The 54857-nt window shown below is 69.6% G+C and carries 58 protein-coding genes and 1 pseudogene (2 of these 59 running past the window's edge); 33 read left to right on the top strand and 26 right to left on the bottom strand.

What is annotated here, in order from left to right; translation table 11 throughout:
* The 5 genes in view from DMC64_RS21910 to DMC64_RS21890 are tightly spaced (at most 20 nt apart) and all read left to right on the top strand, a layout consistent with a single transcriptional unit that may run on beyond the window.
* On the top strand, positions 1–275 hold the 3' portion of the coding sequence (locus tag DMC64_RS21910; protein ID WP_125735042.1) for a fatty acyl-AMP ligase. Its footprint begins 1375 nt before the window's first position; the window shows 275 of its 1650 coding nt (coding positions 1376–1650); its start codon lies off the left edge, out of view; its stop codon occupies positions 273–275.
* Positions 268–531: an acyl carrier protein gene (locus DMC64_RS21905; RefSeq protein ID WP_037345229.1), complete on the top strand. Its 264-nt coding sequence runs from the start codon at positions 268–270 to the stop codon at positions 529–531. Before DMC64_RS21910 ends, DMC64_RS21905 begins: the two co-directional genes overlap by 8 nt.
* 5 nt (positions 532–536) lie before the next feature.
* On the top strand, positions 537–848 hold the full coding sequence (locus DMC64_RS21900) for a hypothetical protein (RefSeq protein ID WP_125735041.1): 312 nt from the start codon (positions 537–539) through the stop codon (positions 846–848).
* On the top strand, positions 848–3802 hold the full coding sequence (locus DMC64_RS21895) for a WXG100 family type VII secretion target (RefSeq protein ID WP_125735040.1): 2955 nt from the start codon (positions 848–850) through the stop codon (positions 3800–3802). The genes DMC64_RS21900 and DMC64_RS21895 overlap by 1 nt, the downstream gene beginning before the upstream one ends.
* Positions 3803–3822: 20 nt before the next feature.
* Positions 3823–4227, top strand: coding sequence for a hypothetical protein (locus tag DMC64_RS21890; protein ID WP_125735039.1), 405 nt, complete (start codon positions 3823–3825; stop codon positions 4225–4227).
* A 10-nt stretch (positions 4228–4237) separates the two neighbouring features.
* On the opposite strand, the gene DMC64_RS43530 is transcribed toward DMC64_RS21890, so the two are convergent.
* Positions 4238–4360, bottom strand: coding sequence for a hypothetical protein (locus DMC64_RS43530; protein ID WP_255432678.1), 123 nt, complete (start codon positions 4358–4360; stop codon positions 4238–4240).
* A 110-nt stretch (positions 4361–4470) separates the two neighbouring features.
* Here DMC64_RS43530 and DMC64_RS21885 point away from each other — a divergent pair, with 110 nt between their 5' ends.
* Positions 4471–4914: an SRPBCC family protein gene (locus tag DMC64_RS21885; protein ID WP_125735038.1), complete on the top strand. Its 444-nt coding sequence runs from the start codon at positions 4471–4473 to the stop codon at positions 4912–4914.
* Here the strand turns inward: DMC64_RS21885 and DMC64_RS21880 are convergent.
* The 4 genes from DMC64_RS21880 to DMC64_RS21865 all read right to left on the bottom strand — a co-directional run bounded on the left by DMC64_RS21880 (position 4911) and on the right by DMC64_RS21865 (position 9705).
* On the bottom strand, positions 4911–5963 hold the full coding sequence (locus DMC64_RS21880; protein ID WP_125735037.1) for an NAD-dependent epimerase/dehydratase family protein: 1053 nt from the start codon (positions 5961–5963) through the stop codon (positions 4911–4913). The genes DMC64_RS21885 and DMC64_RS21880 overlap by 4 nt on opposite strands.
* Before the next feature lie 11 nt (positions 5964–5974).
* Entirely contained in the window at positions 5975–7558 is a 1584-nt protein-coding gene (locus DMC64_RS21875; RefSeq protein ID WP_125735036.1) for an NAD(P)/FAD-dependent oxidoreductase, read from the bottom strand.
* A 45-nt stretch (positions 7559–7603) separates the two neighbouring features.
* Positions 7604–8665: a hypothetical protein gene (locus tag DMC64_RS21870; protein ID WP_125735035.1), complete on the bottom strand. Its 1062-nt coding sequence runs from the start codon at positions 8663–8665 to the stop codon at positions 7604–7606.
* Positions 8666–8748: 83 nt separating this feature from the next.
* Positions 8749–9705, bottom strand: coding sequence for a zinc-dependent alcohol dehydrogenase family protein (locus tag DMC64_RS21865; protein WP_125735034.1), 957 nt, complete (start codon positions 9703–9705; stop codon positions 8749–8751).
* A 79-nt stretch (positions 9706–9784) separates the two neighbouring features.
* On the opposite strand from DMC64_RS21865, the gene DMC64_RS21860 reads away from it, so the two are divergent.
* Both DMC64_RS21860 and DMC64_RS21855 read left to right on the top strand, forming a co-directional pair.
* The gene (locus tag DMC64_RS21860) at positions 9785–10420 is read left to right on the top strand and encodes a TetR/AcrR family transcriptional regulator (protein WP_125735033.1); all 636 of its coding nucleotides are present in this window, start codon (positions 9785–9787) and stop codon (positions 10418–10420) included.
* A gap of 119 nt (positions 10421–10539) precedes the next feature.
* Positions 10540–11709: a serine hydrolase gene (locus DMC64_RS21855; protein ID WP_233629758.1), complete on the top strand. Its 1170-nt coding sequence runs from the start codon at positions 10540–10542 to the stop codon at positions 11707–11709.
* Between the two features lie 65 nt (positions 11710–11774).
* Here the strand turns inward: DMC64_RS21855 and DMC64_RS21850 are convergent, their stop codons facing one another.
* Positions 11775–12689: a LysR family transcriptional regulator gene (locus DMC64_RS21850; protein WP_125735032.1), complete on the bottom strand. Its 915-nt coding sequence runs from the start codon at positions 12687–12689 to the stop codon at positions 11775–11777.
* A gap of 72 nt (positions 12690–12761) precedes the next feature.
* Between DMC64_RS21850 and DMC64_RS21845 the strand changes: the two genes are divergently transcribed.
* Positions 12762–13730, top strand: a complete 969-nt coding sequence (locus DMC64_RS21845; protein WP_125735031.1) for a DMT family transporter — start codon at positions 12762–12764, stop codon at positions 13728–13730.
* On the opposite strand, the gene DMC64_RS21840 is transcribed toward DMC64_RS21845, so the two are convergent.
* Complete coding sequence (locus DMC64_RS21840; protein ID WP_125735030.1) at positions 13644–14105, bottom strand: universal stress protein; 462 nt, start codon at positions 14103–14105, stop codon at positions 13644–13646. The two genes, DMC64_RS21845 and DMC64_RS21840, sit on opposite strands and share 87 nt — an antisense overlap.
* Positions 14102–15652, bottom strand: coding sequence for an MDR family MFS transporter (locus DMC64_RS21835; RefSeq protein ID WP_125735029.1), 1551 nt, complete (start codon positions 15650–15652; stop codon positions 14102–14104). The genes DMC64_RS21840 and DMC64_RS21835 overlap by 4 nt, the downstream gene beginning before the upstream one ends.
* Before the next feature lie 81 nt (positions 15653–15733).
* On the opposite strand from DMC64_RS21835, the gene DMC64_RS21830 reads away from it, so the two are divergent.
* The gene (locus DMC64_RS21830) at positions 15734–16315 is read left to right on the top strand and encodes a TetR/AcrR family transcriptional regulator (protein ID WP_125735028.1); all 582 of its coding nucleotides are present in this window, start codon (positions 15734–15736) and stop codon (positions 16313–16315) included.
* Here DMC64_RS21830 and DMC64_RS21825 read toward each other — a convergent pair.
* Entirely contained in the window at positions 16303–17193 is an 891-nt protein-coding gene (locus DMC64_RS21825; RefSeq protein WP_125735027.1) for a LysR family transcriptional regulator, read from the bottom strand. The two genes, DMC64_RS21830 and DMC64_RS21825, sit on opposite strands and share 13 nt — an antisense overlap.
* A gap of 101 nt (positions 17194–17294) precedes the next feature.
* On the opposite strand from DMC64_RS21825, the gene DMC64_RS21820 reads away from it, so the two are divergent.
* On the top strand, positions 17295–18164 hold the full coding sequence (locus DMC64_RS21820; RefSeq protein WP_125735026.1) for an NAD(P)H-binding protein: 870 nt from the start codon (positions 17295–17297) through the stop codon (positions 18162–18164).
* Between the two features lie 15 nt (positions 18165–18179).
* Here DMC64_RS21820 and DMC64_RS21815 read toward each other — a convergent pair whose 3' ends face one another.
* The 4 genes from DMC64_RS21815 to DMC64_RS21800 all read right to left on the bottom strand — a co-directional run bounded on the left by DMC64_RS21815 (position 18180) and on the right by DMC64_RS21800 (position 23266).
* Entirely contained in the window at positions 18180–19400 is a 1221-nt protein-coding gene (locus DMC64_RS21815) for a glycosyltransferase (RefSeq protein ID WP_125735025.1), read from the bottom strand.
* Positions 19401–19545: 145 nt separating this feature from the next.
* A complete protein-coding gene (locus DMC64_RS21810; RefSeq protein ID WP_125735024.1) occupies positions 19546–20211 on the bottom strand; it encodes a response regulator transcription factor in 666 nt (221 codons plus the stop codon).
* A gap of 155 nt (positions 20212–20366) precedes the next feature.
* Complete coding sequence (locus DMC64_RS21805) at positions 20367–21014, bottom strand: TetR/AcrR family transcriptional regulator (RefSeq protein ID WP_125735023.1); 648 nt, start codon at positions 21012–21014, stop codon at positions 20367–20369.
* Entirely contained in the window at positions 21011–23266 is a 2256-nt protein-coding gene (locus DMC64_RS21800; RefSeq protein ID WP_125735022.1) for an NB-ARC domain-containing protein, read from the bottom strand. Before DMC64_RS21800 ends, DMC64_RS21805 begins: the two co-directional genes overlap by 4 nt.
* Positions 23267–23359: 93 nt before the next feature.
* Between DMC64_RS21800 and DMC64_RS21795 the strand changes: the two genes are divergently transcribed.
* Positions 23360–24004, top strand: a complete 645-nt coding sequence (locus DMC64_RS21795; protein ID WP_125735021.1) for a LuxR C-terminal-related transcriptional regulator — start codon at positions 23360–23362, stop codon at positions 24002–24004.
* 6 nt (positions 24005–24010) lie between these two features.
* Here DMC64_RS21795 and DMC64_RS21790 read toward each other — a convergent pair whose 3' ends face one another.
* Positions 24011–24580, bottom strand: a complete 570-nt coding sequence (locus DMC64_RS21790; RefSeq protein WP_125735020.1) for a LuxR C-terminal-related transcriptional regulator — start codon at positions 24578–24580, stop codon at positions 24011–24013.
* 403 nt (positions 24581–24983) lie between these two features.
* On the opposite strand from DMC64_RS21790, the gene DMC64_RS21785 reads away from it, so the two are divergent.
* The 5 genes from DMC64_RS21785 to DMC64_RS21765 all read left to right on the top strand — a co-directional run bounded on the left by DMC64_RS21785 (position 24984) and on the right by DMC64_RS21765 (position 29636).
* A complete protein-coding gene (locus tag DMC64_RS21785) occupies positions 24984–25502 on the top strand; it encodes a toxin-antitoxin system HicB family antitoxin (protein WP_199755053.1) in 519 nt (172 codons plus the stop codon).
* Positions 25503–25553: 51 nt separating this feature from the next.
* Positions 25554–26399, top strand: coding sequence for a DUF4097 family beta strand repeat-containing protein (locus tag DMC64_RS21780; RefSeq protein ID WP_125735019.1), 846 nt, complete (start codon positions 25554–25556; stop codon positions 26397–26399).
* A gap of 11 nt (positions 26400–26410) precedes the next feature.
* Complete coding sequence (locus DMC64_RS21775) at positions 26411–27361, top strand: ATP-binding cassette domain-containing protein (protein WP_125735018.1); 951 nt, start codon at positions 26411–26413, stop codon at positions 27359–27361.
* Positions 27358–28146: an ABC transporter permease gene (locus tag DMC64_RS21770; protein ID WP_125735017.1), complete on the top strand. Its 789-nt coding sequence runs from the start codon at positions 27358–27360 to the stop codon at positions 28144–28146. Before DMC64_RS21775 ends, DMC64_RS21770 begins: the two co-directional genes overlap by 4 nt.
* A gap of 236 nt (positions 28147–28382) precedes the next feature.
* Positions 28383–29636 carry an HNH endonuclease signature motif containing protein gene (locus DMC64_RS21765; RefSeq protein WP_125735016.1) on the top strand — a complete coding sequence of 418 codons (1254 nt, stop codon included), beginning with the start codon at positions 28383–28385 and terminating at the stop codon, positions 29634–29636.
* A 215-nt stretch (positions 29637–29851) separates the two neighbouring features.
* Here the strand turns inward: DMC64_RS21765 and DMC64_RS21760 are convergent.
* From DMC64_RS21760 to DMC64_RS21750, 3 genes and pseudogenes are all read right to left on the bottom strand, one after another.
* Positions 29852–30275 (bottom strand): annotated as a pseudogene (locus DMC64_RS21760) (alpha/beta hydrolase); the annotation flags it as partial.
* A complete protein-coding gene (locus DMC64_RS21755; RefSeq protein ID WP_125735015.1) occupies positions 30272–30991 on the bottom strand; it encodes an ABC transporter permease in 720 nt (239 codons plus the stop codon). The pseudogene DMC64_RS21760 and the gene DMC64_RS21755, both read right to left, overlap by 4 nt.
* Before the next feature lie 14 nt (positions 30992–31005).
* On the bottom strand, positions 31006–31881 hold the full coding sequence (locus DMC64_RS21750) for an ABC transporter ATP-binding protein (protein ID WP_125735014.1): 876 nt from the start codon (positions 31879–31881) through the stop codon (positions 31006–31008).
* A gap of 119 nt (positions 31882–32000) precedes the next feature.
* Between DMC64_RS21750 and DMC64_RS21745 the strand changes: the two genes are divergently transcribed.
* Positions 32001–33104: a sensor histidine kinase gene (locus DMC64_RS21745; protein ID WP_125735123.1), complete on the top strand. Its 1104-nt coding sequence runs from the start codon at positions 32001–32003 to the stop codon at positions 33102–33104.
* Positions 33101–33703 (top strand): response regulator transcription factor, encoded by a 603-nt coding sequence (locus DMC64_RS21740; protein ID WP_037345277.1) that lies wholly within the window; start codon positions 33101–33103, stop codon positions 33701–33703. The genes DMC64_RS21745 and DMC64_RS21740 overlap by 4 nt, the downstream gene beginning before the upstream one ends.
* Here DMC64_RS21740 and DMC64_RS21735 read toward each other — a convergent pair.
* Positions 33700–34269, bottom strand: a complete 570-nt coding sequence (locus DMC64_RS21735) for a helix-turn-helix domain-containing protein (RefSeq protein WP_125735013.1) — start codon at positions 34267–34269, stop codon at positions 33700–33702. The genes DMC64_RS21740 and DMC64_RS21735 overlap by 4 nt on opposite strands.
* A gap of 108 nt (positions 34270–34377) precedes the next feature.
* On the opposite strand from DMC64_RS21735, the gene DMC64_RS21730 reads away from it, so the two are divergent.
* Both DMC64_RS21730 and DMC64_RS21725 read left to right on the top strand, forming a co-directional pair.
* Positions 34378–35316, top strand: coding sequence for an alpha/beta fold hydrolase (locus tag DMC64_RS21730; RefSeq protein WP_125735012.1), 939 nt, complete (start codon positions 34378–34380; stop codon positions 35314–35316).
* Positions 35317–35353: 37 nt separating this feature from the next.
* Positions 35354–35833, top strand: coding sequence for a DinB family protein (locus DMC64_RS21725; protein WP_037345282.1), 480 nt, complete (start codon positions 35354–35356; stop codon positions 35831–35833).
* 51 nt (positions 35834–35884) lie between these two features.
* On the opposite strand, the gene DMC64_RS21720 is transcribed toward DMC64_RS21725, so the two are convergent.
* The 3 genes from DMC64_RS21720 to DMC64_RS21710 form a co-directional block, all read right to left on the bottom strand.
* Entirely contained in the window at positions 35885–37042 is a 1158-nt protein-coding gene (locus DMC64_RS21720) for a S1 family peptidase (RefSeq protein ID WP_125735011.1), read from the bottom strand.
* Between the two features lie 188 nt (positions 37043–37230).
* Entirely contained in the window at positions 37231–37965 is a 735-nt protein-coding gene (locus tag DMC64_RS21715) for a MerR family transcriptional regulator (RefSeq protein WP_125735010.1), read from the bottom strand.
* A gap of 18 nt (positions 37966–37983) precedes the next feature.
* Positions 37984–38433, bottom strand: coding sequence for a DUF6194 family protein (locus DMC64_RS21710; protein WP_125735009.1), 450 nt, complete (start codon positions 38431–38433; stop codon positions 37984–37986).
* A gap of 62 nt (positions 38434–38495) precedes the next feature.
* On the opposite strand from DMC64_RS21710, the gene DMC64_RS21705 reads away from it, so the two are divergent.
* A complete protein-coding gene (locus DMC64_RS21705) occupies positions 38496–39239 on the top strand; it encodes a MerR family transcriptional regulator (RefSeq protein ID WP_233629757.1) in 744 nt (247 codons plus the stop codon).
* On the opposite strand, the gene DMC64_RS21700 is transcribed toward DMC64_RS21705, so the two are convergent.
* Positions 39205–39666, bottom strand: coding sequence for a peroxiredoxin (locus DMC64_RS21700; RefSeq protein ID WP_125735008.1), 462 nt, complete (start codon positions 39664–39666; stop codon positions 39205–39207). The two genes, DMC64_RS21705 and DMC64_RS21700, sit on opposite strands and share 35 nt — an antisense overlap.
* An 88-nt stretch (positions 39667–39754) precedes the next feature.
* On the opposite strand from DMC64_RS21700, the gene DMC64_RS21695 reads away from it, so the two are divergent.
* From DMC64_RS21695 to DMC64_RS21680, 4 genes are all read left to right on the top strand, one after another.
* Positions 39755–40558, top strand: coding sequence for a class I SAM-dependent methyltransferase (locus DMC64_RS21695; RefSeq protein WP_125735007.1), 804 nt, complete (start codon positions 39755–39757; stop codon positions 40556–40558).
* 61 nt (positions 40559–40619) lie between these two features.
* Positions 40620–42197 (top strand): adenylate/guanylate cyclase domain-containing protein, encoded by a 1578-nt coding sequence (locus DMC64_RS21690; protein WP_125735006.1) that lies wholly within the window; start codon positions 40620–40622, stop codon positions 42195–42197.
* Positions 42198–42348: 151 nt separating this feature from the next.
* Positions 42349–43017 (top strand): papain-like cysteine protease family protein, encoded by a 669-nt coding sequence (locus tag DMC64_RS21685; RefSeq protein WP_125735005.1) that lies wholly within the window; start codon positions 42349–42351, stop codon positions 43015–43017.
* Between the two features lie 9 nt (positions 43018–43026).
* A complete protein-coding gene (locus tag DMC64_RS21680; protein WP_125735004.1) occupies positions 43027–43800 on the top strand; it encodes a hypothetical protein in 774 nt (257 codons plus the stop codon).
* On the opposite strand, the gene DMC64_RS21675 is transcribed toward DMC64_RS21680, so the two are convergent.
* From DMC64_RS21675 to wecB, 4 genes are read right to left on the bottom strand one after another with little or no spacing between them, the layout of a single operon-like run.
* Positions 43787–44761: a helix-turn-helix transcriptional regulator gene (locus DMC64_RS21675; RefSeq protein WP_233629756.1), complete on the bottom strand. Its 975-nt coding sequence runs from the start codon at positions 44759–44761 to the stop codon at positions 43787–43789. The two genes, DMC64_RS21680 and DMC64_RS21675, sit on opposite strands and share 14 nt — an antisense overlap.
* 25 nt (positions 44762–44786) lie before the next feature.
* Positions 44787–45974 (bottom strand): cytochrome P450, encoded by a 1188-nt coding sequence (locus tag DMC64_RS21670; RefSeq protein ID WP_125735003.1) that lies wholly within the window; start codon positions 45972–45974, stop codon positions 44787–44789.
* Between the two features lie 15 nt (positions 45975–45989).
* Positions 45990–47696 (bottom strand): DUF2334 domain-containing protein, encoded by a 1707-nt coding sequence (locus tag DMC64_RS21665; protein ID WP_125735002.1) that lies wholly within the window; start codon positions 47694–47696, stop codon positions 45990–45992.
* 4 nt (positions 47697–47700) lie between these two features.
* Positions 47701–48915 carry a non-hydrolyzing UDP-N-acetylglucosamine 2-epimerase gene (gene wecB, locus DMC64_RS21660; protein ID WP_125735001.1) on the bottom strand — a complete coding sequence of 405 codons (1215 nt, stop codon included), beginning with the start codon at positions 48913–48915 and terminating at the stop codon, positions 47701–47703.
* Positions 48916–49168: 253 nt separating this feature from the next.
* Here wecB and DMC64_RS42990 point away from each other — a divergent pair, with 253 nt between their 5' ends.
* The 7 genes from DMC64_RS42990 to DMC64_RS21630 form a co-directional block, all read left to right on the top strand.
* Positions 49169–49324, top strand: a complete 156-nt coding sequence (locus tag DMC64_RS42990; protein ID WP_162836908.1) for a hypothetical protein — start codon at positions 49169–49171, stop codon at positions 49322–49324.
* Entirely contained in the window at positions 49324–50622 is a 1299-nt protein-coding gene (locus DMC64_RS21655) for a glycosyltransferase family 2 protein (protein ID WP_125735000.1), read from the top strand. Before DMC64_RS42990 ends, DMC64_RS21655 begins: the two co-directional genes overlap by 1 nt.
* A 72-nt stretch (positions 50623–50694) precedes the next feature.
* A complete protein-coding gene (locus DMC64_RS21650) occupies positions 50695–50967 on the top strand; it encodes a hypothetical protein (RefSeq protein WP_199755052.1) in 273 nt (90 codons plus the stop codon).
* Positions 50968–51008: 41 nt separating this feature from the next.
* Positions 51009–52829: a glutamine--fructose-6-phosphate transaminase (isomerizing) gene (glmS, locus tag DMC64_RS21645; protein ID WP_125734999.1), complete on the top strand. Its 1821-nt coding sequence runs from the start codon at positions 51009–51011 to the stop codon at positions 52827–52829.
* Between the two features lie 31 nt (positions 52830–52860).
* Positions 52861–53220 (top strand): YciI family protein, encoded by a 360-nt coding sequence (locus tag DMC64_RS21640; protein ID WP_073848915.1) that lies wholly within the window; start codon positions 52861–52863, stop codon positions 53218–53220.
* A complete protein-coding gene (locus tag DMC64_RS21635; protein WP_125734998.1) occupies positions 53217–54401 on the top strand; it encodes an RNA polymerase sigma factor in 1185 nt (394 codons plus the stop codon). The genes DMC64_RS21640 and DMC64_RS21635 overlap by 4 nt, the downstream gene beginning before the upstream one ends.
* Positions 54402–54510: 109 nt before the next feature.
* On the top strand, positions 54511–54857 hold the 5' portion of the coding sequence (locus DMC64_RS21630) for a DeoR/GlpR family DNA-binding transcription regulator (RefSeq protein WP_125734997.1). The gene runs 415 nt beyond the window's last position; the window shows 347 of its 762 coding nt (coding positions 1–347); its start codon is at positions 54511–54513; its stop codon lies off the right edge, out of view.

Here is a 54857-nt window from a genome sequence, read left to right as displayed (position 1 = left end):
GGGAGGCGCATCCGGCGATCCGCCGAGACCGCGTCGCCGCATTCGCCGTCTCGGACGAAAGGGGCGAAGGGGCGATGTTGGTAGCCGAATGGGCAAAGAACGCCGACGCGGATGTCAAAGAGGTGACGAGAGTGGTATTGCGCGCCGTTTCACGGGAACATGATCTGACGCTGCGATCTGTCCGTCTGGTTCCCTCCGGTGACCTTCCGCGCACTTCCAGTGGCAAGGTCGCGCGGGCCGCGGCGAGGGCGCGTTATAGTCGGCCCCGTGGGTGATCACCGCGCGGAGGTCGTGAAGGTCGTCAGTGAGACTTTTCGGCTTGATCCCGCCGAAATCGAGTCCGACGCGCCGCTCGAAGAGCTGGGTATCGACTCCAAGGGACGGATAAAACTCCTGTCGGCGCTGGAGATCTACCACGACGTGAGGATCGATCTGGACCAGCTCGACCGGTTCACCGACATCGGGTCGGTGGCCGAAGTGCTCGAAGAGGCACTCGGCGGTAAAGCCGACGGATCCGACGAAAGGCGCTGAAAAGAATGAGCGGGGGCTTCACCGCGGCGACCGATGCGCTTTCATCGGCGTCGAAGAACATCGGAAAGCTGACGGAGCAGTTGCTCGAAGACAACCCGGATCTGTCGAGCACTCCGGTGAACGCGGCCGGTTTCGGCCAGGCGCACGGCGACCACGCGAAGAAGTACACCGACGGGGTGGCGGCGTTGTGGGCGTCGGTCCAGGGGTACAGCACCACACTCGGCTCGTTCGGCACGAACCTCGGCACCGCGGGTACCGCGTACGGCACCAACGAGGACGAACAGAGGAACAAGATCACCAAGACGGGGATGCGCTAGTGGCCACCGAAACCACCTGGACCGACGTCAAGGCCGTCCTCGACGACCCGGCCGTTCCCGCCGAGCAGAAGACCAAGCTCATCGGCTCGTGGATGCGGACGCATCCGGCGCCCCCGCCGTGGACGGCGGACCAGGAGCCGGAGGAGATCAAGCAGAAGCGCAAGGAAGCCGAGAAGTACGCGGCGTCCTACAACGCCCTTCCGTTCCTGCCCTACGACGACGACCTCGACAAGGTCTACAACAGCGCGAAGGGCGCGGGCGATCAGGCCAGCTTCAACCGGAAGGCGGAGTCGAAGGCGGTCGACGAGGGCAACAAGAAACTCGACGCCACCAAGGAACCCACCGCCGAGGGTGCGGGGACCAAGACGTCGGACGAGATCTTCGACGCCGCCGCGCCCGCGCTCAAGGTCTTCGAAACCTTCGGCTCCCTGCTGGGAAAGCTCCCGGAAGACTGCCGGGGCACCACCCGCGCGCTCGACTTCGAGAAGGACATCAAGAAGCCGTTCGACGAGCAGCGCGGTATCAACTTCAAGAACTTCGTCGACGACGCCGCCCATTTCAAGACCGGCTCGAAGACGGTCCAGAAGACCATCGACGACACCGGTTCCCAGCTGAACACCCTCTACGGGACGTGGACCGGCGATGCGGCGGACGCCTCCTCGGACAACTACAACGAGAAGATCCTCCCCAAGGCCAAGAAGCTCGCCCAAACGCTGGACAACGCGAGCGAAGCGACGTTGCACACCAGCGCGGCGGTGTTCAAGCTGTGCAAGGGAAAGGCCGACACGGTCATCGATCTCTACAAGGAGATCGTCGGCAAAGCGGACTTCCCGATGGCGCAGAAGGTCGTCGCCATCGCCGCCGGAGAGAAGAGCGGCAAGGAGGACCTCGGCGCGATCGCGGGCTGGATGGACGTCAACTTCGGCTCCAACCTGGTCCAGCAGTTGAACAACGACGGCTGCTGCGACGACGACGAGTTCAAGAAGGCGGGCCAGAATCTCGCCAAGCAGTGGATCCAGCGGCAGTTCATCCCCGAGATGTGGACCATCATCTACGAGGGTTTCGCCAAGTCCTGCAAGGACACCAAGGAGTTCGTCGACCAGGCCTACGACGAACTCGACAAGGTGATGGGCAAGGTCAAGAACGAGTTCGAAGGCGCGGGTGACAAGGGCGGCGCCGGCGGCGCGGGCGGACCCGGCGGCACGGGCGGCGGGCCCGGTGGCCAGGGCCCGGACTTCACCGGTGGCCAGGGTGGCACCGGTGGCGGGCCCGGCGGTTCGGGAACCGGCGGCACCGGTGGCGGACCTGGCGGTGGCCCCGGCGGTTCGGGCCAGGGCCCGGACTTCACCGGCGGCACCGGTGGTGGGCCGGGCGGCGGCCCCGAGGGTGGCACCGGCGGTGGCCCCGGATCGGGTGGTTCCGGCCCCGGCGGTGGAACCGGCCCGGCGGCGCAGAAGCCCCCGCCGATCCCGGACGTGAACATCCCCGAGGGCGGAGGATCGCCTGGCGGTGGACCGGGCGGCGGCACCGGTGGTGGGCCGGACGAGAAGAAGGACCAGACGTCGCCATCGGGCTCGGCACCGCCGCCGTCGAACGGCGACGAGCAGAAGGCCGCCGCAGAAGAGGCGAAGAAGCAGGCAGCGGCGGCCGCCGAGAACGCGAAGAAGCAGGCTTCCGAGGCGCTGGGCAAACTCGGTGACGGCCCGACCGGTGGCGACCTCGGCGGCTCCGGCTCCGGTCCGGGCGGCGGAGGTACCGGCGGTGGTCCCGGCGGCAGTGGCAACACGGACGCCGCGGCCGACGCCAAGGCAGCGGCCGAGAAGGCCACTGAAGACGCGAAGAAGCAGGCCTCCGAAGCGCTGAACAAGCTGGGTGACGCCCCTGGCGGCATGGGCGACGGCGATTCCAAGGACGGCGACTCGAAGGATGCCGAGAAGTCCGCGGACGAGGCGAAGAAGAAGGCTTCGGAAGCCCTGGACAAGCTCGGCGAGGAGTTGCCCGGTGAAGGCGGCGACAAGCTGGCCAGTGACAAACCCGGTGAGGACGGCGACAAGGCCGAGGACGGCGAACGCGAGACTCTCAAGGTCAAGCAGGGCGACAAGACCTTCGAGATGACCGAGCCGGACAAAGACGGCGAGATGGAGATCAAGATCGGGGACGGTTCCGGGCCCGCCAAGGACTTCAAGCTCGACTGGACCGGCGACGGCGACGACTCCAAGCTGGGCTCCGCTCCCGGCTCGGACGACGGGAAGCCGGACAAGGACGGCGTCCACCGTCCGGGGCCGGACGGCAAGATCCACATCCAGGACGGCGATGTGAAGATCACCGCCGAGCGTCCCGACGGCCCGTCCGGGCCGACGGTCGTCACCGTCGACGACGGCACCGGCAAGCCGACCACGTACACCCTCGGCGAGGACAAACCCGCCACGGACAAGGCATCGCATCCGGCGACTCCCGTCACCGGGACGGTGCAGCCCGACGCCAAGCCGGCGTTCACCCCGCATGAGGGTGGCGGCGGGACAGTCCCCGACGGGATCCGCGGGGGCGACATCGGCGGTTCCGGTGGCGGCGGTGGTGGTTTCGGCGGAGGTGGTGCTTCCGCGCCGTCAGTGCCGTCCATGCCCTTCGAATCCGCCAGCCCCGCGGCCGGTCAGCCGCTGACCGAGGGCGTGCACACCGGTGGTGGGGCACAGCAGCCGCAGCATGTGGCCGCGGGTGCCCCGTCCGCTCCGATGAGCGGCACGGCGGGCCAGTCGTTCGGTGGCGGCGCGATGCCCCCGATGGGTGGCATGGGTGCCGGCGGAGCGGGCGGCCAGGGCGGCGGCGACCAGGAACGGACCAACCGCGCGTACCGGATCGAGGGCGAGGTGTTCGACCAGATCAACGAACCCACCGGCCGGATCACCGGGTCGTTGCTGGACGATGAGGATCAGTCGGTCACCCGCAAGCGGTGAGCCGGGGCAGGGGAGAACAGATGAGCGCCGAGGACACCGCCGCCATGAGGGCGACCCTGGACGGTCTCGTCCGCGAGCAGTCGGAGCGCCGGGCACTGCGGGATCAGCGGGCCGACGAGATCAAGGCCAGCTCGCAGGAGTTCATGACCAAACAGGTCCAGACCGCCCAGCGGTACGTCGAGCACCGGCGGGAATTGGGGCAGCGCAAGACGAAATCCGGTTGGAGCACCGACCGGTCGCACGCGCAGCCGGGGAACACGTCGGCGTTCGAAGACGACTCCGTGGACATGGCGGCTCCGTTCGGCTCGGAGCCGCCGCCTCCCGTCCCCACCGGACGGGACACGCCCCGGCGTGCTCCTCGCGCCCGCCCGGCACCGGCCGACGACGAGGACGACGCCTTCCTCAACAACCGTTGGCGCGACTGATCTCGCGCCGTCAGACGACGAGGCCGAGCACCAGCACGATCGGGAGACCGAGCGTCGTCGAGTACGCGTGCGACGTGAAGGAGCACATCGACGCGCTCGCTCCGGCGGCGAACCCCGACACCGCCGGGTACACGCGAGCGGTGCTGGACAGAGTGGGCTGAGCGCTTACGGGTTTGCCCCTGCCTCCGCAGGGTATTCGCCCCGGGTTAGGCAAGGCGGACCGGTATCAGGGCGGGATGGTTCATGGTCGACGTGAAGATGACGGTAGACACTTCTCCCGAGCGCGTGTTCGAGGTGCTCGCCGACGGGTGGACCTACGCGGCCTGGGTGGTGGGCGCCTCCCATATCCGTGACGTGGACAAGGGCTGGCCGGCGCGGGGAACGCGGATCCATCACTGCGTGGGGTCTTGGCCCGTCCTGCTCGACGACGTCACCAAGGTGCACGTCGTCGACCCGCCGCGGCTGCTCGAACTCGAGGCGCGAGCCTGGCCGTTCGGCACCGCCCGGATCCGGTTGGAACTGCGGGAAACCGAGCCGGGGACCACGGAGATCCTGATGTCCGAGCAGGCGACCCGCGGGCCGGGCCGGGTGTTGCCGGAGGTGGCGCAGGCGCTCTTCCTGGTGCCTCGGAACCGGGAATCCTTACGGCGTCTCGCGGATCTCGCGAAGGGGCGTGCCGCGGTTTAGCCGGCGGACTGGTCCTGGTGGCTCGGCCGACCGAACCGGATCCGGTCCCGCGGCGGGGCGAGGGGGCGGCTGTCACCGCGGCGCCCGGCGCGGATGGCGGCGAGGAGTTCGGTGATCGTGGCCGCCGGGCCGTGCCGCGGCCGCCAGCCGAGTTCCTCCCGTGCGCGTCGAGTGTCCACAAGGGACGCCCGGTCGGCCAGGCGCAACCAGGACGGGTGCAGGGGTTGCAGCCCCAGCCGCCAGCTCGGCCAGGCCAGTGTGGTCAGCAACTTCAGCGGTACGGGAATCCTGAGCCCGCCTGCCAGCTTGGCCAGATCGCGGCTTTTCAGCACCGGCTCACCGGCGAGGTTGAACGCCCCGGTCGCGCGGCGGTCGAGGATCGCCCGGATCGCTTCCGCCACATCGTCGGAGTGCACCACCTGCATCCGCAGCCCCGGCCACAAGGGCACCGGCAGCCAGTCGCCGCCGAGCGGCAACGGCGGCGCCAGCGGGCTGAGCAGCCATCCGGAGAACTCGGCCGCCGCGTCCGGCTGCACGACGCCGCACGGGCGGATCCGTGCCACCCCGATGTCCGGATAACGACGGCAGAACTCGTCCAGCTGCGTCTCGAAAGCCGCTTTTCCCGCGCTGTAGGCACTTTCGGCTAGCCCGCCACAGGGCCACTCCTCGTCAACCTCGCGCCAGCGGGCGGCCGGGGTGTAGGCGGCGACCGAGGACGCGCACACGATGTGCTCCACGCCGGCGTCGGCGGCCGCGCGCAGGACGTTCGCGCTGCCCGCGACGTTGGTGCGGCGCATCGCCGGATCGTCCGCGCGCGGGTGGATCGCCCAGGCGAGATGCACCACCGCGTCCGCGCCGCGGAAGATCCCGGTCAGTTCCTCCCAAGCGTCGTTCGCGCCGACGTCCTGAAGGACCCAGCGGGCCGACGAATAGGGCGCGGCGGTCGTATCGGGCCGGTGGCGTGCCACCCCGACCACTTCATGGCCTTCCAGAGCCCGGAGCAAGGCGGTCCCGATGTTCCCGCTGGCGCCGGTGACGACGATCTTCATCCGCGGTGTCCTCATCGGTAGACGGCGCGGTGCGCGGCACGCACCGTCGCCCGGTAGACGGAACCGGCCCAGCCGTCCCTGGCGAGGGCGGCCCTGGCGGCGTTCGACCCGGGCGCGCCGTGCACCGCCCCGCCGGGATGCGCCGACGCGGAGGCCAGGAAGAGCCGGTCGATCGGGGTGTCGGCCCGGCCGAGACCGGGGACTGGCCGGAAGAAGAGCTGTTGCTGGATCGCCGCGGTCCCGGCGTTGATCGAGCCTTCCACGAGGCTGTGGTTTCCCTTCTGCAGTTGGGCGGGCCCGGCGATCGCGCGGCCGGCGATCAGGTCGCGGAAGCCGGGCGCGTGCCTCTCGATGACCTCTTCCATCCGGTCGGCATGGCGCCGCAACCGGGAATCCGGCCAGGATTCGCCCCTCGGCACATGGGTGTAGGCCCAGGCCGATTCGGTTCCGGCCGGGGAGCGGGTCGGGTCGGCGGTGGTCATCTGCCCGAGCAGCAGGAAGGGGTCGTGGGGCACCCGTCCGCAGGCGAGATCGTTGGCGATGCCGGCGAGCCCGTCGAGATCCGCTCCGATGTGGACGGTCCCCGCCTGCCCGACTTCGGCGGCGCTCCACGGGATGGGTGAGGACAACGCCCAGTCCACCTTGATCGTGGCGTCGTCCCAGACGAACCGGTCCAGATCGGACACCAGCCGTGCGGGCAGATGCTCGGCACCGACGAGATCCCGGTACAGCACCGGAGCGGGGACGTCGGCGAGTACGGCCCGGCGGGCACGAACCGTCCGCCCGTCCGCGTCACGGACACCCACCGCCCGGCCGCCCGAGAGCGTCACTTCGGTGACCGGCGTACCGCAGACGATCTCGCCGCCCTTGGCGGTCAGGCGGTTCACCAGCGCGTCGGTCAGCCGTCCGGCCCCGCCCTCCGGGACCGGGAACCCGACGTCCTGGCCGAGCATGGTCAGCAGCCAGCCGAAGACACCGCTCCCGGCCTGGTCCGGGCCGAGATCGGTGTGCATCGCGTTGCCCGCGAGCAGCAGCCGGGCGCCCGCACCGTCGAATTTCTCCTTGCCGAGCCCGCGAGCGGTCAGCGTCAGCATCCTCGCCAGCCGGAGCGACTCCGCGGTGCCGAGCGTCTTGAACAGCCGCGCTCCCGACCGGACCGGTGGAAAGGGGCGCACGATCGCGTCCAGCAGCGGCTCGCGCAGACGCCGCCAGCTCGCGTGTTCGGCCCGCAGGTTGTCCGCGTCCCGTTCGTCGAACTCGGCGACGGAACGCGCGGTGCGTTCGAGGTCACGGGACTGCAGGACGTACCGGTCGTCGGGCAGCACATGCGCCAGCACCGCCGGGGCGTGCCGCCAGCGCAGGCCGTGCTCCTCCAGGCCCAGCCCGGCGAGCACCGGTGACGCCGCTCCGAGCGGGTAGAAGGCGCTGTAGACGTCGTTCCGGAAACCCGGCGCGGTGAGTTCTTCGGTCCGCACCGCGCCGCCGGGCTTCGGCGTCGCCTCGATGACCAGCGTCTCCCAGCCCGCGTCGGCCAGCAGGTTGGCCGCGACCAGCCCGTTCGGCCCCGACCCGACCACGACGGCGTCGACTTCCATGATCAGGGCATACCCCGGACGCGCGGATTCAATCCCTTCGGATGTTCACGAACGGAACCAGGCGATCCCGCGATAAGTGGAGCTGCCCGCGGCGAAGCCGTAGCCGATGATGACGGTCCCGCTCGCGTTGATGTGCTGGGCCACGATCGCCGTGAGCCCGGCAGGCGACGGAAGCGGGTGCGGTGTCGCGTCCGCGTCCCAGCGGACCGGCCGCACCGTGCCCTGGCCGGCGGATTCGCCGACGACCGTCCCGGCCTCGTCGATGTCGAAACACGTGGTGGCGTCGTCCGACGGCAAGGGCCGGAGCACGGTGGGGCGTCCGTCGGGATCCCAGCGCGCGCAGGTGCCGCGCCGGTCTGCGGTCACGCCCCAGCCGATCGCGACACCGCGCCCGGTGATCCGGACGAGCTGCCCCGCGGAGAACTCCGGGTCACCGGTCAGCAGGACCGTGCCGCCGTCGCGGTTCCACACGACACCGTCGCCGAGGATGGCGCCGGAGTCGGTGATCCCGCACGCCGTCGCGCGGCGCGGCGGGGGCAGTTTGCTGATCTTCCCCTCGGCCGTCCAGCGCACCGCGGTCCGGGTGCCCGTGCCGTTCTTGGCCGAGCCGACGACCTCGTCCAACCCGTTCAGGTCGTGGCCTTGTGTCTCGCCGTCGCCGGGAAGGGCGTCGAGTTCGACGGCCTCGCCGCCGGGCTCCCAGCGAAGCGCCCGCCAGCGATAGCCCGGCCACATCACGTTGCCCAGCACCGATCCGCGTGCGTTCACCCGGCACGCCGTACCGGAGACCGCGCCGTCGGGGAGTTCGAGCGCGAACACCCGGCCGTCGGGCCGCCAGTACACCGGCCGGAGGTGCTCGCCGACATAGAGCGAGCCCACCACGAGTCCCGCGGCGTTGATGCTGATGGCGCGGCCACCGGAACAGCCGTCGAGGATCGGAAAAGGCGTGGGGGCACCGTCGCCGTCCCACCACACCGGCCACGAACCCGACTCGCCCACGATCGTCCCCGCGTCGTTCACGCAGTACGCGCCGGTGCCCTCGCCTTCTGAGAGCGGCCGCAGATCGACCGCCGTGAAGCCGGGTCCCTCGGGCATCGGATCGGGCACGAGTGGGCAGCCTAGTGCGAGAGCGCACGCCATGGGGAAACTTGCACTGACCGGGTGACAAGGGCGCTCCACAATGGACCTGGCTACGGAGTCAGCACGATCCTGCCGAACACCTCGCCGTCGTCCATCTTCCGGTGCGCCAGAACGGCTTTCTCCAGTGGTAGCAGCTCGTGCACAATGGCGCGCAGTTCACCGCGCGCCGCCGCGGCGAACTGGTCCGCGCTCGCCGCGCGCCGATCCGGCTCGGGGATCGAGTCCGCGCTGAAGGCGGCGAACGACAAGGACTTCCGGAACGACGCCAGCAGTTTCGCGCCGAAGTCCGACGGCGGCATTCCCGCGACCACGCCGACGGCGACCAGGCGGCCGTTCGGATTCAGCCTGTCGAAGAAGGACGGCATGTCCACACCGGACACGATGTCGATGATCACGTCGTAACCCGCCGGGCCGTCGCCCGCGCCGGAACGGTCGAGGACGTGGGTCGCGCCCAGTTCGCGCAGGCGGTCGCCGCGTTCGGCCGAGGACGTCGTCACCGCCACGGCGCTCGCGCCACCGCGAGCAGCGAGCTGCACGGCCATGATCCCGATGCTGCCCGCCGCCCCGCGCACCAGCACCGATTCGCCCGCCGCGAAAGGGGCGTGGGCGAGCGCGAAACGGGCCACCATGCCGGAGGTGCCGAGCGCCACCGCGTCGGCGGCGGGCAGGTTCTCCGGCAGGGGCACGACCTTGTCGGCCGGGATGGCGACCTGTTCGACGTAACCGCCGCTTTCACCGGTGAACGCCCAGACGCGCCGCCCGGCCCAGCTCGGATCGACGCCGTCGCCGACCGCCGTGACTGTGCCCGCGACCTCGTTGCCGGGGATGTGTCCTTCCCGGAAACCGAAACCGGCGAGGGCACCGCTCCGGATCACGGTGTCGACGCCGCCGACGCCGATCGCTTCCACGCCGATCAGCACTTCCCCCTCGGCGGGCACGGGGGAGGGGAGGTCGATCACGGCGAGGCCCTCGGGGGCACCGAACGTCCGGATCTCGACTGCGCGCATTTTTCGTCTCCTGGTCGTCGATCACTGCCGCGGCGGACGTTAACGGACGCCCCCGTCCGTTTTGGCTAAAGTGAGAGTGGTGACCGATCGTTTGCCTCGGATCCCGCGCTCCGACGCCCTGGACAACCGCGAACGCATCCTCGAAGCCGCTCGCGCGCTGTTCGCCACCGAAGGCCTGAACGTGCCGCTGAGGGAGGTCGCGCGCCGCGCCGAAGTCGGCCCCGCCACGCTGTACCGCCATTTCCCGACCAAGGAGATCCTGGCGACGGAGGCCTTCGCCGACCAGATGCGCGCCTGTCAGATCGTCGTGGACGACGGGCTGGCCGACCCGGATCCGTGGCGTGGCTTCTGTTCCGTGATCGAGAAGATCTGCGAGCTGCACTCGCGCGACCGGGGTTTCACGGCCGCCTTCGTCTCGGCCTTCCCCAAGGCGATGGATTTCACCGCGGCCCGCGACCACGCGCTCAAGGCGATCGCCGAGCTGGCAGCCCGGGCCAAGGACGCCGGAAGACTGCGGCCCGACTTCGTCCTCGACGACCTGATCCTCATGCTCATGGCCAACAACGGGATCCAGGCCGCTTCGGCGGCCGCGCAGGTCGCGGCGTCCCGGCGGTTCGCCGCGCTCGTGATCCAGGCCTTCCGGGCCGTGCCGGAGCCGTCGCCGCTGCCGCCGGTGGCGCGGCTCGCCCTCGTGTTGCCGAGCCTGACGCGCTGAATCATCTCCGGCGGGCGACCCTGAGAAGATCCCTGTGCTCCCTTAGTACCAGGGAGGGAGGTGGACATCGTCCTCAAAGCCGATGTCCGGTGAGCCTGCCGCTTCGTAGTTTTGCCGGTATGAAACGAACTTCAGTGGTCATCGCCGTACTCTGCGCGGCAACGCTCGTTTCCCCGGCCGTCGCGTCCGCGGCGCCACCCCTGCACCGGACACTGCAGCGCGACGCCGACACGCTCGTGGCGAACGGTTCACCCGGCGTGCTCATGAAGGTGAGCACGGACAGGGGAAGCCTCAAGGTGCGCAGCGGTCACGGCGATCTGCGGACCAGGACCCCGATGCCGTGGAACGGCCACTTCCGGATCGCCAGTTTCAGCAAGACCTTCCTGTCCGCGACGATGCTCCAGCTCGTCGGTGAGGGACGGCTTTCCCTGGAGGACACCGTGGACCGGTGGCTGCCGGGGGTGGTGAGCGGGAACGGCAACGACGGCAAGGCCATCACCATCCGGCAGTTGCTGCAGCACACCAGCGGCCTGCACGACTACATGGCGGAACTCGACCTCTTCACCGAGAAGGGCTTCCTGCGTCACCGGTTCGACGAGCTCAGCGCGACGGAGGCGGTGAAACTGGCGGTCGGCAAGCCGCCGGAGTTCGCGCCGGGGACCAGCTGGGGCTACTCCAACACCAACTACGTGCTCGCCGGGCTGGTGACCGAGAAGGTGACCGGCCAAGACTGGCGGAGGGCGATCATCGACCGGATCGTCCGCCCGCTGGACCTGCGCGAGACCACCCTGCCCCATACGTCGCCGTTCATCCCCGCGCCGCACGCGCGCGGCTACGACCGGTTCGTCGTCGAGGGTTCGAACCCGCCGCTGCTCGGACGGCGGGTGGACGTGACGCTGATGAACCCGTCGATGGGCGGGGGAGCGGACGGTTCGATCAACAGCACCACCGAGGACGGCAACAAGTTCCTGCGGGCGCTGCTGGGCGGCAAGGTGCTCAAACCCGCGCTGCTGGCCGAAATGAAGAAGACCGTGCCCGCGCCGGGGCTCGGCGAGTACGGTCTCGGCCTCCAGAAGACGATCAGCTCCTGCGGCGTCTACTGGGGTCACGGCGGCTCGCTGCCCGGCTACCAGACGGGGAACGGTGTGACCGAGGACGGCAAGCGCAGCGTGATGGTCTCGCTGAACACCCTCACGCCGTACCTCCCCGGTGCGCCACTGCCGGAGGTGCATCCGGTCGAGCCGGTGATCGACCACGCCCTCTGCGGCCGCGCCCGATCCGCCTCGTGAGTGGCCGGGGGTGAAGGCTCCTTTCGCCGCATTAGACGCAGCGAAGGGAGCCTTCGCCCCACCACTCACGAGCCCCAAGATCTCGCGGCCTCCACCAGCGCCTCGACGCATTCCGCGACGGCGGGCCGCGTTTCCCCTTGCGGCTGCACGGCGTACAGCTGCCGGTGCAGGGCCGGTTCGAGCGGGGCGCACACCACGGTCGGCGGCGCGATCGTGGTGGCCATACCCGGCACCAGTGTGACCGCGCCCAGCCCGGCGACGACGGCGAACTGCGTACCGAAACCACTGACCGTATGCCGCACGATCGGCTCGATCCCGCGTTCGCGCAGGGTCTGGCGGATCCAGGCGTTCGCCAGGGTCGGGCGCGCCCACGCGACCCAGATCTCCTCCGCGAGCTCCTCGGCGCGCACCGAATCCGCCCCGGCCAGCGGATGTCCGGCCGGCAGCACGATCATCGCCGAGTCGTCGCGCAGTTCGGTCCAGCGGGTGGCGGGCGGCCGGGTGAGCGGCAGGTTCTCCCAGCTTTCGACGACCACGACGTCGAAGACGCCGTCGGCAAGCGCCGGAAGAGCCACTTCGGGTTCGACCTCGTGCAGCCGCGCCTCGATACCGGGATGACGGACGGCGAGCCCGGTGAGCGCGGGCGTGATGAACGTGTGCACGCCCGAGGGGATCGCGCCGATCTCGACGACGCCGGTCGTCTCCCCGGTCAAGGAGTCCAGGTCGGCGCGGGCGGCGCGGAGTTCGGCGAGCACCCGGTCCGAGCGCTGCGCCAGCAGCAGCCCCGCCGGAGTGAGCCGCACGCCACGCCCGTGCCGCACGAGCAGCCCGGTGCCCGCCTCCCGTTCCAGTTTGGTCAGCTGCTGGGAGATCGCCGACGGCGTCACGTGCAGCAGCTCGGCCGCCGCGGCGAGCGATCCCCGCCGCCACACCGCGTGCAGCATCCGCAGCCGTTCCACATTGGACAGATCGCCATTCATTAGCCGAGCTTAACCCTCGGGATAAGAGGATCTCGCTGGTCCTCGCGGTCGTCGTGCGATCGAATCGAAGACATGCGGCACAACCGAATCCTCATCGATCCACGGGTGCAAGGAGTGCTCGGAGCCCTCGCGATCGCCCTGTCCGCCCCGCTCGTCGCGCTGTCCGGTGTCAGCTCGACGACGGCGACGTTCTTCCGCTGCCTGTTCGCGTTGCCGATCCTGGTGATCCTGGCGCGGTCCCGTGAGCGAGGGCAGCGACCGACCCCGGCCGCGCGACGCCGGCATGTGCTGGCCGGTGTCCTGCTCGGGATCGACATGGTGCTCTGGAGCGAGGCGATCCTCTCCGTCGGCGCAGGCGTCGCCACGGCGCTGGTGAACGTCCAGGTGGTCCTCGTCCCGCTGGCCGGATTGCTGTGGTTCGGCGAACGACCGCCGCGGGCGTTCTGGTTGTCCATCCCGGTGATGCTGGCGGGGACGGCGCTGGCCGGGGGACTGGCGGACGGCGGTGCCGCGGGCAGCGACCCCTGGTACGGCACCGTCATGGCGGTGCTGGCGGGCGTGGCCTACGCCGGATACCTGATCCTGTTGCGCCGCGCCGGAACCGACGGCGGCGGCCGCACGACGATGCTCGCCACCGCGACCGCGGCGTCGGCGAGCGTGGGCGGTCTTTCGGGGCTGTTCGCCGGGAATCTCGACGTCACGCCGCCCGTTTCGGCGTTGCTGTGGCTGTTCGTGCTGGCCGTGACCGGGCAGGTGCTCGGCTGGCTCCTGATCGGGCGCGCGCTGTCCGCCCTGCCCGCGAGCGGCGGGTCCGCCGTGCTGATGCTGCAACCCGCCGCCGCGATCCTGTTCGGGGCCGCTCTGCTCGGCCAATGGCCGACACCGCCGCAACTGGCGGGCTGTGCGCTCGTCGTCGCGGCGGTGGGGGCCGTGTCGTTCCTCGGCGGCCGGTCGTCAGGGAACGACCAGGACCGGCCAGTGCCCGGTCCGGATGAGCTTGGTCGCGACCGAACCCGCGAACCGGTGACCGGCCTGCTGTGAGGCGCCGACCACGACGGTGTCGACCAGGCAGCGGTCGGCGGTGTCGCGCAGCGCGGTGTACGGATCGCCGAAGGTCCTCAGGAAGCTGACCGGCACTTCCAGCTCTTCGGCCGCCGCGCGGATCTGCTCGCGGATCTCTTCGTGGAGCCGCGTCGCCGTGTCGAGTTCCACCGTCGCCGCGACCGCGGGGCCGAGCGCCGGACGGCAGACGAAGGCGACGATCAGCCTGCCGCCCTCGCGCCGGGCCATGCCGAATGCGAAGGCGGCCGCCCGCATCGCCGTGTCGGAGCCGTCGACCCCGGCCAGGATGGCCCGCCCCGTGTGGTGCCGGGGCGGGCCGAAACGCTCCACAGTGGACTCGAAGGCGCCGTTCATCGCGCGACCGGGACTTCCGGCTCCGTCTCCACGTCGAGCGTGGTGCGCAGGGTGAGCGGCTTGAGCAGCAGTGCCGCGATCACCCCCACGACGCCCACCGCCGCGGAGATCAGGAAGATGTGCGCGGTCGCGTCGCCGTACACGGTGTGCACGATCGTCTGGACCTCCGGCGGCAGCGCCTTGAGGTTCAGCGCGCTGACGCCGCCCGTCGACGCACTCCCCGCCGGCACGTGCAGCGCGGTGGACAGGTCGGCGGTGACCCGGTTCGCGAGGACCGCGCCCAGCACCGAGACGCCGATGGTGCCGCCGAGCGACCGGAAGAACGTGACCGACGCGCTGGCCGCGCCCAGATCCCGCAGCGGCACGGTGTTCTGCACGGCGAGGACGAGGTTCTGCATCGTCATGCCGACCCCGATGCCGACCACCGCCATCGCGACACCCACCAGCCACAGCGGCGAGGCGTGGTCGACGGTGCCCAGCCCGAGGAAGCCGATCACGAGGGTGATCGTGCCCGCCACGATGTACGGCTTCATCCGTCCGGTGCGGCTGATCAGGCGTCCGGACACGGTCGAGGAGACGAGCACGCCGCCCATCAGCGGGATGGTCAGCAGACCGGCTTCGGTGGGGGAGTAGCCGCGGCCGATCTGGAAGTACTGGCCGAGGAACACCGCGCCGCCGAACATCGCCATCCCGACCGCGAGGCTCGCGACGATCGCCAGTGCCGGGGTGCGCTGGGTGATGATGTGCAGCGGGACGACGGGTTCGCGGACCTTGCGTTCCACCAGCACGGCGAGGACGAGGAGCACGACGCCGCCCGCCACCATGACGGCCGTCTGCCAGGACAGCCAGTCGAAGCCGTTGCCCACGAACGAGACCCAGATCAGCAGCACACTCACGCCCGCCGCGATGAGCCCGGCGCCGAGGTAGTCGACCTGGACGTCCTCCCGGCGCACGGTCTCCAGCTTCAGGGTCCGCTGCAGCACGATGAACGCCGCCACCGCGATCGGCACGCCGACGAAGAAGCACCAGCGCCAGCCGAGCCACGGCACGTCCACGATCAGGCCGCCGAGCAGCGGCCCGCCGACCGTGGCGACCGCCATGACCGCGCCGAGGTAACCGTTGTAGCGGCCGCGTTCACGCGGCGGGATGATCGCCGCGATCACGACCTGGACCAACGCCTGCAGGCCGCCGACGCCGATGCCCTGGAACGCGCGGGCGGCGATCAGCTGTCCGGTGTTCTGGCTGAACCCGCTGATCGTCGAGCCGATCACGAAGATCACGATCGCGATCTGCACCAGCGTCTTCTTGTTGAACAGGTCGGCGAGTTTGCCCCAGATGGGTGTGGTGGCCGTCGCCGCCAGCAGGGTGGCCGTGACCACCCACGTGTACTGCGTCTGCGTGCCGTTCAGCGAGCCGATGATCAGCGGCAGGGCGGTCGACACGACCGTCGAGCTGATCATCGCCACGAGCAGCGCGAGCAGCAGGCCGGACAGCGATTCGAGCACCTGCCGGTGTCCCATCGCCCCTGACGGTGCCTCGGTCTTCATGGCGTCCTTTCGAGCGGCGGTTGTTGCTCATTGTGCAAACTTGCACAGTGGGAACTTTATTCCCGTCGCTACGCTGTCCTGGTGGACACCCTCGACACGCTCCGCACCCGCAAGAAGGCGGCGACGCGGCAATCACTGCACGAGGCCGCGCTCCGGCTGGCGATGGAGCACGGTCTCGACGGTGTGACCGTCGAGGACATCGCCGACGCGGTGGGCGTGTCTCGGCGGACCTTCTCGAACTACTTCGCGAACAAAGAGGACGCGATCCTGCACGCCGACCGCGAACGCACCGGGCTGCTGGTGTCGCTGGTCGAGGGCAGGCCGCTCGGCGAAATACCCTGGCAGGCGCTGCGTGCGGCGTGCCGGGAGCTGTACCGCGCGCATCCCGTGCCCGACCGCGAATGGGTGGCGCAGCTGCGGCTGCTGCGGCGGCATCCGTCACTGCTCGCGCGGCAGGCGGGCGATCAGTTCGCCCTCGAACGCGACCTGATCGCGGTGTTGCTGGCCAGGGGCCACGGCCTCGACCAGGAGCTGGCCAGGCTCACCGCGGCGACCTTCCTCGCCACGTTGCGGACGGGGAACGTGCTGTGGCTGGAAGGCTCCGAGGAACAGCCCCTGCCCGAGGTCGTCGACCGGTTGCTGGGCCGCGTTCAGCTGCGCTGACCGAGGGCGTACGCGGTCGTCACCACCGTGGTGGCCGCGCGGACGAAGGCGGCGACGGCCGGTGAGCGGGAGTCCTGCGGCCACATCACGGCGAGCGTCGTGGGCTCCAGATCGTCGACGGGCAGGTACGTGATGCCCGCCCGCCGGTAGCGATCCGCCACCGAGACCGGCAAGAAGCAGACGATGGCGCCGAGTTCGACCAGTTTGAAGATCTGCGTGAGATCCGAGACGGGACCGTGGGGTGCGGCGCTGGTGGGCGGCTCGGCGGAGGCACCCTGGCCGGCTGGGGCGCCGTCGGGGAGGAGCCGGCCTTCGAGATCCGCGAGGGTCAGCCGCGACCGGGCCGCCAGCGGATCGTTCGCCGCCAGCGCCACGAGCCGGGGTTCGGTCAGCAGCGGCTCGAAGTCCAGGCGGCGCGCGTCGAACGGGGACGGCACGAGCGCCACGTCCGCCCGCCCGTCACGCAGTTGCGACGGTTGTTCGCCCCGGCCGCCGAGGACCAGCTCGATCGGCAGGGCGCCTTCTTCGGCTTCGTAGGCCTCGATGATCTTCGGCAGCAAGCCGGCGTCGTGGTCGGCCTTCAACGCCAGGCGCAGCCGGGGATCGGGGCGGCCCGCCTGCCGTGCCCGCCGCTCCGCCGCGGCGACCGCTTCGAGCGCGGTCCTCGCGTCCCGCAGGAAGACCTCGCCCGCGCTCGTCAACGTGACCTGTCGGGTGGTGCGTTCGAGCAGCCGGACGTCCAGTCGTCGTTCGAGGTCCCGGATCGCCCTGGACAGCGGCGGCTGCGCCATCGAAAGCCGCTCGGCGGCCCGGCCGAAATGCAGCTCCTCCGCGACCGCGACGAAGTACTTGAGCTGCCGCGTCTCCAGGTCACTCATATCCCCAGGGTATCAATGGCGACCGAGGTGATCCTTCAGCTCGACGGCCGTCGTGGCTTGACTGGGTGATGTCGAAAATCCCCTATCACCTCGGAGTCTTCATGATCGTCGTCACCGCGCCGACCGGACAGATCGGCAGCCGGGTGCTCGGCACCCTTCTCGAAAGTGGCGAACCGATCCGCGTGATCGCCCGCGATCCCGCCCGGCTGCCCGACCACGTCCGCGAGCGCGTCGAGGTCGTCAAGGGCTCGCACAGCGACGCCGCTGTCGTCGACGAAGCCTTCGCCGGCGCCGACACCGTTTTCTGGCTGGTCGCCGCGGATCGCCGTGCCGAAAGCCTCGAAGCCGCCTATCTGGACTTCACCCGGCCGGCTTGCGCGGCCATCGGGAAGCACGGCGTGTCACGGGTCGTCGGCATCTCGGCGCTCGGCCGCGGCTTCGCGGAGAACACCGGATACCTGTCGGCCTCGCACGCCATGGACGACCTGATCGCGGGCACGGGCGTGGCCTACCGCGCGCTGACGATGCCCACGTTCATGGACAACATCCTGTGGCAGGCCGGATCGATCGGCGAGGACGGTGTCTTCTTCGGCCCGCTTTCCGGCGACCTCAAAGCGCCGACCTGCGCCACCCGCGACATCGCCGACGTGGCGGCCGGATGGCTGCTCGACCGGTCGTGGCAGGGTGTCGCCGACGTTCCGGTCCTGGGCCCGGAAGACCTGTCCCAGAACGATCTCGCGGAGATCATGTCCGACGTCCTCGGGCGCCCGGTTCGCTATCAGCGGGTGCCCATGGACGCCTTCCGCGCGACGCAGCTAGAACACGGCTGGTCCGAGGCGATGGCACAGGGAATGGTCGACATGATGGCCGCGAAGGAGGCGGGGATCGACAACGCCGAACCGCGAACCCCGGAGGCCACCACGCCGACCACCTTCCGTCAGTGGTGCGAGGAGGTACTCAAAGCCTCGTGATTGGTAATGACGGTTCTAACCGTCCTTGGCACTCACGAGCATTTTCGCGGCCACCGCCGCCCCGTCGGTCCGGATCGTGTCCGCCACGGCCTTCGCCCGCGCGCCGGTCGCGGGGGAGAGGGCCGTGGTGAGCGCGGCGGTCAGGGATTCGACGGTCGGCAGCGGATCCTGGTGTGCCACACCGATTCCGAGTTCCGCCACCCGCCCGGCCCAGAACGGCTGGTCCGCGATCCGGGGGACGACCACCTGGGGCGCGCCCGCCCGGGAGGCCGTCGTCGTGGTGCCCGCGCCACCGTGGTGCACGACGGCGGCCACCCGGCGGAACAGCGCCTGCTGATTGACCTCGCCGACGACGAAACAGTCGTCGGCGTCGTCGATCGAAGCCAGACCCGCCCAGCCGCGGGCGAGCAGGATCCGCCGTCCCAGTCCGCGGGCGGACTCGATGGCGACCCGGGCGATGTCCTTCGGCGCGTAGGCGGCCATGCTGCCGAAGCCCACGTACACCGGTGGCTCGCCGGCCTGAAGGAATTCCTCCAGATCGGCCGGGAGCGGGCGATCGTCGGGCCGGATCCACGCTCCCGTCGGGACGAGATCGAGATCCGTCATCCCTTCCGACGGGCACAGAACCGGGTCCGCCGCCAGCCACGGCGAGCCGGTGAAGACGTGATCGCGGACGTTGTCCACCGGCGGCAGCCCGATCGCCGCCCGGTGGCTGTTGAGCGCCCCGCCGTACAAGGCGTCGACGCGTTCGGCGTCCTGCCGCCACAGCACCCGGTTGTCGGTCTCGCCCTCCGGCGACGGCGTGCCCGGCCGCACCCCCGGGGCGAAATGCCGCGACGGCAGCCCGAAGGTGTGGAAACACGCGTACACGTAAGGAATTCCGAGTTTCTCCGCGACGTCCCGCGCGCCGGCGGGCAGCAGACCGGTCGCGAGGATCGCGTCGCACCCCCCTTCTTCCGCCGCGGCGGAAAGCGTTTCGAACCGGGCGGCCACCAGCGCCGGGGCGAGCTTCAACGCGTCTTCCCCCGTCGGCGGTTTCGGTCCGGCGACCACCGAATGCACCGTCGGGCCGAGCGGCACCGAAGGCACACCGGCCTGCTCCAGCAATTTCACGAATTCCTCGTCCGGCGGCGCGCACACCAGCGCCTCCGCACCGAGTTTCCGTACTTCGACCGCGAGCGCCACCAAGGGTTCGACATCCCCGCGTGACCCCCACGTCGTCAGCAAAACACGCACTTCGCGACTCCCATTTCCACAGCCATCGGCCTTCGGCGGGCAATTCTGGGGGATGACCGGGGCCTTGCCGCAAGCCCCCATGTCCGCTATAAGTTGAAGGGGGCGGGGAAATGTTCGCCTTGTTAGTCCACTCTGGACGCCTTCTTCAGATCGAGCCCGTGCGCAGCGCGAAGGCGACGGCGTGCGTGCGGTTGTGCAGGCCGTACCGCGACATCACGCGGTGGAGGACGTTCTTCACCGTGCTCTCCGAATAGGCGAGTTTGGCCGCGATCTCCTCCGTGCCATGGCCGTCGGCGAGCAGACGGAGCACCTCGCGTTCCCGGTCGGACAGCCCGGACAACGCGAGCCCGTTGGGGACCAGCAGGTCCTCCTGGATCCGTTCGAGCTGGGAGAGCAGGCTGCCCTGCAGCCGTGGCGGCAGCGCGCCCGCGCCCTGGCTGACCGCGAGGATCGTCCGCACGAGGTGCTCGCCGTCGAGGTCGCGTCGTGGCAGCAGCGCGGCCATGCCGCATTCGATGGCCGTCATCAGGACCTGGACCGGGAAATGGTCGGTGACGATCACGCACCTCGGTGGTGCCGGGAGCGACGACGCGGCGCGAACCTGGCGCAGGAAGGCGAAAACCCCGTCGCCGATCGAGTCGCCGACGGTCACGACGACTTCGGCGGACCCGAGGTCGGCGTCGGACAGCACGTCCAGCCGCTCGTCGGCGCCGAGGATGCTCGTCGTGCCCAGCCCGGCCAGCAGATCCGGGGCGTGGACGGCGACTCTGACGCGGTCGGTCCTCCTGCTGATCTTCTCCCCGTGCATCATGAACGAAGTCCCCCCGAAGCGCCCGGATAACGATGTTAGTAGCTCTTGCGGTACTTAGAAGCTATAACGTTACAACGTTGCATGTCAACGCGGCAACGTCACAGGGCAAGACGCCCGAGAGGCGGGAAAGGTTCAGTGCGACGGCGATCGGCCGGTCACCCGGTCGTGAGGTCGTCCAGTTCGGCCGAGATCAACAGATCGGGGTCGAATTTCATTCCAGTGAAATGGCCGGCGAGTTCGAGCGAGAGCACGCCGTGCAGGCGGGTCCAGAACGCGAGCGCGCGGTGGAGGGTCGCGGACGGGGCCGGATCGTCGCCCGCCCAGTCACGGTGGCCGTCCAGGTGCTTGTCGAACGGGGTTTCCGGGCCGTCCACGGGGATCGCGCGGCACGCTTCGAGCAGCACGGCCATGACCTCGCTCGAAATGGCGGTGGTGTCTTCGGGCGCGTGGTAGCCGGGGACGGGTGTGCCGTAGATGAGGAAATAGCGCTGCGGGTCGCTCCGGGCCCAGTCCTGGATGGTGACGGCGAGCCCGGCCAGATCGGCACCGCCGTCGAACGCCGCCCGGACGGTGTCGGCGAGGCTCCGGTACGCGTCGCGGATGAGCGCGGTGATCAGGTCGTCGCGGCTGGCGAAGTAGCGGTACAGGGCCGGACCGCTCATGCCCACCTGTTTCGCGATCGCGTTGAGCGACAGCGCGGGGACCCCGGCGGTGGCGATCTGCTCCCACGCGTGCTGTTTGATCTCCGCGCGCACCTGGTCGCGATAGCGCTCCCGCGGGCTCTGCCCGTCCGCGTTGGTCATCGGCCCTCCCGCTCCGTCGGCCCGAAGGGTAGCAGCGCCAATTCGGCCGAAGCCTGTTCCCGCCACGCGGCGAACGACGGCCCGGGGGAGAGTTCCACCGCCAGGGTCAGGCATTCCCTCGCCTCGTCGAACGCGCCGGCCTCCCGCCAGGCCCGTCCCTCGCGGATCGCGCTGAGCACTTCCAGCCCGCTGAAACCGCCTTCCCAAGCGAGCCACCGGCTGGTGCGGTACTGGCCCGCCGCTTCCCGCCATTCGGCGAGATCGGCGAGCACATCGCCGATGGCGCGCAGGGTCAGGGTCTTCAGCAGCCGATGGAAATCGGGATACGTGTCGCCCGCCAGCCGTTCGGCGTCGGAGAGCACGGCCCGGTGCACGGCGAGCGCCTCGGTGTGCCGTCCGGCGTTGAGCAACGCGCGCCCGTACATGTTCCGCGCCGTGGTCTGCCCGTCCCAGAACGGCAGTTCGTGCGCCAGTTCGTACCCGCGCTTCGCGAACTCGAACGCTTCTTCGGCCTGCCCGGTCGACCGCAGCACCCCGCCGAGATAGATGCATGCCCACGTCCGCTCGACCTGATCGCCGATCCGGACGGCGATGTCCAGCGCGCGGCGGTGCTCCGCCACCGCACTCTTGTCGTCACCGAGACAAACGCTCGCGGCCCAGCCGACGAAGTTGAGCAGTTTCGCCTCGGCCAGGGCGTCGCCGAGCGCGCTCGCCGCGGCGGCACCGAGCGAGAAGATCTCCCACCACGGCCGCTGGGCACTCCGTCCGTCGGAGTACCAGTGCAACGCGATGGCGAGGTCGCGGACCTCCCGATGCCGTCCCTTTCGCGCCCCCAGCCGATGCGCGGCGACCCAGTTCTCGCCTTCGACGTCCAGCCAGCGGGCGGCCTCGTCCCGCGAGCCGAACCGGCCGGTGTCGGATGCCTTGGGATAGAACAACCTGGCCGCTTCGGCCGCTTTGCCGAGCAGGTGGACGAGCACGATGTCGCGCGCGGCGGGGTCTTCCTCCGCCTCGAACCGTTCCTCCGCGAACAGGCGGATCAGGTCGTGGAACTGGTGCCGTTCCGGTTCCGCCGTGGTCTGCAGGAGGCTGGCGTCGACGAGTTCGTCGAGATGATCGCGGACGTCGGCGGGGGCCGCGCCGGAGACGACGATCGCGAGCTCCAGGCCGAAATCCGCGCCGGGTACGGTCGCCAGCCGCCGGAACAGCCGTCGTGCCTCGGCCGAGACCGCGCGATACGAGAGGTCGAAGGCCGAGCGCAGTTGCAGATCGCCCGCCGCGAGCGCGCGCAGCCGGGTGCTTTCGTCGCGCAGCCGGTCGGCGAGCTGGGCGAGGGACCACTGCGGCCGGGTGGCGAGCCGGTTGCCCGCGATCCGGACCGCGAGCGGCAGGAATCCGCACAATTCGACGAGTTCGCGCGCCGCGGCGGGCTCCGCGCGGATCCGGTCGGCGCCGACGATCTTGGCGAGCAGTCCGGTCGCGCCGTCGTCCGACAGCGGTTCGAGCCCCAGCCAGCGGGCGCCTTCGAGTCCGGCGAGCGTGCGGCGGCAGGTGATCAGGGTGAGGGAGCCGGGTCCGGCGACCAGCAGCGGACGGATCTGTGCTTCGTCGGCGGCGTTGTCCAGCAGTAGCAGGACCTTCCGTCCTTCGAGCAGCATCCGCAGCAACGCCGACCGTTCGGCTTCGGAGGCGGGCACCTGTCCCGGCGCGACGTCCAGCGCGCGCAGCAGCCGGTCGAGCGCGGCCCGGGCGCTGAGCGGTTCCTCGTCCATCCCGCGCAGGTCCACCGCGTAGCCGCCGTCCGGGAACTCCGCCCGCCACAGATCCGCCGCGGTCACCGCGAGCGCGGTCTTCCCGACCCCGGCCTGTCCGACGATCGCGACCACCCCACCGCCCTTGGCGACTTTCGCGGAAAGCTGGTCCAGCTCGTTCTCTCGGCCGGACAGATCCGCGGTGGGCGCGGGCAGCGCGCAGGTCGCCGCGACCTGGGCGGCCAGCGCCGGATTCCGGCGCCGCCCCTGTTCGGCGACGGTCAGGAAGAACTCGCGGTCACGGCCGGTCAGGCCGAGCGCGTCGGCCAGCACCTCGGCGGAACGTCGCTGGGCGGCCCGCGCGCGGCCGCGTTCCAGCTCGCGCAGGGCGCGGACACTGATCCCGGAGGCCTCGGCCAGCCGCTCCTGTGTCCATCCCGCGGCCCGCCGGTGTTCGAGCAGGAGCTTGCCGAACACCGACCGCGTCTCGTTCGCCTCCACCGCGGTCCATTCAACCGGCAGGCTTGCGATGACGGAAAGCTGCCCCCTGCTTCCGCTTGTCCCGCCTTCTCCGCGGCCGGTTACCTGGAAGGCATGTCGACGATCATGACGACGCCCGTCCGCCCGGTCGTCCGGACCGGGGAGCGGCGGGAGATCCGGGTCGCCGTGCACGCGGGTGATCCGCTCGTCCTGGCGGGGTTGCGCAGCGCGCTCGGCGGCGGCCCCGGCATCAGCTTGCGCGAAGACCCGGCGAAGGCCGACGTCCTCGTCGCGGTGGCGGGCGACGACCCGCGGCACATCCCGGTCGGGCCCGCCCGGCTGGTGCTGGTGGCCGATCACCCCAACCAGGCCGAGCTGTGGGCCGCGGTGGAGCGCGGGCTCGCCGTCGTCGTCGCGCGTTCCGAGGCGACGCCGGCGCGGTTGCTGCGCGCGGTCGCCGACGCCCACGCCGGCCGGGGCGATCTGCCCGCCGAGCAGCTCGGCAGTCTGTTGCGCGGGATTTCGCGGCTGCACAAGGAAGTTCTCCAGCCGCGCGAGCTCACGCTCAGTGGGTTGTCGCCCCGCGAGACCGAAGTGCTCCGGTTGCTCGCGGAGGGATTCGACACCGGCGAGATCGCCCGGAGGGTGGCCTACTCCGACCGGACCGTGAAGAACATCCTGCACGGCCTGCTCAGCCGGTTCAATCTGCGCAACCGCACCCATGTCGTGGCGTACGCGCTCCGCGAAGGTCTCATCTGAGCGCCTTCAGATGACCCCTTCCCGGATCGCGTAGGCCACCGCGTGCGACCGGTTCCGCAACCTCAGCCGGTCGGTGACGGCGTAGATGACGTTCTTCACCGTCCGTTCCGAATAGGCGAGTTCGGTCGCGATCTCCTGGGTGTCGAACCCGTCCGCCATCAGGCGGAGGACGTCGATCTCCCGCGAGGACAGCGCGGCGCCCGCCGGTCCGTCCGGTGCGAGCGGTTCCCGGTGGAGCCGCTCGGCCTGGTCGGCCAGCCTGCCGAGGAGCTCGCGCGGCGGATCCACGGCGCGCGACGCGGCGCCGCGGACGCTGTCGGCCACGCGGGAGTCGGTCATCGCCGACCGCGGCAGGATGGCGACCACCTTGCACACCACCGCCGCCGTGAGGCCGCCCTCATCGATCCGGTCGGTCACCAGCACGATCGGCTTGCCGAGTTCGGCGGCGACCGCGCGCAACGCGGTGACCGCGTCGGCCGAAAGCCGGTCGAAGGCGGCGACGACGACATCGGTTTCGGCCCGTGCCCGGCCTGCGGTCACCACCACGGACGCGCGTGTCTCGAGAAGGTCGACCATGCCGGCCTTCGTGATGGGGTCCAGGGCGCAGACGCTCACCCGAACTGTTCGCATGTGTCCGTCTTCCGTCCACTGTGGATCTTCGTTTTGTCAAGGGCCGCAAGGACAAAAAGCGTTGCCCGCATACGCGAGCGGACCTCTTGTACGGTGGGAACCGGGTAGCGGCCCGCCTCGGGTGACCCCCACATCCGGCGGCGGGTCGCTTCCTTTTCACCCGGCTCGCGGCGATTCTCGCCCGCCGTGAACGATACCGGCAACGCGTTCGGCCGTGTCCTGCTTTCCCGGTCAGCCGAGACTGGGCAAAGGGGCAAAAGTGCCTTTGACCTGCGAAGACGCCACTTTGGCATCATTTTGGCGCCAACTTGCCCTTGCGGTGGCGCCATCGTGGTGCCATGATGGCATCATGGACTTGACGCCCTTTGTGGACACCGTTCGCCGGGAACTCGCCGTCGCCGCCGAGGCGGGCGGAGCCGAGGCGAGCGCGCTCGCCGAACGCCTGACCGCGCCGCTCGCGTCGGCCATTCGTCTCGCGCTGCTGGACGCGTTGTCCGCCGCGTCGGACGAGATCACCCGTGACCTCGCGCCGGGTTCGGTCGAGGTCCGGCTGCGTGCCGGGGAAGCCAGCTTCGCCGTCACGCTTCCCGCGGTCGAACAGGCCGCACCTACCGCTCCTGCCGCACCTGTCGCGCCGGAGCCGCCACTGCCGGACGAGGAAGGGGCCACGGCCCGGATCAACTTCCGGCTCCCGGAAAACCTCAAGACACGCGTCGAGGAAGCGGCGGCCGCGCAGGGTCGTTCGGTCAACGCGTGGCTCGTGCGAGCCGCGTCCGCGGCGTTGCAGCCGACGGAGCGGGCCACGCCGCCCGCCCCGATGAGCGGCGGCCATCGCGGCGTCCAGCGTTACACCGGCTGGGTCAGCTAGACCTCCCGGACCAGCACAAACACCGATCACACCACCTCTGAGGGGACAACCATGCCTTCTTTCGCCACCCCGGAACCCATTCTCGCGGACCTCGAACCGGTCGTCGGCAACGTCCGGATCGTCGCCGGGGACCGCACCGACACGGTCGTCGAAGTCGCCCCGCTCGACGAGAACAACGAATCCGACGTCGACGCCGCGAAGCGCACCGTCGTCGAATTCTCCGGCGGCACCTTGACCGTCCGCGCGCCGAAGATGCGCCTGCTCGACTTCTCCAGGCGGACGAGGTCGATCGACGTGACCATCGAACTGCCCGCCGGCTCCCGGGTGCAGGGGAGCACCGGCCCCGGCGACCTGACCGTGGCCGGGCGGATCGGCGCCTGCCGCTACAAATCCGGCACCGGGCACATCCGGCTGGACCGTACCGGTGAGCTGAAACTGCACACCGCGTCCGGGAACATCGTCGTCGAGCACGCCGACGGCAACGCCGACATCAGCACGAGTTCCGGCCGCGTGCAGGTCGGCGCGATCGACGGCACCGCGGTGGTCAAGAACTCCAACGGGCCCACCACCGTCGGGACCGTCGCCGACTCGATCCGCCTCCGCTCGGCCAACGGCGACATCACCGTCGACAAGGCCGAAAGCGGTGTCGAAGCCAAGACCGCCAACGGATCCGTCCGTGTCCTCGACGCGGCCAGGGGCACGCTCACCCTCGAAACGTCGCTGGGGGACGTCGAAATCGGCATCCGCGAGGGCAGTGCGGCCTGGCTCGACGTGAACACCGGCTTCGGCCGCGTCCTCAACGACATGACCGCCTCCACCGCGCCCGGCGACGCGACCGACAAGGTCGAAGTCCACGCCGGTACCGCCGTCGGCGACATCATCGTCCACCGTTCCTGAAGGGAATCCCGATGCGAAACCCGGCCATTTCCGCGACCGGACTGCGCAAGTCCTACGGCGACAAGGTCGTCCTGGACGGCATAGACCTGCATGTCCCGTCCGGCACCGTCTTCTCCTTGCTCGGCCCCAACGGCGCGGGCAAGACCACCACGGTCAACATCCTGTCCACTTTGGTCACTCCGGACGCCGGTGGCGCGACCATCGCCGGAGCCGACCTGGCCACCGACCCGGACGGTGTCCGCGCCGCGATCGGCCTCACCGGCCAGTTCTCCGCGGTGGACAATCTGCTCACCGGCGAGGAAAACCTGTTCCTGATGGCGGATCTGCACCATCTGCCGCGTCGCGAGGGCCGCAGACGTGCCGCCGAACTCCTGGAACGCTTCGAGCTGACCGACGCCGCGAAGAAGACGCCATCGACGTTTTCGGGTGGCATGCGCCGCAAACTCGACCTGGCGATGACGCTGATCGGCGACCCCAAGGTCATCTTCCTCGACGAACCGACCACCGGCCTCGACCCGCGCAGCCGCCGCACGATGTGGCAGATCATCCGCGACCTCGTCGACGGCGGGGTGACGATCTTCCTCACGACGCAGTACCTGGAGGAGGCGGATCAGCTGGCCGACCGGGTCGCCGTACTCGACGGCGGCCGGATCGTCGCGCTCGGCACACCCGACGAACTGAAGCGACGCGTGCCCGGCGGGCACATGCAACTGAAGTTCCCCGACGCGGTCTCGTTGCGTGACGCGACTCGTGTGCTTCAGGTGTCCACTTCGGACGACGAAGCCCTGGCCCTTCGCGTGCCGACTGACGGCACCGTCGCCGCCCTGCGCGCCGTCCTGGACCGGCTCGACGACGAAGCCGTCGCCGTCGACAGCCTCACCGTGCACACGCCCGACCTTGACGACGTGTTCCTCAGCCTCACCGGTCACCGGACCGAAGCGACCAAGGAGATGGCCCGATGAGCAGCCTCGCCCTTTCGGTGCGCGACTCGACGACCATGCTGCGCCGCAACATCCGGCATATGCAACGGTATCCGTCGCTCACCATCATGCTGATCGGCCAGCCGATCGTGTTCCTGCTGCTGTTCGTCTACGTTTTCGGCGGCACACTCGGGAACGGTCTCGGCGGCGGAGGCGGCCGGGCCGAGTACGTCGGCTATGTCACGCCCGCCATCCTGCTCGTCACCGTGTGCAGTGCCGCTCTCGGCACCGCGATCTCGGTGGCGACGGACATGACCGAGGGCATCATCGCGCGGTTCCGCACGATGGCGATCAGCAAGGCCTCGGTCCTGACCGGGCACGTCGTCGGCGCGTTCATCCAGACGGCGTTCGCGCTCGCCGTGGTCTTCGGGGTCACGCTCCTCATCGGCTTCTCCCCGACGGCGGGGGTCGGCGAATGGTTCGCCGTCGTCGGTGTGCTGCTGTTGCTGACCATCGCGCTCACGTGGCTTTCGGTGGCGCTTGGCCTGGCGGCCAAGAGCGTGGAAACGGCCAGCAACACACCGATGATCTTCATGTTGCTGCCGTTCCTCGGCAGTGGATTCGTGCCGACCGATTCGATGCCGGCCTGGCTGCGCTGGTTCGCCGATTACCAGCCGTTCACGCCGGTCATCGAGACCATTCGCGGTCTGCTGCTCGGGACTCCGATCGGCAACAGTGGCTGGTTCGCGATCGGCTGGTGCGTCCTGCTCTCGGTCGTCGGGTATGTGTGGTCGAAGTCCTTGTTCGCCAAGGAACGTGACCGCTGATCTTGGGTTACCACTGGGGGTCGCCCCGGGCCAGGCTTCTTCCGGTCCGGGGCGCTTGGCTTTCGCATTTAGTCGACTAACCGCGTGGACCTCTTCGCATTTAGTCGACTAAATGCGAGTCGCTCAGGGTGATGTGGTGTTGGCGACTGTTTCACCCTTCAGTGTTGTCGGTGCAAGTTTGCTTGTTGCTTAAAATTACGAACACGTGTTCGGTTGATTTGCAGTATTATTGAGGGGTGTCCGAGACCTTCCTCCCCGAGTTGCCGCAGGAACTGTGGCGTGCCGGCAAGCTGGAGCTTGCGCATGGCGTGCAGCAGTTCTTGCAGGTGATTCGCATGGCCACTGCCGGGTTGGGGCAGTTTCTGGCGGAGATCGAGAATCGTGGCGTCAAAGACTTATACGGGCATGGCAGTACGGCGAGCTGGTTCGCGGAGATCGCGGGCTTGTCGCGCGGCGAAGCGGGCGCGGTGGTGAAAAGGGCGCTCGCCCTGAATCCCACCCGGGCTCTGGATGGCACGGAAGTTCCGCCGGTCGCACCGGCGACTGCCGCGGTGGCGGCTCAGGGGTTGGTCGGGGATGAGCGGATCGATCAGATCCTGGAGATCTTGAAGAACCTCCCTGCCGATATTTCTGCCGAGGATCGGGAGAGTGCGGAGAAGATCCTCGCTGACCTTGCCCCGAGTGCCGGCCCTCGGCAGCTCGCCAAGGCCGAGGCGAAACTGCAGGGCTGGCTCAACCCTGACGGCAACGAACCCAAGGACCCCGAACCCAAAGAGCCACGCCGCGAAATCACCCTAGAGCGCCGCAAGGACGGGTTCTGGAAACTGACCGGCCTCCTCGACGACGAGACCGGCACCCGGACCGCCGCCGCCTTGGAAGCGCATGCCCAGCCACGCCCGGTCGATGAGTTCGGCCAGGCGGATCTGCGGATGAAGTGCGAACGCCTGGGAGACGCCTGGGCCGAACTCTTGGACCTGGCGATCGCCTGCCCCGACCAACCGGGGACCAGCGGCTACCGGACTTTGGTGCACGTGACCATCGGACTCGAGGAACTCAAATCCGGTCTCGGGACCGCATGCCTGGACTTCGTGGGGACGATGACGGCGCGGGAAGCCCGGCTCGCCGCTTGCGATTGCCTCATGTTGCCGGTCGTGATGAGCGCCTCGGGTGAGCCGCTAGATATGGGACGCCTGAGACGGTTCGTCACCCCAGGCCAACGACGCGCACTCAACATCCGCGACGGTGGTTGCGCGTTTCCGGGATGTCATCGGAAACCCAAGAACTGCCACGCCCACCACATTCACCACTGGGCAGACGGAGGGCCGACCGATCTTCGGAATCTCGTCCTCCTGTGTGGCTTCCATCATCGCCTGATTCACCATGGTGACTGGCAAGTCCGGATGGCGGCCGATGGGTTACCGGAGTTCATCCCACCCCAATACCGAGATCCGCTCCGACATCCCCGGCGTAACACGCTGCATCACGTCTGACCATCGAGTAGCCCGCCAGCCACCCAGGCGACGGGCCCCTCGGCGTGCCCGCCACCTGAAATGCCCCCGCGGGCTGAACACCTCCAACCGAATACGGAGCCCCCGCACAGCCAACCGGGATTTCCTCGGCATCAGGAAGATGCGGATCGCCACGCGGTCGTGACATCGGATCAGCAGGCGAAATCGTGCCGCGTCCCGCGTACCAGGAACTCCGCGCCGAGAGCCTCGCGCACCCGGTCCATGTCGCGGGCGGTGTTGGCGGTGGTCATGTACGGCAGGAGCGGCGCGGTGGCCGAGGAACCGCATGTCGCGGCGACGGCGGCGACTCGCCGGGCCTCGGTCGTGACGTCGGCCGAGTTCCGGGCGTACCTCGGAATGTTGGTCAGCAGCACACACCGCGGCGCTTCTCCGGACGCGTGCTCGACAGGCGCGAGATCGCGATCTCGATGGTCTTCCCGCCAGGGTTGCGGTAGTCCAGCGGGACCTCGATGACGCCGCATTCCAGGCCGAGACCCGCCGCCTCTTCGGGGCACGGCCCCCATTTCGGCGGGGGCGCCGCCGATGCGATCGCAGGGTCGCCGTGGCGGCCAAGACGGCGACGAGCACGGGGACGAGTCTCGCTCCACTTCGGATGGTCATCGGCGCGGCTCCCAGCGGAAGAGCCGCGTCGCGAGGACGACGGCGACGACGACCCACGCGAGGGTCGGGGCGAGCAGGAGCAGCGAATCGGTGAGTGCCACGCCGCCGTTCCAGGCGTTGACGGCGAGTTCGGTGGCCGAACCCCCGGGCAGCAGGCGTTTGAGCAGCGTCAGCTCGTCGGTGCCGGAGATGCCGACCCAGCTCGCCACCGCGATCACGCCGAGGCTGACCGGCAGGGTGGTCACCTGCGCGTGTTCGGGGGAGTTGGTCAGACCCGCGGTGGCCAGGCCGAGTCCGATCATCATGGCGACGCTGGCGAGCACCGCCGCCACCAGCAGGCCGACGTTGGCGGGCGTGTCGGTGACGACGCCCAGCACGGTCATGATCACGGCCACCTGGACGAGTGAGATGACCGTGACCGGCAGGACCAGCCCGGCCAGGATGGACGCGTCCCCGGCCGCGGTGGAGCGCAGTCGTTTGAGGAACAGGTTCTGCCGTCGTGAGGCAAGCGTGGTCACCGCGCTGGTGTAGAGACCGAACGCGCAGACGGTGAACATCACGATCGCCGCGATGTAGCCGAGGCTGCCGATTTCGGCGAAGACCTCGTGCTGATAGACGAAGAACGCGGAAATGGCTAGGGGCATCACGAAGCTGGTGATTAGGACCGACCGGTTCCGGAAGATCTGGATCAGTTCGCTACGGGCTATCGAGAGCATGACAACTCAGTCCTTCAGTCGTTTTCGATGGCGCGGAACACGTCGTCGAGGCGGGTCGGTCCCGCTTCGAGGTCCGGTAGTTCGATCGCGTGGTCCTGCGCCCACCGGAGCAGGGTGTGCAGGTCCTTCTGCAGCCCGAAGGTCTCGATGACGAACTTCCCGTCGTGTTCCCGCTTGCCCTGCACCGGCAGCGCGGGAGCCGGGGACGGCAGCGAGAACCGGATCACCGAGGGCAGCGTCCGCGTCAGTTCGGCGACCGTGCCCTCCCGGTGGAACGTGCCCCGGTGCATCAGGCCGATGCGGTCGGCGCGCTGCTGTGCCTCTTCCAGGTAATGCGTGGTGAGCACGATCGTCGAGCCGTCCTCGCGCAGGTTGTCGACCGCGTCCCACAGCGCGTCCCGCGACTGGATGTCCAGCCCGGTGGTCGGCTCGTCCAGGAACACCAGCCGCGGCGAGCCGTACACCGCGGTCGCGAAGTCGAGCCGCCGCTTCTCACCGCCCGAAAGCTGGGACACCTTCGTGTCGGCCTTGCGGGTCAGGTCCACGATGCCGAGCACCCGTTCGAGCCGGTCCGTGCGGCGGGTCAGCGCCCCGATCAGGCGAATCGACTCCTTCACCGTCAGATCCGGTGAGAAACCGCTCTCCTGCAACATGACGCCCATCTCGGGGCGGACGGCCGCGCGGTCCCGCGGGCTCTTCCCGAGCACCCGGACGGTGCCCGACGTCGGATTCCGGTGTCCTTCCAGGGTTTCCAAGGTCGAGGTCTTCCCGGCCCCGTTCGTGCCCAGCAGGGCGTAGAACTCGCCTTGCCGGACCTGGAAGGACAGATCCTTCACGGCGTGGAAGTCGCCGTATTTCACGTTCAGACGGTCAACGTCGATCGCTGTCATACCTCGATCTCAGCCGCTCGGACACACCCCGGCCAGTGCGGCCACGTCACGAGGAAACCATGACGTGGTGTCACTGTTGCCCCCGCCGAAGGAGAGCCGATACTGGACTCATGTCTGATGTGGACACCGAGCCGGCGAACGGGCAGCTGCGCAAGCTGAACCTCACCATGTTCGTCCCGCTGCTCGTCGTCGGCGGGGTGATCGTGGTCGCCTCGGATTCGCGGACCTGGTGGCACGCGGTCGTCCTGAGCGTGGGTGTGCTGGCGGCCTTGGTCGCCTTCGTGCGCTGGGCGGCGGGCGAGGTCCTGCGGGTCGCGATCCCGTGCCTGGTGATCACGGCGGCCGTGTGGCCGTTCTCGGTGTTGCTCGTCGGTGGCAGTTCGGCGTTCTTCGGAGTCTTCCTCGTGGGCTCCCTGGTCGTGCCGCAACTGCCGCGCCATCGAATCGCGGCGGCCGTCGCGCTCGTCGGGTACATCGCCGTGGTGGGCGCGCTGAGACTGCTGGTCTCGCACGAGGACGTGCCCGGTGAGCTGGTCAGTTTTGTGTTCGTCCCGGCCGCGATCACCGCTGTCGTGCTCGGCCTGATGTTCCCCAACAAGCGGTTCTACGACGTCGTCAAGGAACTCGAGGAGTCGCGCGAGCGGGAGGCGGAACTGGCCGTGATCAGGGAACGTGTCCGGTTCGCGAGCGATCTGCACGACATCCAAGGCCACACGCTGCACGTCGTGAAACTCAAGACGGCGCTCGCCACGAAACTGGTGGACATCGACGCCGGGCGGGCCAAACAGGAACTGGCGGAGATCCACGCGCTCGTGGCCGACACGATCACTCAGACGAAGGAACTCGCCTACGCCCAGCGCCGGCTCAACCTCTCCGCCGAACTGGAGAACGCCAGGAACCTCTTCGAGGCCGCGGGGATCCGCGTGCGCGTCGACCGGGAGGCGGACGTCGATCCGGCGGCGGGCAGGCTGCTCGGCCAGGTCCTGCGCGAGACCACGACCAACATCCTGCGCCACGCGCAGGCGACCCGTGTGCGGATCACCCTGTCGGAATGGAGCATCAGTATCGTCAACGACGGCGCCCCGCGAACGCCACTGCCCGAACTGCGCGGGCTGGCCGCGCTCGAACAACGCGTCGTCGCCGACGGCGGGGAACTGACGGTGGAACAGGAAGACGGGCGGTTCGTGACGGCGGCGTCCTTCCCGGCCCTGGAGGCACGATGACCACGGTGGTGCTCGCCGACGACGAAGCCTTGCTGCGCAAGGCGATGGCCGCGCTGCTCCCGCTCGAAGGCGAGATCACCGTCCTGGCCGAGGCGGAGAACGGCGAAGAAGCGGTCGAGGCCACCCTGCGGCACGAGCCCGACGTCCTCGTCATCGACCTCGAAATGCCCGGTGTGGACGGGCTCGGCGCGGTCGCGGAGATCCGGCGCACCCGGCCGGACCAGGTCATCCTCATGCTGACCCGGCACGCGAAACCCGGCGTGCTCCGCAAGGCACTCAAACTCGGCGTCCAGGGCTTCGTCAGCAAGGCCGCCGACCCGTCGCACATCACGTTCGTCATCGCCACGCTGCACCAGGGAAAACGCTGGATCGACCCGGACGTCTCCGCGCTCGCCGTCGTCGACGACTGTCCGCTCACCGAGCGGGAGCTGGAGGTGTTGCGGGTGACCGGCGAGGGCTATTCGGTCGCCGAGATCGCCGGACGGCTCCACCTCGCGCAGGGCACCGTGCGCAACTATCTCTCCAACGCCATGCAGAAGACCCAGACGCAGACCCGGCACGAGGCCGCCCGGTACGCTCGCGAGCACGACTGGCTCTAACGCGCCCGCACGTGGGCGCGTTCACCCTGCGGTCCGAACAGGACGAGGGTTTCGACGGCGTGCCCGTCGGCCGAGCCGAGCCAATGCGGGAGCGCGGTGTCGAATTCGGCGGCTTCGCCCGGCGGGAGGACCATGTCGCGGTCGCCGACCACCAGCCGCAACCGTCCATTGAGGACATACACCCATTCGTAGCCGCCGTGGGTCTGCGGCGTGGGTTCCGCCGGCGCGTCCCGGCTGGGGATGAGCATCTTGAACGCCTGCACCCCGCCCGCGCGCCGGGTGAGCGGGAGGAACGTCATGCCGTGGCGGTGAATCGGCTGCAGATGGATCCGCGGATCACCGGTCCGGGGAGCGCCGACGAGGTCGTCGAGCGGTACGCCGTGCACCCGGGCGAGGGGGAGCAGCAGTTCGAGCGTCGGCCGCCGCCCGCCGCTTTCCAGCCGTGACAGGGTGCTTTCCGAGATCCCGGTCGCCGCCGACAGTTCGGCGAGGGTCAGGCCGCGGTGTTTGCGCAGCGCTCGCAACCGCGGGCCGACCGCGTCGAGCACCTCGTCCGTTCCGTCCATGCCCTCGATCTTGCCAGGTCGGCAAGTTTTCGTGCCAAACCGGCGGACCGGCGGCGAAGGTGGCGTCATTGATCGATGGCGCCACCGGGCGCTGAAACGGAGATCCCCATGTTCCACCGAGCCGCCGCGTTCGTCGCGGCCCTCGTCCTGCTGACGGCCTGCGGTTCACCCCCGGCCACCGCCACCCCGCCCCCTGGGTTCCGGCACGAATTCGCCGACGTCGACGGGGTGAGGATGCATTACGTCACCGGCGGCAAGGGCGCGCCGCTCGTGCTGCTGCACGGCTGGCCGCAGACCTGGTACGGCTGGCACCGGGTGATGCCCGCGCTGGCCGAACACTTCACGGTGTACGCCCTCGACCTGCCCGGTCTCGGTGACAGCGACGGCTCGCCACCCGGCTACGACAAGGCGACCCTCGCCCGCTACGTGCACGGCCTCGTCGCCGGACGGCTGGGCCTGCGCGACGCCCGGATCGCCGGCCACGACCTCGGCGCCGCCGTCGCCTTCCAATACGCCGCGCAATTCCCCGGCGATCTCACCAAACTCGCCTATCTCGATCTGCCGCTGCCGGGACCCGCGCTCGACGCGACGGCCTACCGGAACCTGAGCTGGCATATCGCGTTCCACTCGCAGAAGACGATTCCCGAAGCCGTCGTCGGCGACGACGTGCGCGAGTACCTGTCCCTGTTCTATCCCCAGGTCGCCTACTCGGGAACGGCCTTCGGCGGTCCCGGCGCGCCGCCACCGTTCGACGACACGGAGATCGACGAGTACGCCCGCACCTACTCCAGGCCGGAGGTCCTGCACGGCGGCTTCGAGCTCTACCGGACGCTCGGGCAGGACGCGACCGCGAACGCCGGCGCGAAACCCATCGCCACGCCGACTTTGCTGATGACAGCGGAAGGATTGCTCGAACCGCAGAAGGCCACGTTGGCGCCGCGCGTCGCGAATTTGGCCCGCGCGGTCGAGGTGCCGAAAGCGGGACATTGGCTCGCCGAAGAGAATCCGGCGTTCGTCAGTGCCGAACTGATCGGCTTCCTGAAGTAGGTTGCCCGAGATCGAGAACCTTTGCGATGCTTCGCGCATGTCGACGCTGGAAGTCCTCAACCACCCGTTCCGCGAGCAGTTCGAGGTCTTCCTCGACGAGCACCGTCGTGTCCTGGACGAATCCCTGGAAGGGCTGACCGAGGAACAGGCCCGCCGGTCGCTCGTCCCCTCCCGGACGACCCTGCTCGGTCTGGTGAAACACGCGACCTTCGTCGAAAAGGTGTGGTTCGTCGAAGGCATCACCTGCCGTCCGCGGACCGAGATCGGTCTCCCCGAGACGCCCGACGAATCGTTCATCCTCACCGAAGAGGACACGATCGCCTCCGTGCGGCAGGCGTACCGCGAAGCTTGCGAGGTGTCCCGCAAGGCCGCGGCCGCCCTCGACCTGGACGACCTGCTCCACGGGAACCGCCGCGGCCCGCTCCCGCTGCGCTGGGTGTACCTGCACATGCTGCGGGAACTCGCCCAGCACGGTGGGCACGCGGACATCCTGCGGGAACAGATCTTGAGTTCCTAGCGAACGACGATGCCGGAGAGCGGTGGCTCCCCGGCATCGTCGTTTCGTTCGTCAGGAACGGGTCAGCGTGACGCCGTACTTGTTCGCCGCGTCCACGACGGGCTGGTAGTAGGAGTACGAGCCGGTGGCGTTCGCACCTTCGTTGTAGCCGCAGTCGTGGCCGTCGGCGGGGCCGCCGGAGGTCATGCCCTGCGCGGTGTTGCCCGCGATGTAGGCGCCGCCGCTGTCACCGCCCTCGGTGCAGACGGTCGACTTCGCCAGCCCGGTGGTGGCGACGCTTTCGCCGCTGTAGCGCACGGTCTGGTTGTACGCGGTGATCTTGCCGCAGGTCCAGCCGGTGGTGTTGCCCGCCTTGCACAGCGTGGTGCCGACCGGCGCCTTCGAGCTGCCGGTGATCCGCACCGTGGTGCCCATGCGGGTGTCCACGTAGCCGCGGCCGGTGTCTTCGGTGTCGATGTCCATCAGGCCCATGTCGGTCGACGGGAACTGGGTGGCGACACCGCGGCCGATGTGGACGCCGTTGCGGTTGAGGATGTCCGGGTTGCCTTCGACGCAGTGCCCGGCGGTGAGCAGCACGTTGTTGCCGCTGCTGGTGGTGCCGGGGAAGCCGAGCGAGCAGTTGGTGCCCGGGTCGAGGTCCATGATCTGGCCGGGGATGACGTCGGCCTGCGTGGTGTTCCCGTTGGCGACACCGGTCTGGACCGCGACACCCGGCATGGCGGTGAGCCGGCGCACGAGGGCGCTGTCGGCGCCCGGCTGCACGGTGACGACGACCTGGTCGGCCGCGAGTTCCGGACCCCAGGACTGGACCTGGGTGACGTCCTTGCCGATCACCGTGCCGACCTTGGCGGACAGGGCGTTCAGCGCGTTCTCGCCGCGGGCGCCGGTGCGCGGGGTCAGCCCGGCCGAGCGAAGCTCCTTCGCGGAACCGGCGTCGGCGTTCACCACGAGCGCGCCGGCGTTGTCGAAGTAGGCGCCGTCGGTGTGGAGGCCACGATTTCTGACGTTGTCCAGCGACGCGATCAGGTTCTTCTCATGGTCCAGCTTCTGGGCGGCCTGAAGCGGGCTGACCTTGAGCTGGGCGGCGAGCGTCTCGAGCATCGTCTGGTCGTAGGACGTGACCGGCGCGGCGGTCGCCGGGACGGCGAGCGCGCCGATTCCGGCACAGACGCTGAAGAGGGTGAGCATGACGGGTCCGCGAATTCGCATGCGAATTTCCTTCGATAAGGAGGGAACGACGAACCGCCGGAATATGTTCGGAAAGCGCAGGGGACCGGGCGGTTCATCTCGACGTGACGCACAGTACGAGCGCCCGTACGCCATGTCGTAGCGCCGAAAGTAGGATCCGTGATCGCGGACCTACTTTCGTATGCGGAAAGCGCGAATCGCCCGCGTATTCAATTGCGCGGAAGTGTCATTGTCCCAATGGTGTCAGCGAGGTAGGCGTCCAGCGCGGCGGCACCGGAGAGCAGGGCGCGTCCCCTCGCCGCGAGCCGGGCGTGCCAGTCGCGCAGCGTCGACTCGAGCGGAACGACGCCGCCCGCCGAGCGGACCTGGTCGAGCACCGGCGCGATCCGCTCCAGGAGATAGCCACCCCGCCTGAGCTGATGGGTCAGCTTCGCGTCGCGGACGTCGGCCGCGTTGTAGACGCGGTAGCCCGTCCTCGGGTCACGCTCGGGACGGAGGAGGCCCGCCCGTTCCCACTCGCGCAGGGTGGCGGGCCGGACGCCGAGTTTCCGGGACAGCGGGCCGACGAACACCTCGCCCCGTTCCTGCGGCACGGGTTCGAGATCGCGGAGCGCGGCCGTGACGGCCTGGAGGGTGCGGCGGTCGTCGAGCAGTTGCGCGTGGCTTTCGTCGACGAGCCGGAGCGCCTCCTCGACGTCGTCCTGATTGACCGCCCGCATGATCGACGCCGCCGTCGCGTGACCGTGTCCCGGCACCAGGGCGAGGAAGGCACGCAGGGCTCGCGCGTGCAGCGGCGTATAGGTGCGATAGCCCTGCGGCCCGCGTTCGGCGGCGGGGAGGATGCCGTCCGCCTCGTAGTTGCGGACCGCCTGTGCGGACAGGCCGTGCTCGCGCGCGAGGTCGACCGGCCTGAGCCGCTCACGGGTTCGAAGGTTCCGGCCCACCGCCCCACGATATTCGGTCTACCGGTCGCGCGCGGATTCCGCCCGCCGCTCGTACCGGGCGCGGGCCAGCCGATAGGCCGTTTCGAGCAGTTCGCGAGTGGCCGTTTCGGTGTTCGACGCCGGGTTCACCACCGCCAGCCAGCCCGCGTTCCCGTACACGGGATGGGCGATCAGGACGTCGGTGTCGGCGGGGTTCTGGCCAAGATCGCGGGCGAACTCCTTCTTGCCGGCGTGGATGTTCACGCGGAAGGTGTCCGGGCGGTCCAGCCGCGAGGTCTCGTCGCCGGGGTAGTTCTTGGTCACGATGGTCGCGAAGGGCTGGACGTTGGTCGGGACGACGCCGTCGGGGGAGTAGTAGAAGAACGCGTCGCCCCAGCTGAGCTCCGGCCATTCGTCACCCGGCCCCGGGGTGAGGGTCAGGACGCCGTCGAGGCCCGAGACGAGGCCGATGATCTCTTCGATGGTCATGTGCTCAAGCGTGGCATTAAAGTGCTTGTGGAGGGTTCGAGCGCGGTTTCGACGGAGTGAAGGTGTCAAGTCTCAAATCGATGCGCACCGCGGAGGTCGCCCGCCTGGCGGGGTACTCCGTCCAGCAGGTGCGCAACCTCGAACGCGACGGCGTGCTCCCGGCGGCGTCGCGGACGGCTTCGGGCTACCGGAGCTACGGCGAGATCCACCTCCGGTCCGCGCTGGCCTATCGCGCGCTCGCCGCCGCGGTGGGGCCGGTCGAGGCCAAGAAGATCGTCCGCGCCGTGCACCGGGATCCGCTCCCCGAGGTCCTCGCGCGCCTCGACGCGGCCCACGCCGGGCTCGACGCCGAACGCGCGGATCTCCGGGACGCCAGGGAAGCCGTCCGGGTGATCTCCGGGGAACCGATCGAAGACGTGCGCGGCTCGGACTCGATGAGCGTCTCCGAACTCGCGTCGGCGCTCGGCGTGCGCCCGTCGACCCTGCGGCACTGGGACACGGAACGGCTCGTCGTGCCCGGCCGCGATCAGCGGGGGACGCGGCGGTACACGCCGTCCCAGGTGCGGGACGCGCGGATCGTGCACCAGCTGCGGCTGGCGGGCTACCGTGTCGCGCCCCTGCGCGCGCTGATGCCGGAATTGCGACGATCCCGGCGGCTGGAGGACGTCGCTGCCGCGCTCGCCGCCAGGGACGCCGGGATCACGGCCCGCTCGCGGGCGCTCTTCGACGGCACGGCCGCGCTTTCCCGCCTCGTGAGTGGCGAGGACCGGGTCAGGCGCTGGGAGTCCGTTCCCGCAGGGTCGTGAGCGCCTTGTCGGCGTGGACGTCGAATTTCAGCTCGCTCTTGATCACCGCGAGGATCCGGCGGTCGGTGTCGATCACGAAGGTGCGCCGCTTGGCGTGCAGCGGGCTGAAGCGGCGCCAGACGCCGAAGAGTTTGGCGACTTCTCCGTCCACATCGGACAGAAGTGGGTAGTCGAATCCGTGCAGGGTGGAGAATTGCCGCTGCTTGGTGATCCCGTCCGGGCTGATCCCGACGCGGTGGGCGCCGACCTCGCGGAACTCCGCGGCAAGATCGCGGAAGTGGCAGCTCTCGGCCGTGCAGCCCCCGGTCATCGCGGCGGGGTAGAAGAACAGCACGACCGGGCCGGTGGCCAGGAACTCCGACAGCGTGCGGTCCTGGCCGGTGTCGTCGGGCAGGGTGAAGTCCGGGACGAGGTCTCCTTGATCCATGTCCGGTATTCGGAGCCGCGGGCGCGCCGGATCGGTTCCGGCGCGAATTCGATCCGTGGCCGGGGCGCGAAACGGATATCGTCGCGGCATGTCCTCTCGCAAAGTGGGAACCCAGCGCGCCTTCGACGCGGCCGCCGCCGATTTCGCCGCACTCGGGCGGCATCTGTGGGAACCGATCGGTGCGGCCACGGTGGCCGCCGCCGGGCTCGCCGAGGGAGATCGTGTCCTCGACGCCTGCTGCGGCACCGGGGCTTCGGCGATTCCGGCGGCGCACGCGGTCGGCGCAGGAGGTGTGGTGGACGCGCTCGACCTCTCCGGGCCGATGATCGGCGAGCTGCGCCGTCTTGCGGCAGGCTTGCCGCAGTTGCGCGCGCACGAGGCCGACGCGACGGCGTGGGACACCGGCGGCTACGACGTCGTGCAGTCCGCGCTCGGCATCTTCTTCTTCCCCGACATGACGGACGGGACCGAGCGCCTGATCGCCAGGGCCCGCTCCGGCGGCCGGGCCGTCTTCACGATCTGGTGCGGCGGGGCCATGGTGGCCGCGGGCCGTCATCTCGGCCGGGCGGTCGCGGCGGTGACCGAGTCCGCGCCGCCGCCGGAGCGTGAACCGAGCCTGATCGATCGCATCGACCAGGCGGGTCCTTACGCCGCGTGGCTTTCCGAGCGGAATCTGTCCGATGTGGACGTCGTGGTCAACGAACTGCGGCTGACCATGACGCCGGAGATCGCCTGGCTGGTCGTCATCGGCTCCGGCTTCCGGGGTCTGCTCGACGGCCTGGAGCCCGACGTCGTCGAGCGGGTGCGCGAGCGCTATCTCGAGTCCTTGCGCGCCGACGGGCTGACCGAACTCGACGCCACCACCCTGATCGGCTCCGGCACCGTCCGCTGACGGGCGCGGCCCTTTCGGTGTACAGTCGTTCACTCAAACCGGGGTGAACGGCGGGACACGGGTGCGATCAGACAACGACTCCTCTGTTCGGGGCCGCGGGCAAGGGCCGTTCGGCTCCTGGCTGCTCGGCCCGCTCGCTCAGGACCCGGCCGTCTTGCGCCGTCGCGTCCAGGGGTTGCTCACCGGGACGCTGATCGCGACCAACGTCATCGGCGCGCTGGTCGTGGTCGGGCTGGCGGCGCTGCTCATGCCCGCTCCCGGCATGTCCGGCGAACTCATCCGGGTGACCGCGATCGCGGTCCCGGTGTACGTGGTCTCCGCCGTGGTGGTGGGTGCGCTGTGGGGCACCCGCGGCGCGCTGCGGACGTTGAGGTGGGCGGCCGAGGGCCGGACGCCGACCGACGAAGAACGCGCGTCGAGCCTCCGGGTCCCGCTGCGCCTGACGCTGGTCCAGGCGGTGTTGTGGGGTATCGCGACCGTGGTGTTCGGCGTGCTGGCCGCGCTGGTGCAGCCGCGGGTCGTGCTCACCGAACTGCTCGTCGTCGCGTTCGCGGGAGTGGTCGTCTGTGCGATCGCCTACCTGGCCGGGGAATTCATCCTCCGGCCGTACGCGGCGCTGGCGTTGTCCGGCACGGCGCCGGCGCGGCCGCTCAGCGGCGGGGTGAACCTGCGGATGCTGCTGTTCTGGTGCCTCGGCACCGGGGTGCCGGTGGCGGGGCTGGTGGTCACGGCGGTGCTGGCGTGGGCGCGCGGCGACGTGTCGACGACGAAACTCGCCGTCTCGGTGATCGCCCTGGGGCTGGTGGTGCTCGTCTTCGGACTGCTGGTGACGGTGTTCACCGCCCGCGCCGTGGTGAACCCGATCCGGTCGGTGCAGCACGCGCTGGGCCGGGTCCGTGCCGGTGACTTCACCGTCGAGATCCCGGTCTACGACGGCACCGAACTCGGTCTGCTGCAAGCGGGTTTCAACGGGATGGCCGCCGGTCTCGCCGAACGCGAACGTTTGCGGGACCTGTTCGGCAGGCATGTCGGCGAGGACGTCGCGAGCGAGGCGATGCGCACGTCGGCCGAACTCGGCGGCACGGTCCGGACGGTGTCGGTGCTCTTCGTCGACCTGATCGGCTCGACCGCGCTGGCCGCGAGCCGTCCGCCCGAGGAGGTCGTCGGCCTGCTCAACCGGTTCTTCGCGGTGGTGGTCGACGAGGTCGACCGCAACCACGGGCTGGTCAACAAGTTCGTCGGCGACGCCGCGCTCGCGATCTTCGGCGCGCCGGTGCGGCTGGAGGACCACGCGACCCTCGCGCTGTCCGCGGGACGGGCGATCGCGCGCAGGCTGGCGGCGGAGGTGCCGGAATGCCCGGCCGGGATCGGCGTGGCGACGGGTGCGGTGGTCGCCGGGAACGTCGGCGACCCGCGGCGGTTCGAGTACACGGTGATCGGCGATCCGGTGAACGAAGCGGCCAGGCTCACCGAGCTGGCGAAGAACGTCGAAGCCCGGCTGCTCGCTTCGTGGACGGCGATCGAGTCGGCCGCCGAAGCCGAAGCCGCGCAGTGGAAGGCGACGGAGGACGTCACCTTGCGGGGCCGGTCCCGGCCCACCACGCTCGCGACACCCGTGGCGGATTCACAGCCTTTGTGAAGGCGCCGTGAATCTTGCGCGGTAGCCCGGACTCCGCCGGTGGTGGACCGTGAACGATCACAGCGGCTCCTTCGCGCCTGGTGAGGGCGTTGTCCCCGCCGCCGGGGCGGCGCACGGTGATCTCCCCACCCCCGTGTCAAAGGAGACATCTGTGAAGAGCCTTTCGAGGGCCGTGCTGGCGACCGGAGCCGCCGTCTTCGCGCTGAGCATGCTGCCCGCCACCGCGTTGGCGCAGTCCGGCGACGGGGACCGGCCCAGCGGCCTGATCAAGACCCAGACCCACACTCAAGTGCGGGAGATCGCGCCGGTGGCCGGGACCGCGACGACGGTCGCCGCGACGGCCGCGTCCAAGCAGCTGAACTACACCCAGCAGGTGCAGCAGTACAACCAATGGTGCTGGGCCGCCGACGGTTCGAGCATCGAGCGGTCGCTGGGCGGCACCGCCACCCAGGCCCAGTTCTGCGCCGCGGGCAAGGGAACCTCGGCCGGGTACTGCCCGAACCAGCCGGCCCAGATCTACGAGATCGTCCGCGGTTTCCGCGGCACCGGCTTCTCCGCGCAGGACGCGGGCGGCCCGATCGGCTTCAGCTCGGTCGTCAGCCAGATCGACTCCGGGATCCTGAACCTGACGGGTATCTACTGGACCTCCGGCGGTGGCCACGCCGAGGTGATCTACGGCTACGACTCGGCGAACCAGTCGATCATGGTCGGCGACCCGTGGCCCACCTACCAGCGCTACCAGACCTGGAACTACAACCAGTACCGCAGCAACGGCCAGTTCCGCTGGAACGACACCATCGTCAACATCCGGAAGGGCTGAGGCGCGGTCATGAACACGATCTGCCGGAAGTTCGCCGGTTGTCTCGCGGTGGCCGTCGCGACGCTGCTGCCCGCCACGCCACCCGCCTCGGCGAGCGAGCGCGTCGTCCCGCCCTCGGACGGCGACCTCGCGGCGGCCGTGCGTGTCGCCGGGCAGCCGGACGCGATCGGACTCGCGAGATCGAACTTCCGGCAGGTCGACCACATCGAACCGCAGCGGATCACCATGGCGGAGAAGGGAATCCCCGTCTACACCCTCAACCCCGACTTCGTCAGGGGTGTCGAGGGGGCACCGGCGGGCATGCTCAGATCCGTCGCCGTGACGGCCACCGCGGATTCCGGGCAGAAGGCCACCCTGCAGGCGATGCCCGAAGGACCGGGGAAGTGGGTCGCCGCGAGCGTGTTCTCCGGGAACGACGAAGAGACCCTGAGCGCGCGGCTGAAGCCCGGTGCGGTCCTGCTCAACGAACCCCAGATCAACGGCTGGTACGAACTGGGGCCCGACGGTGTGGTGCTGCTGCAGGCGAGCCTGCCGCAGTCGCCGGTGGGGAAGTTCGTCCCGCTTTCCGACTACCAGCGGGCAGTGCACGGCCGCTACGCCGACAAGCTGCCGGGATCGGACTACCAGCGCGGCGGCGGGATCGGCTTCGCACAGCCGGTGGCCCCGCCCGCCGAAACGGGGATTCCGGCCGGGATCGTCGCCGGCCTGATCACCGCCGGGGTCGCCGGGGTGGGTGTCGTGCTGGTCGCGGTGTGGCGGCGGCGCCGCCTCACTCCCAGATGAGGTCGATCCCCGCGATGCCGACGTCGAGTTCCTCGAAGTAGGCACTGACCGTCGCACCCGGTCCGGGATGCAGCGGCTCGCTGACCACGGGGGCGAGTTCTTCGCGCTCCCGCACGGTTTTGACGCATCGCGCCGGGAGCGCGCCGCCGTCGAAACGCATGCGGAGCAGATACGCCGACATGCGCGACCGTACCGTCCGGTGGAAGCAGGTCGAACGGACCGATGCGGCCAGCCGCAGGGTGAACGCGAAGGTGTGCGTTTCCCCTTCGGCCAGGCTGCGGTCGAAGAGGAGCTCGAAGACCATCCCCGGTGATGTGGCGCTTCGGCGCACTCTGCCTCTTCGGCAGCCGTCGGTGGCGAAGACGGTCGTGGCCTCCATGTCGGTGCCGGGTTCGTCTTGATGGGTCACCACGAAACCGTCCGCGCCGGGCTCCCGTGCCCGCACCACCATGGTCGAGGTGATCTCCGAGATCCGTCCTTCGCCGGTCATGGTGAGCACGTCGACGACGGTGACGACGTCGAGCTTCGCGTTGCCCTCCGTGCCGGGAGACGCGCTCAGCTCGTCCAGCAGCGAACAGGTCTCGGCCCAGCTCTGCCGCAGTTCGGCGACCGAGGGCCTGCGGTCGTCGCCGGGGGAACGTCGTTGCGGGCCGATCAGGACGATGAGGCTGTCCGGCGGCAGGCCCAGCACGGCTTCGAGCGCGCGGACGATGTCGAGCGAGCGCGGCGTCGACGGATGGCGGAGCCCGCGCTGCCAGTAGCTCAAGGTCGATTCGGCCACGGAAACGCCGCGTGCCGCCAGATGCGCGCGGATCCGGGACAGGGAAAGGCCGCGATGCTCCACCGCCTCGGAGAGCGCGCGATGGAACGAGCCGGTTCTGACCTCGCGTTCCTGGTACATGGGCACCCCCACCGACGCCGGATTGGCGCAAAGCATGCGCAGTCCGGCGCCGGTCGGCAACCGCCTAAGGTCGAAAACCGGACTTTCAGGCGAATTCGAGCCGCAGGCTTTCGAGGCCGCGCAGCGTCACCTGCTTCACCCAGACCGGATCGGCGGCCCGGTGGAAGGCGCGGCCGGCGCCGAGCAGCGCCTCGAAGACGATCCGGCCCTCCAAGCGCGCGAGCGGGGCGCCGAGACAGAAGTGGATGCCCTGTCCCAGCGCGAGATGCCTCGGCGAGGGGCGATCCACGTCGAAGCGGTCCGGGTTCTCGTGCGTGCGCGGGTCGCGGTTGGCCGCTCCGAGCAGTACGACCGCCTGAGCGCCTTTGCCGACGACCTCGTCACCGATCGTCGTGTCCCGCAGGGCGAGCCGGGTCGTCAGCTGGACGGGGGAGTCGTACCGGAGCATCTCCTCGACCGCGTTCGGGATCTTCGACCGGTCCTCGGCCAGTTTCCGGTGCTGCTCCGGATGGTTCAGCAGCGCGAGGATCCCGTTGCCGATCAGGTTGGTCGTCGTCTCGTGCCCGGCGACCAGCAGGAGCATCGCGGTGATCACCAGTTCGCCTTCGCTGAGCCGGTCGCCCTCGTCGGAGACCGACACCAGATCGGAGAACAGGTCGCCGGTCGGCCGCTTCCGCCGCTCCTTGGCTAGCTCACGGAAGTAGGCGACGAACTCACGCCGGGCCGCGACGGCCGCCGCGACGGTCTCCTTCGCGATGAGGAAGGACGGGTCGAGTGCGCGCCCCATGGCGTGCGACCACCCCTCGAAACGCCCGCGGTCGGCGAGGGGCACCCCGAGCATCTCGCTGATGACGACGACCGGCAGCGGCTTCGCGATCTCGGTCATCAGGTCGAATTCGCCCCTTTCGAGCGCTTTCGCCACGAGCTCCTTCGCCAGCTCCTCGATCCTCGGGGCGAGCTGCTCGATCATCCTCGGCGTGAACGCCTTGGAAACCAGCCGCCGTAGCCGCGTGTGATCGGGCGGGTCGAGCGCGAGGAACGACCGGACCACCCGGCCCTGCTCGTCCACTGGCTCGTTCTCGTGCGGATCCGGCAGCACCTCCGGCTCCCCATGGCCGAACGCGGGGTTCTTGAGCAGGGCGGACGCCTCTTCGAACCCGCTGACCACGAAGAATCCGTCGGCGGCCGCGAAGACCGGGCCGCGGTCGAAGACCTGACGGTAGAACGGGTACGGATCGGTCCTGGTCTCCGGCGTGAGCAGGTTCTCGAGCATGAGCCGATCCTATGCTCAGCCGTCGAGGATCTCCGTCGGTTTCGCGAAGCGGTACCCCAGCGCGCGCAACGAGTTCACCAGGTCCCGCAGGCCACCCTCGCCGAGGAACGGGTGGTAGAAGAAGCTCGCGACGTTGTCGCGGACGACGAGCGCGCTCTGCGCGTCGGCGAGCATGTCGACGGCGGTGCGGGAGGCGTGCTGGTTGAACGCGACGGGCGCCACGTTGCCGATGTTCTCGGGGACGACGTTCGCGCCGTAGACGTCGCGCACCGGGTACGGGAAGAACTGGCCGTACACCTGTTCCGTGGTGGCGGTGGCCGTCGAACCGCATCGCCCGCCGGGGCAGAAGCCCGCGTAGTAACTGCCGCGGTCGTAGCGTGCCTGGAAGATCTCGGTGACCCGCTGATAGTCCACGGCCGAACCGCCGTAGTGCGGGAACTCGAACAGCGTCGGCTCCGGGAGGCCCACGCGCCGGAACTCGCCGAGCCCGGTCGCGACGCGGTCGTCGAACCATTCGGCGGAATCCTCGGGCATCGGGCCGTCCAGCCGGACCGTACCCGCACCGTCCACACTGGACTTGTAGAACTCGAAATCGCTCGCGCTGACCCCGTCGTACGGGTTCGGGCCGCTATCGCTTTGATGACTGTAGCCGTGCATGACGAGCGTCGCGCCGGCCTGGACGGCCTCCTTGAGCACCGCGACCAGGTCCGGCGAGTCCACCAGCCGCGCGGACGTCGGGACGCCGTCGTTGGCCCGGCCTTGGGGATCCGAGTAGTACGGGTACACCGCGAGGGAGAACGGAATCTTCTCCCGGACGAGGAAATCCGTGACGCGGCGGAGCTCTTCCGGTTTCGTCCGCGGGCCGACGTCCTCGAGCCGGATCAGCGCGCGGTGCCGGTCCGGCGCCTGCGGGGACAGGGCACCGAGCAGGATGTCGGCGGCCGCGAGGTAACGGTCCTGCGCTCCGGCGTAGGCGTACGGCACCTCGGCCACGTACGTGAACTGTCCTGATTGGACGGCCCAGGGTGACGGCTTGCCGCCGGGAGCGCTCGCCTCGGCCAGGATCTGGACCCGCGTCCGATCACGGACGTCGATCGCGACGACCCCGGTGCCCGAACGGGGATCGCGGCGCAGGGGAGTGCCTTTGTAGGTGACGGTGGTGGGGTTGTCGTCGCGGTAGCCCTCCGCGCGCCAGCCCGCGTCCGCGCGCAGTTGCCAGATGTTGGCGCCGATCCAGACCACCGGGACACGCGCGGCCGCGACGTCGTTCAGGAACGCCTTCGGCAGCGCCGCGTCGGAAACCGAGCCGACGTACACGATCGACTGGAAGGCGTCCGCCTGCCGCGGCCGGTAGTCGGCGGCGGGCCGCAGTTCCCAAGCGGTGCCACGGGAAACCAGGTTCGCGGTGAACATCGCGTACGCCTCGGCCGTCCGGATCTCTTCGGGCGGTGAGACGGTGCCGTCCTTCTTGCGCCCGTCGTCGTAGAGCACGAGGGTCTTCCTGGCCGGATCCCCGCCGGGGCCGGGCAGCCCCGCTTTTCCCGCGCTGGGAAGGCGATCGGCCAGCGACACCGGAGCCGCGGCCGGCGACGCCGTGACCGGATCCTTCTTCGTCACCTGGACCAGGACGACCACGACGACGGTGACGGCGACGACCGCGACGACCGCCAGCCGGAACCAAGCGGGCAGGCGAAAGCGCTGCCCGCCGTTGTCCTTCGTCATCGGGTCAGACCTCGGCCGGTTCGTTCACGGAGGCGGGCCGGAACGGGGCGGGCGGATCCGCGGCCAGGCCGAGGAGATACGCGAGGGCTTGCTCGGTCCGTTCGGCGGCGGCACCGTCGCCGAACGGGTTGCCCTTGCTCATCATCCGGGTGCGCGCCGCGGGGTCGTCCAGCAGCAGGCTCGCGGTCGACACGATCTTGTCGTGGTCCGTCCCGACGAGCAGGGCGCAGCCCGCGTTCACGGCCTCCATACGCTCGGTGACGTCGCGGAGCACCAGGACCGGGACGCCGAAGGTCGGGGCCTCTTCCTGGATACCACCGGAATCCGAGAGCACGAGTGTGCTGGCGGCCAAGGTCGCCGCCAGTTCGGGATACGGCAGCGAACCGGTGATCAGCGCGCCCGGCGAGTCCGCCAGTTCCGCGCGGACGAGATCGCGCACCTCCGGATTCGGATGCGCGGGAAGCACCACCCGTAGTTCCGGATCGGTGGCCATCAACCGGGCCACCGCGCGCAGGACCCGGCGCATCGGCTCGCCCCAGGATTCGCGGCGGTGGAGCGTGACCAGCATCAGTTTGACCGCGCCGCGGGTGGCGTTTTCCAGCAGCGTCGCCAATTCCGGATCGTGCACGGTGGTGGAGCCGTCCGTCACCGTGAGGATCGCGTCGACGACGGTGTTCCCGGCGACGAGCACGTTCTCCTCGGGCACGCCTTCGGCCAGCAGGTTCGCGGCGGCGTCGGGAGTGGGGGCGAGGTGGAGCGCGGCCGCCTGGGTCACCAGTTTCCGGTTGAGTTCCTCGGGGAACGGGGCGCCGAGGTCGAACGAACGGAGGCCCGCTTCCAGGTGCACGACGGGGACACGGAGCCAGAACGCGGTGAGCGCTCCGGCCAAGGTGGTCGTCGTGTCCCCCTGGACGATCACGGCGGTGGGCGGCCGCCGGCCGGCCACTTCTTCCAAACCGGTGAGAAGTCCGGAAAGGAGTTCCGGCTGGGAGCCCGTTCGCCGATTCACCGTCAGATTTTCATCCGCCGTCAATCCGAAGGTCGCCAAGGCCTGGCCGACCATTTCGGGATGCTGTCCGGTGGCGATGAGTACGGGCCGCATCCGCCCGCCGGAAGCCAATGCCCTGGCCACCGGAGCCAGTTTCACGGCCTCCGGCCGGGTTCCCACGACGAGCCAGATTTCGGGCATGACGTCGGTCTCGTTCTGTGCGTTACGCACCTGGTCCTTCTTCCGGGGTCGCGCTTCGGTACGGCGTGAATTCGTCAGTGAAGTCACGAAAGAGTGGTGGGTGAGGCGAGGATCACTAACTGATGGTCACCTTTATGGGGGATCCGTCGCTCCCGAACGTTAACACAAGCGGGGTAACGTACCCACTCGAAAGGCTGAATATCGCTTACCAGGGTGACCCGCGACTCGCCGTTGAAAACTGTGAGTAGATGTTTGTGGTGGCCCGCCGCCCGGAGGAAAAGACATGTCGATGGTGCCGGTGGGCCCGGTCAAGGTTTCCGCGCTCGGAATCGGCGCGACCATGGCGGGCGCGACGGTGAGCACCGTGCTCGCGCTCGTGATCGGGGTGGTCGCGGTGCTCCTCATGGCGCGTTCGCTGCATCTTCGCCTGAAGGACTGATGGCGAGCCCGGCCTTCGCCGCGACCATGATGCTGTTGCTCCTATGGTGGCCGGCGCACAATCTCCTGCTCGCGGCGTTCGCGTGGCGCACCGGCCGTCCGCGCCGGTCCGTCGCGGCGCGCGGAGAGGGGCTGGAGTTCTGGATCGTCATCCCGGCGCTCAACGAGGAACGCGTGGTCGGCAACACCGTCCGGAACGCGCTTTCGCTTGGCACGGAACGGAATCCGGTGCGGGTGCTGGTGATCGACGACGGTTCGGACGACGGCACGCCCCGCGTTCTCCGTGAGGTGGCCGACCCCCGGCTGCACGTCCTGCGCCGTGAGCTCCCGCAGGCGCGGAAGGGCAAAGGCGAGGCGTTGAACGCCGGCTACCGCTACATCCTCCGGCTGTGCGAGGCCGAGGGGAGTGTGGCGCGCACGATCGTCGGCATCATCGACGGTGACGGGCGGGGCAGTCCCGGGATGCTGCGTGAGGTGGCCGACGTATTCGGCGACCGCGGCGTCGGCGCCGTGCAATGCCGGGTGCGGATCCACAATCGGCGCAGTGTGCTCGCGCTGTTGCAGGATCTGGAGTTCGGCGCGGTCGCCGACGCGTCCCAAAGCCTGCGCGATCTCGCGGGCAGTGTCGGAATGGGCGGGAACGGGCAATTCACGCGACTCGGCGTGCTGCGGCGCTTCGATCCGGCTCCGTGGTCGGACTGCCTGGTCGAGGATCTCGAACTCGGGCTGAGGCTGCACGTCGCCGGTATCCGGATGCGTTACGTGAAATCGGCGTGGGTCACGCAACAGGGTCTCGTCGATCTGCGCCGACTGCTGCGGCAACGCACGCGATGGGCACAAGGCAATTTGCAATGTGCGAGACATTTGCGGGAATTGCTGGCCTCACGACATGTGGGCAGTATCGGTCTCCTGGATTTCCTCGCCTATCTCGTGACCCCGTGGTTGACCGTGCCGTTGTCCTTGGTGGTTTCCCTGTTGTTCGTGGGCACGCTCGTCGCTTCCTGGTCGGGGGTCACGCTGGGCGGCCTGATCGCGCCGCCTTCGGCATTGCCCGGCGCCGCCTTGATCGGCGTGGCCGTGTTGCTGGTGCCGGGGGTGGTGTGGGCGATCGTGCACCGGCTGCGGCTCGGTGAGGAACCGCTGCACCGCTGTCTGCTCGCGGGTCTGCTCTATCCGGGATTCCTGGTGCTCGGTGTGGTCGCGACCTGGCGCGCGCTGTTCCGGGTGGTCGCCCGCCGCAACAGCTGGACCAAGACGGAACGGTTGAGCGAGGAGCCGCCTGAGAAGGTGTCCGTGTGACCGTCGACGCGCTTGCGAGCCAGTTCTTGCCCGATTTCGGGCAAGAACTGGCATTTCGCTAGCCGGATGTGCATGATGAGCTCCGTGGAGGACGCGGACATCGTCGAGCAGGTGGCCTTGTCGACAGGTTTGTCGACGGCCATCGCCGCCCGTGTCGTCGAGGACGTCCTGGCGTACTACCGGCAGCCCGCCGAGCAGTTCGTCCGGTCCAGGCATGCCCAGTTGCAGGCGGAGGGCAGGAAGAACCCCGAGATCTTCCCCCAGATCGCCGGTGAGCTGAGCCGCCGTCTCGTCGCGCCTCCCGACCTGTCCGAGCGGCAACTGCGCCGCATCGTCTACGGCTGACGGACCACGCCCGTCCGTTTTCTTTGTGAGGTTGACTCGTCATGTGCGGAATCGTCGGCTACATCGGCGGCCAGAACGCCGCTCCGATCCTGATCGAGGGGCTGACGCGGCTGGAGTACCGCGGCTACGACTCGGCCGGGATCTCCGTCCTCGGCGGTAAGGGCGCCCAGGTGCACCGCATCGTGGGGCGGGTGCGGAACCTGACGGCCGCGCTGCCGAAGCGGCTCGCGGGCAAGGTCGGCATCGGGCACACGCGGTGGGCGACGCACGGTCCCGCGACCGAGGCGAACGCCCATCCGCACGTCTCCGAAGACGGCCGGATCTCCGTGGTGCACAACGGGATCATCGACAACGCCGACGCGCTGCGGGAGCAGCTCACCCAGGCGGGGGTGACGCTGTCGTCGGAGACCGACACCGAGGTGCTCGCCCACCTCATCGCGCGGTCGGGTGCGAAGACGCTGGAAGACGCCGTCGTCGAGGCCGTGTCGCGCGTCACCGGCACCTACGCGATCGCCGTGACCGACACCGAGCACCCCGACCGCGTCGTGGTCGCGCGGAACGGATCGCCGCTGATCATCGGCGTCGGCGACCGGGAGATGTTCGTCGCCAGCGACCTGTCCGCGCTGGTCCGGCACACCTCGCAGGTGGTGCACCTCGACGACGGCGAGTTCGCCAGCGTCTCCGCCACCGGATACCGCACCTTCACCGTCGACGAGAGCGACACCGGCAAGGCCGCGACCGCGATCGACATCCAGGCCGACGATCTCGACCTCGGCGGCCACCAGCACTACATGTACAAGGAGATCCAGGAGCAGCCGGAATGCCTGGAGCGGATGATCCGGGGCCGTCTCGACGACCGGTTCGGCGTGTCCCGTTTGGACGGTCTGAACCTGACTCCCCGTGATCTGCGCGGGTTCGCGCGCGTGAAGATCCTCGGCTGCGGTTCGGCGTACTACGCGGGCCAGATCGGCGCCACCATGATCGAGGACCTGGCGCGGGTCCCGGCCGACGCGGAGGCGGCGTCCGAGTTCCGCTACCGCAACCCCATCATCGAAGCGGACACCCTCTACATCGCGGTCAGCCAGTCCGGCGAGACCGCGGACACCGCGTTCGCCGTCGAAGAGGTCAAGCGCAAGGGCGGCCGGGTGGTCGGCCTCGTGAACGTCGTCGGCTCGACGATCGCGCGGGCCTGCGACGGCGGCCTGTACCTGCACGCCGGTCCGGAGATCGCGGTCGCTTCGACCAAGGCGCTCACCAACATGGCCGTCGGCTTCGCGATGATCGCGCTGGCCCTCGGCCGCGTCCGGGACCTGTCCAACGCGGACGGGCAGCGTATCGTCGCGGCGTTGCGGGCGCTGCCGAAGCAGGTCGCGGCGATCGTCGAAGCCGAGTCCCAGATCGCCGAGCACGCCAAGATCTGCGCCGACGCGCGCAGCCTGTTCTTCATCGGCCGGGTCCGTGGCTTCCCGGTGGCGCGGGAGGGCGCGCAGAAGTTCAAGGAGATCTCGTACCGGCACGCGGAGGCCTACCAGACCTCGGAACTCAAGCACGGCCCGCTCGCGCTGATCGACGAGGAGCTGCCGACGGTCGCGATCGTGCCGTCCGACGACCTCGCCGACCGGAACCTGGCCGCGATGCAGCAGATCAAGGCGCGCAAGGGGCAAGTCCTGGCAATCACGCACGACGACGTGGACTTCGGCGACCTCGACGTGCCCCGGTTCGTGGTGCCGCGTTCGGAGCCGGAACTCGACCCGATCCTGCTCACGATCCCGCTGCAGCTGCTGGCCTACCACGCCGCGCTGCTCCTCGGCCACGACATCGACAAGCCCCGGAACCTCGCGAAGTCCGTCACCGTGGAATGATTTCCGCCCTCAGCGATCGAGGGAGTCCGCGATGAGGCAATACCTGCTCGCCGTCCAGCTCGACGAAAGCGAGCGGGACGCGCCCGAGGACGAGGTCCGGGCGATGCTCGCCAGGACGGGCAAGGTCACCGACGAGATGAAGGCCGCCGGGTCGTGGGTCTTCGTCGGCGGGCTCGAGCATTCGGACGTCTCCACGGTCGTCCGGCCCGCCGGCGGCACGACCACGATCACCGACGGCCCGTTCGCCGAGACGAAGGAGCAGCTCGGCGGATTCTGGGTGATCCAGGTCGAGGACCTCGACCAGGCGCTCGCGTGGGCGCGGAAATGCGCGCTGGCCTGCGGACAGCCGATCGAGGTGCGGCCGTTCGGCGACCCGTCGCTCCGGCAGTGACGGACTTCGCCGGGATCTACCGGGCGGAGTACGGCCGGTGCGTCGCCACCCTGACGCGCCTCCTCGGCGACATCTCGCTCGCCGAGGAGGCGGTTCAGGACGCGTTCGCGACCGCGGTCGAGAAGTGGGAGAAGACGCCGCCCAATCCGGGCGCGTGGATCGTGACCACCGCCCGCAACCGCGCGATCGACCGGCTGCGCCGGGAATCCACCCGCGAGGCACGGCACGCCCAGGCGTTGCTCCTGCACGCGCCGGACGAGCCGCGGGAGACGGGGCCGGTCCGCGACGACCAGCTCCGCATGATCTTCACCTGCTGCCATCCGGCGCTTTCGCCGCCCGCACGGGCGGCGCTCACCCTGCGCCTGCTCGGCGGGCTGGAGGTGGGGGAGATCGCGCGGGCGTACCTCGTCCCGGAAACGACCGTCTCCCAGCGGATCGTCCGCGCGAAGAAGAAGATCCGCGACGCGGGCATCCCGTACCGGGTGCCGGGGGAGGGCGAACTGCCCGAGCGGCTGGATTCCGTCCTCACCGTGCTCTACCTCGTGTTCAACGAGGGGTACACGTCCACGTCGGGTGAGCTGCTGCGGACGGACCTCTGCCTGGAGGCGATCCGGCTCGCGCGGGCGCTCGCCGAGCTGATGCCCGGCGAGCCGGAGGTGACCGGGCTGCTGGCGCTGCTCCTGCTCACCGAAGCGCGGCGGCCGGCGCGGGTGGGGCCGTCCGGTGAGCTGGTGGTGCTCGCGGAGCAGGACCGGTCGTTGTGGAACCGGGAACTGATCGCCGAAGGCCACGAGCTGGTGCGGCATTGCCTGCGTCTGGACCGGCCTGGCCCGTATCAGGTGCAGGCCGCGATCAACGCCGTGCACACGGACGGCGAAGCCACCGACTGGACGCAGGTGCTGGCGCTCTACGACCAGCTGTGGCGGCTCGCCCCGTCGCCGGTCGTCGCGCTCAACCGCGCGGTCGCCGTCGCCGAGGTGCACGGCCCGGCGGCGGCGCTGGCCGGCATCGAGGAACTGGACCTGCCGGGCTATCACCATCTGCCGGCCACGCGGGCGAATCTGCTGTCCCGCCTCGGCCGGACCGCGGAAGCCGTCGCCGCCTACGACGAGGCGATCGCCTTGGCCACCAACGAGACCGAACGGGCTTTCCTGCGGGCCAAACGGGCAGTCCTGTCGTAGTTTCGGGCAACACTCTGTCCTCAATGGACGGAGGGGTTCCGTTGTCGGACCGGCGGGAAACCAACTATTGTCGCCATGACCGCTCGTCCGCCACGGCAGGAGGTGACCGTTGTACGCCGAAGAGCGGCAGCGCGCCATCCTCAAGCAGGCCAGGCGGAACGGCCGTGTCGACGTGGCGACGCTCGCGGCGGCCTTCGAGATCACCAGCGAGACCGTCCGCCGTGACCTGACGGCGCTGGAACGCAGCGGTGTGGTGCGGCGGGTGCACGGCGGCGCGATCCCCGTCGAACGGCAGGGTATCGAGCCGGGCCTCGACGCCCGTGACGCGGTGATGACCGCGGAGAAGGACCGTATCGCCGCAGCGGCCCTGGAGCAGCTCCCCGACGGGGGCGCGATCCTGCTCGACGCGGGCACCACGGTGGGCAGGCTGGCGAACCTCGTCCCCTCGGACCGTGA

The sequence above is a fragment of the Amycolatopsis sp. WAC 04197 genome (assembly GCF_003947475.1).
GTDB lineage: Bacteria > Actinomycetota > Actinomycetes > Mycobacteriales > Pseudonocardiaceae > Amycolatopsis > Amycolatopsis japonica.
The sequence above is the reverse complement of the archived record's forward strand: the minus strand, read 5'-3'. Positions and strand labels throughout refer to the sequence as shown.

What these genes read in the sequence shown, in the direction of transcription:
- DMC64_RS21900 (WP_125735041.1), top strand. Translation starts at nt 537, where the DNA reads ATGAGCGGGGGCTTCACCGCGGCGACCGATGCGCTTTCATCGGCGTCG.
- DMC64_RS21890 (WP_125735039.1), top strand. Translation starts at nt 3,823, where the DNA reads ATGAGCGCCGAGGACACCGCCGCCATGAGGGCGACCCTGGACGGTCTC.
- DMC64_RS21885 (WP_125735038.1), top strand. Translation starts at nt 4,471, where the DNA reads ATGGTCGACGTGAAGATGACGGTAGACACTTCTCCCGAGCGCGTGTTC.
- DMC64_RS21880 (WP_125735037.1), bottom strand. Translation starts at nt 5,963, where the DNA reads ATGAAGATCGTCGTCACCGGCGCCAGCGGGAACATCGGGACCGCCTTG.
- DMC64_RS21875 (WP_125735036.1), bottom strand. Translation starts at nt 7,558, where the DNA reads ATGGAAGTCGACGCCGTCGTGGTCGGGTCGGGGCCGAACGGGCTGGTC.
- DMC64_RS21865 (WP_125735034.1), bottom strand. Translation starts at nt 9,705, where the DNA reads ATGCGCGCAGTCGAGATCCGGACGTTCGGTGCCCCCGAGGGCCTCGCC.
- DMC64_RS21855 (WP_233629758.1), top strand. Translation starts at nt 10,540, where the DNA reads ATGAAACGAACTTCAGTGGTCATCGCCGTACTCTGCGCGGCAACGCTC.
- DMC64_RS21850 (WP_125735032.1), bottom strand. Translation starts at nt 12,689, where the DNA reads ATGAATGGCGATCTGTCCAATGTGGAACGGCTGCGGATGCTGCACGCG.
- DMC64_RS21845 (WP_125735031.1), top strand. Translation starts at nt 12,762, where the DNA reads ATGCGGCACAACCGAATCCTCATCGATCCACGGGTGCAAGGAGTGCTC.
- DMC64_RS21840 (WP_125735030.1), bottom strand. Translation starts at nt 14,105, where the DNA reads ATGAACGGCGCCTTCGAGTCCACTGTGGAGCGTTTCGGCCCGCCCCGG.
- DMC64_RS21835 (WP_125735029.1), bottom strand. Translation starts at nt 15,652, where the DNA reads ATGAAGACCGAGGCACCGTCAGGGGCGATGGGACACCGGCAGGTGCTC.
- DMC64_RS21825 (WP_125735027.1), bottom strand. Translation starts at nt 17,193, where the DNA reads ATGAGTGACCTGGAGACGCGGCAGCTCAAGTACTTCGTCGCGGTCGCG.
- DMC64_RS21820 (WP_125735026.1), top strand. Translation starts at nt 17,295, where the DNA reads ATGATCGTCGTCACCGCGCCGACCGGACAGATCGGCAGCCGGGTGCTC.
- DMC64_RS21810 (WP_125735024.1), bottom strand. Translation starts at nt 20,211, where the DNA reads ATGATGCACGGGGAGAAGATCAGCAGGAGGACCGACCGCGTCAGAGTC.
- DMC64_RS21805 (WP_125735023.1), bottom strand. Translation starts at nt 21,014, where the DNA reads ATGACCAACGCGGACGGGCAGAGCCCGCGGGAGCGCTATCGCGACCAG.
- DMC64_RS21795 (WP_125735021.1), top strand. Translation starts at nt 23,360, where the DNA reads ATGTCGACGATCATGACGACGCCCGTCCGCCCGGTCGTCCGGACCGGG.
- DMC64_RS21790 (WP_125735020.1), bottom strand. Translation starts at nt 24,580, where the DNA reads ATGGTCGACCTTCTCGAGACACGCGCGTCCGTGGTGGTGACCGCAGGC.
- DMC64_RS21785 (WP_199755053.1), top strand. Translation starts at nt 24,984, where the DNA reads ATGGACTTGACGCCCTTTGTGGACACCGTTCGCCGGGAACTCGCCGTC.
- DMC64_RS21780 (WP_125735019.1), top strand. Translation starts at nt 25,554, where the DNA reads ATGCCTTCTTTCGCCACCCCGGAACCCATTCTCGCGGACCTCGAACCG.
- DMC64_RS21775 (WP_125735018.1), top strand. Translation starts at nt 26,411, where the DNA reads ATGCGAAACCCGGCCATTTCCGCGACCGGACTGCGCAAGTCCTACGGC.
- DMC64_RS21770 (WP_125735017.1), top strand. Translation starts at nt 27,358, where the DNA reads ATGAGCAGCCTCGCCCTTTCGGTGCGCGACTCGACGACCATGCTGCGC.
- DMC64_RS21755 (WP_125735015.1), bottom strand. Translation starts at nt 30,991, where the DNA reads ATGCTCTCGATAGCCCGTAGCGAACTGATCCAGATCTTCCGGAACCGG.
- DMC64_RS21750 (WP_125735014.1), bottom strand. Translation starts at nt 31,881, where the DNA reads ATGACAGCGATCGACGTTGACCGTCTGAACGTGAAATACGGCGACTTC.
- DMC64_RS21740 (WP_037345277.1), top strand. Translation starts at nt 33,101, where the DNA reads ATGACCACGGTGGTGCTCGCCGACGACGAAGCCTTGCTGCGCAAGGCG.
- DMC64_RS21735 (WP_125735013.1), bottom strand. Translation starts at nt 34,269, where the DNA reads ATGGACGGAACGGACGAGGTGCTCGACGCGGTCGGCCCGCGGTTGCGA.
- DMC64_RS21730 (WP_125735012.1), top strand. Translation starts at nt 34,378, where the DNA reads ATGTTCCACCGAGCCGCCGCGTTCGTCGCGGCCCTCGTCCTGCTGACG.
- DMC64_RS21725 (WP_037345282.1), top strand. Translation starts at nt 35,354, where the DNA reads ATGTCGACGCTGGAAGTCCTCAACCACCCGTTCCGCGAGCAGTTCGAG.
- DMC64_RS21720 (WP_125735011.1), bottom strand. Translation starts at nt 37,042, where the DNA reads ATGCGAATTCGCGGACCCGTCATGCTCACCCTCTTCAGCGTCTGTGCC.
- DMC64_RS21710 (WP_125735009.1), bottom strand. Translation starts at nt 38,433, where the DNA reads ATGACCATCGAAGAGATCATCGGCCTCGTCTCGGGCCTCGACGGCGTC.
- DMC64_RS21700 (WP_125735008.1), bottom strand. Translation starts at nt 39,666, where the DNA reads ATGGATCAAGGAGACCTCGTCCCGGACTTCACCCTGCCCGACGACACC.
- DMC64_RS21695 (WP_125735007.1), top strand. Translation starts at nt 39,755, where the DNA reads ATGTCCTCTCGCAAAGTGGGAACCCAGCGCGCCTTCGACGCGGCCGCC.
- DMC64_RS21680 (WP_125735004.1), top strand. Translation starts at nt 43,027, where the DNA reads ATGAACACGATCTGCCGGAAGTTCGCCGGTTGTCTCGCGGTGGCCGTC.
- DMC64_RS21670 (WP_125735003.1), bottom strand. Translation starts at nt 45,974, where the DNA reads ATGCTCGAGAACCTGCTCACGCCGGAGACCAGGACCGATCCGTACCCG.
- DMC64_RS21665 (WP_125735002.1), bottom strand. Translation starts at nt 47,696, where the DNA reads ATGACGAAGGACAACGGCGGGCAGCGCTTTCGCCTGCCCGCTTGGTTC.
- DMC64_RS42990 (WP_162836908.1), top strand. Translation starts at nt 49,169, where the DNA reads ATGTCGATGGTGCCGGTGGGCCCGGTCAAGGTTTCCGCGCTCGGAATC.
- DMC64_RS21655 (WP_125735000.1), top strand. Translation starts at nt 49,324, where the DNA reads ATGGCGAGCCCGGCCTTCGCCGCGACCATGATGCTGTTGCTCCTATGG.
- DMC64_RS21650 (WP_199755052.1), top strand. Translation starts at nt 50,695, where the DNA reads ATGATGAGCTCCGTGGAGGACGCGGACATCGTCGAGCAGGTGGCCTTG.
- glmS (WP_125734999.1), top strand. Translation starts at nt 51,009, where the DNA reads ATGTGCGGAATCGTCGGCTACATCGGCGGCCAGAACGCCGCTCCGATC.
- DMC64_RS21640 (WP_073848915.1), top strand. Translation starts at nt 52,861, where the DNA reads ATGAGGCAATACCTGCTCGCCGTCCAGCTCGACGAAAGCGAGCGGGAC.